This is a genomic window from Nostoc sp., assembly GCF_035638895.1.
Classification (GTDB): Bacteria; Cyanobacteriota; Cyanobacteriia; order Cyanobacteriales; family Nostocaceae; genus Nostoc.
The window spans coordinates 1-46303 of record NZ_DASQZC010000134.1 but is presented as its reverse complement, the minus strand read 5'-3'; the positions used below and the strand labels follow the sequence as shown (position 1 = coordinate 46303).

Genomic DNA, 46303 nt, shown 5'->3' with positions numbered 1-46303 from the left:
ACAAAGGGCGTATTATCGGTAATTTGTCCATCGGTTTCACTGATAGCGTACCAAGCCGGAATTTGGTGTCCCCACCATAATTGGCGAGAAATACACCAATCAGTGAGTTTTACTAGCCAATCACGATAAACCTTTGTCCAGCGTTGGGGGACAAACTCTGGAGAAGTTTGCTGGTCGAGGAATTCGAGAGTGTTGTCAGCTAGAGGGCGAATTTTGACGAACCACTGAGTCGAGAGGAGGGGTTCAATAGGTACTTTACCGCGATCGCTGTAGGGAACGGTATGCTTATAATCTTCTATCTTCACCAAAAAGCCATCTGCTTCTAGGCGAGAAACCACATTTTTTCTAGCAACAAAGCGGTCTTGTCCTTGAAACTCCCCAGCATTAGCGTTGAGAGTGCCGTCTTTGTTCATTATGTTGATAAACGGCAGATTGTGACGCTTACCCATGTCAAAATCGTTCGGGTCATGGGCGGGAGTTATCTTCACGCAACCCGTGCCGAAAGTCGGGTCAACATATTCATCGCCAATAATGGGAATTTCTCGTTGTAGAATTGGCAGAGTTAGAGTTTTACCAATGAGATGTTTGTAGCGATCGTCATTGGGATTAACCGCTACAGCCGTATCACCCAGCATCGTTTCTGGTCGAGTTGTCGCCACCTCTACAAAACCGGAACCATCGGTGAGAGGATAGCGGAAGTGCCAGAGATTTCCATTAACCTCTTGATTCTCTACTTCCACATCAGACACAGCCGACTGAGAAGCGGGACACCAGTTAACTAAATATTCACCACGATAAATTAAGCCTTCCTCGTAAAGGCGAGTAAACGCCTCCACAACAGCCTTAGATAAACCCTCATCCAGGGTAAACCTTTCCCGTGACCAGTCCACTGAGACACCCAAGCGTCGTAGCTGATTCAGAATCGTCCCCTCAGACTCCGCCTTCCATTGCCAAGCGCGTTCTAGGAATTTTTCGCGCCCCAACTCGTAGCGAGTCTTACCCTCTTTTTTGAGTTGCTTTTCCAGCATACTATGCACAGCAATGCTGGCGTGGTCAGTTCCGGGTAGCCATAGGGTATTACGTCCCTGCATCCGGTGGTAGCGCACGAGGGTATCAATCAACGCACTTTCAAAAGCGTGACCCATGTGCAAACTGCCAGTGACATTCGGCGGTGGAATGACAATGCAGTAGGGTTCGCCGCCTTTGTTGGGGTCAGCTTTGTAAACTTGGTTGTCTTCCCAGAATTGTTGCCACTTGGCTTCAGTGGAAAAGGGGTCGTAGAGACTGGGGAGATTGGGAATAGTTGCGGTCATGCTGGGCAAACTAACTATGGAAGGACTCTAATAAATTTTGCCACAGGGTTGGAGAGGGTTTGTTTAGCAATTCTCTAAATCGTAGATATATTCCTTAAAAAATCTATCTGGAAATGCGAAATCTATTTTTGACCCTTGTAGTTATCTTGCATAAATTCCGTAGCTGACATCTGTATATTCATCCAGAAAGACTCATGAAATTGAAACCAGGTTTATTTCAACTCATAGTGTTCGTTATGACTGTATCGCTACTTGCTTCTTGTGCGACAACCCCAGAAGCAAGACAGTCAGATTGCATCTCCACAAAGTTGCCGAACGCTAAACAACAACCGAATAACTGTTCACCCTCATCTAATGGTAGTGGCACAAGTGGTTACTCTGGTGGGAGTAGCATTAGAAGATCCGGTTCTGGTGATTCATCGGAGGCCGGGACTTCCAGAGGTTCTGGCAAGGGCCGTAGTGGTTTTGGTAGTTTCGGTCGCGGTGGTCATGCAGGTGGATAAGAGAGTTATGAATATTTTCAACAGTCCTCAACGAAAGCGTCTATTTCAGTCGATGAAAATGGGTTGGTACAACTTTGCTCCTATTGAAGAAGGAACAGGTATACCTCTGACTGACCAAGAAACACCTTACGCTCTTTATTATTGCCATCAAGTTTTACCGCAGACGATACAAGAAATCCAGCAAGCGTCGGAATTAATCGGTAGTGTTTTAACCCAAGTGTGGGAAATTATCCGCACTCTTGATGAGGATACACTACTTTACTATGGATTTCCCGAAGCTACTATCAAGTTAGTTAAATATGACTTCCTCGCACCATTTTGTATGCGTCTTGACTGGTGCTGGAATCAAGAAACGGGGATAAAAAAGGTAGTAGAAACTAATCCCCAAACTCCTAGTTTTTGGTTTGAGTGTACGGATGGCAATAATAAAGTCGCTAGACATTTTGGATTGCAAGAACCAGATTTAGATGCTCAAAAGATATTAAAAATAACACTCAATCAGCATATAAATAGAGCCGCATTAAATTTGGGTAAACCAATTACAGACTGTCACGTAGCATTTACAGCTTTGAATAATGCCGAAGATTTAGGTACTATGCGATGGCTAAGAAATTACTTGGAGTCCAAAAGTATCATTTTACCCTTAGAATATCTTGGCATCAAAGATGGTGAGTATTTATTTGACCAGAGAACAAAAAAACCAATAGATATACTTTTTATGTGGTATCCAGTGGAATGGCTAATCCATGATACTGATGAAAAAGGTGAAAGATTATGGCCGGCTCTAGAGCAACTAATTTTTGAGAACAAAATTGTGATTGTGAACTTTGGTTCTGCCTTTGCACTGCAACCAAAGAGTATATTTGCCCTGATTACAGATTTGGGATATGACTTTTTTTCTGGCAAAGATGCTGGGACAGTATGGGAATATTTTCCTAAAACATCACTGAGTGCAACAGCAATAGGTAATTCATACTTTGCCAAACCTATTTTAGGAAGAGAAGGTGAAGGAGGATTTGCAGTTAATTCAGGAAATATCTCTGTGCGTAGTAGTAATAATGACCCTTGGTATACACAACAGAATTATGTCTATCAAGAGTTATTAGAGTTTCCTAAATTAAAAATTGATGGCAAGTCAATGACTCAAGTTTGGGGAGCTTGGCTATATAACAATGGTAATGATAAATTTATCTCTGGAGGTGTAGGAATCCGCCTTTCTGAAGGGGAAATTACAGATAACTTATCCTATTGGTGTCCGATTGGATGTTAATTTTAATAACACCGATAATTAGAGGCAAACATGAAACCTCAAACTACTACCCCTTTGCCCTGGACATACATACCCACCCTCTACTTTGCCTCTGGTATACCTTACATCATCATCAATACAGTTTCCGTAATCATTTAATGTATATTTGCCAAGGCGAATATAAAACTTCTCATTTTGCCATATTTACTGGCATTATGGTTTCAGGAATAATGTTACCCGGATTAGTAAGTGGTTATCTGCAAAAAGCACTTGGCTATCCATTGTTTTTTGTCTTGGTTTATTTGCTGACGATTCCTGGAATGATTGCTCTATTTTTTATTACTTGAAAAGAAGAACTGAAGCATCAAAATAATTAAGATTATTGCAATCAATGAGTTATGTTTTAGGAATAGATGGCGGCGGTAGCAAGACTGTTTGTGCCTTAATGGATGATTTGCATCAAGTGCTAGGTCGTGCTGAAGCAGGCCCATCTAATTATCAAAGTATAGGTATCGAAGTTACTTTTCAATCTATTCAATCTGCAATTCACAATGCGGTTGAGGCAGCAATAATTGCAAATTATGTGAATATTGACGCGATATGTCTGGGTTTAGCAGGTGTAGACCGTGCAGCAGATATCGAAGTAGTGAAAGGTTTAGTTAAAGAGTTACAGAATAACAAATTGCCTATTAATTGGGCGTTACAGCCAGCGAATATTGTAATTTGTAACGATGCTTTAATTGCTTTAGTTGGTGGAATTGGTCAGCCTGTAGGAATTGTGGTTGCAGCAGGTACTGGTTCAATAGTTTTCGGACGAAATCATGAAGGACATACTAAGCGAGTCGGCGGCTGGGGGTATATTTTAGGAGATGAAGGTAGCGCTTATAAAATTGCGATCGCAGGCATGAATGCAGCATTAAAATCTTATGATGGACGAGAGATTTCAACGAGTTTGCTAGAGGGTTTCAAACAGCATCTTGATTTGGAAACTATAGAAGACTTAATAGAAGTAGTATATCGCCGAGAATGGGGAGTTAAACAGATAGCTGCTTTAGCACCAGTTGTAGATTTAGCAGCAGCTTCAGGTGATATAGTAGCGAATATCATAATTGATGATGCTGTAAAAGAGTTAGTGAAAGCTATATCTACAGTAATTGATGCAATTTTTACTACTGACTCAGTTTTGGAAGTAGTCACAACGGGAAGTGTCTGGCGTGGTAGATGCAAGATTCATGAAAGATTTGCAGCGTCTCTTGTTAAGAAGTTCCCTAATATAAACGTGATTTTTCCGAGGTATGAACCTGCTTACGGTGCTGGGTTATTAGCGTTGCAGACAACTCAAATTTGACGCGAAGAAAGCAATAATATAAGTTTTCAGTCTGCAAATATGCGCCCCAAGAAAGTTACTATTTCAGACCAAGCTGCGGTGGTAGCACTAGAATCATAACGATAACCGTCGTCGCGCATGAATGTATGTTCTGCTTCATACAAGAAAACTTGGCGAGGTATGTTAGCATTCTCCATTGCTTTTATTATGGTTTTGCGATCGCTATCTGGTATATGAGGGTCAAGAGTACCGAACACCATTAGCATCTCGCCTTGAATTTCACTTACCCTCTGAATTGTATCGGCTACCTCTTTACCCAGTTTACCACTGGGAATACCAGTAGGGTAACAGCAGACACAAGCCCGAATTTCGCTGTGAAATGCTGCGCGGAAAGCTAAATGTCCACCAATACAAAAGCCGAGAGTCCCCATTTGATTTGGAGAAACCGCACTCTCTGTTTTCAGAAATTCAATCACAGCAAGGCAATCGGCATCATAATCAGCTACCGAGGTTCGACGCGCATCGTCATTTCCCCGCATCCGTCCCAGATCGTCTGGCTCAATTACTAAACCAACTGGCTCTATTCGGTGAAAAATTTCTGGGGCTGCTACTACATAGCCGTATCCTGCTAAGTAGTTAGCTAGACGAATCATTGCATCGCCTAACTGATAAATATCACTGTAGAAGACAATACCAGGGTATTTTCCTGCCGCTTTGGGAGCCGCAACATAAACACGCATTAAGCTGCCATCTACTCTTAATTCAACATTGCGCTTAGTGATTTGCACTTTTTTGTCTCCGTGTTCCGCTTGCTGTCATTAAAGCAGCCTAATGCCGTCAGGCATTCATCCGCATCTACAAAATACCCGAAGTTTTTCCAGCATCCGGTGACTTTCAGCCCACAATCGCACGATGTTGCTTTTGGCTATCCATAACGCTTAAAAAATTTATGCACACAGTTGTGAGCTAAATGGCAGCGAATTTATATATTCTTCCATAAAATCCCAATCAGGTTCACTGTTAAGTGTAATAGGAAGCAAAATTTGAGACTGTTTCATACGTTCTAAATGCCATTTTCTACCATAGTTATACCGATACTTTTCATTTTTAATAATAGTAATCAGAAACATGGCAATAGCAGGCGTTAAATTAAATTTAGGGTATAAGACATTCACATCATCTGAAGCCCAAAATGGCTTGGGTTGATAGAAAGCTTCTGCTACAGAGCCGTTATAGTTCACACTAATGGTATTTCCTTCGTGTATAGGAGATTGCCCAACATAGCCTGATATACCATTATTCTTATCAATTGCACCAATAAAAGGAGTTTCACCTTCTGTCATATTTGATTTAGTCAGACGTTTCCCTTTTTTTAATTCAAAAATACTCGAAAAAGCAAAATAATGCCATTTTCTTTGTGAATCAAATAATTTCGGTATAAAATTATTTTCTTGAGGTTTTTCTGCATCTTCAAAATAATCAATATTTGCTGAATTAACCCACTTAGGAATTTCTTCAAATGCAGGAATTAAAATATATGGCAATGTTCTATTGGCTTGCCTACCATAATTATATTTATAGCGGTTCTCAGTAATGCACAAACAGTAATAAAGCAATTGAGGTTTGGTTAGATTACGTAATGGACGTAAACAAGCAACATGAAATGCTGTATAGTATGGTCTTTCTTGAATAAATGTAGAAAGAACTCCACCACTCAAAGCACAGGTTAATTCACCAGCAGGATTAGGATCTAAATTTGGGATGCGCTCTACATACGCTGCAACTCCATTGTCTCCCATTTTTCTTGATATAAATGGGATACCTTTAGCTTTAGATGTAATAGTGAGGCGATTTAGCTCTAAAGAGTGACCATAGCGCACATCAAAAAGTTCGCTAACTTTAATCATTTGCAACATATTTGTCATTTTTCAGACTGGATTTCCTACAATGAGCAGCCCTACCTCTGACTGGTTTATAGCTAAGGTTTTTTGATATTGGAGTTTAGTTTTTGAACTTGACTTAACTTATTAGTTTAATTGGCTACATGATAACTAGACAAAGTTTAGCTAAATAACAGTGGATGTACTTAAAAATTAACTTTGTATGAAAATAAGGTAGTTTATTAGTTAGCTTAAGCTAACTAATAAACTACGTATAAATACATATTTGTTTAATTGTGGATTGGCTATTTGCTAGCCTATTAAATGCCGAATACTTTTAGGCTATTGCAAGTAACTTAAAAATAAGTATCGAAAAGACAGCGATGAGTTTCAATATTTTTCAGCAACTCATAAAAAGGATGGATATTCTTATGGATTCTAAGACGGCGAATAAATTCGCCTGCGCCTTACCCGCATGTCTGAAGCCAGAGGCTTCCACGGCGCGAGGTGTTTGGTGATGACTCGCATTATGCTACGTCGCTTAGTCACTAAAGATTTACTTTATTAATAGTCTCTAATTGAGATAATCACTAGATTTACGCTGTGCTGTATTAGTTAAAACCCATACCAGTAATTAATAAAGGGGACAGATGACATTCGCTTGCTGCGAAGCACCCATCCCCGAATAGCTGCCCAGATCATGAACCTGGAATCTATAGTCCGGTATCTAATCATCCCAGTATCGGCCGAGATATGTAGATTGTCACTGGGATAGATACTGATTTACGAAATACCTACGAAAAGATTGTTACACAATTACTCTTGTCCACCCTTAATTCCACCTCTCATAGCCAATAGCGCCGTTCCGTAAGCTGCTTCTGTGTACACTGACGCGACTACAGGAACCTGCAAATGACGCGTCCTAATCGCAGTCCAAGTTTGATTCGCCGCACCACCGCCAGCAGTATAAACACGGCTCAATTTATCAGCTCCCATTTGCTGTAATAATTCATACCCTCGCGCTTCTATGCGGGCAATGCTTTCTAACAACCCATGCAAAAATTCCACTGGGTTATCTGGGCGTGGTGACAAACGTGGCGGTAGATTCGGATCATTAATCGGAAAGCGATCGCCTACCTTCAATAACGGATAATAATCTAACTCGCTGGCAATTGAAGCATCAATCTCCCGGCTAAGGCTTTCTAACTCAGCGTTTGTGAAAAATTCCTTTAGTACTGCACCCCCAGTATTAGAAGCACCACCAGTCAGCCACAAATCACCCAACCGATGGCTGTAAATCCCATATCTGGCATCTTCTACACGGGTACGACTTAACAACTTTAGTACCAACGTTGAACCAAGGGAAGTCACGGCTTCACCAGGTAATTTTGCCCCACTAGCGAGAAAAGCAGCAATACTATCAGTTGTACCTGCACACACCAGACAATCACGGCGGAAACCGAACTTATCGGCAATTTCAGGACGCAATTCGGCAATCGGAGTCCCAGGAGGTAAAACTTTAGGTAGCTGAATCGGGATTTGCAACAATTCTAGCCATTCTGGGTATTTCAACTCTTCCACGTCATAACCCAGCTTTAAAGCATTATGGTAATCGCTAATACCCAACTGTCCATGTAGGAGAAACGCCAGCCAATCTGCTTGATGCAGGAAATATCTAGCTTCACTAAAAGAGGGTTGTTGTCTCATCCACAAAAGTTTCGTCAGGCTAGAGGTGGCACTCAACACGGTATGATTGGGGGGTGCGATACTCCTCAAATGCTCTAGCACCAATGATCCCCGTGCATCGTTGTACAGCAATGGTGCGTCTGTTGGATTGCCAGCACCATCGACCAGCAAGACGGTGGAGGAAGTACCATTAATTGCGATCGCTCTAATTTCTCGCCGCAATCGGTCAGGTATTTGTTGCACCAGTACAAACAAAGCCTCTTGCCAAATTTTGGGCGTAACGGCGCCTGGTGAGTCCTGGAAGGGATATCGCACCTCAACCTGGATGCTAGCTTCCTCATCAACCACCATACCGCGTGCGCCAGAGGTGCCAAAGTCGATACCCAAATACAAATCCATAGTTTTATGAATTTTTTTGATAAAGAATCACTAAGGACTACTGTTTAATAACTGCTTTTGTTGCATCTTGTAACAAGATATTCCCCAATCTTGGCAAAACAAGGAAAAGTAGTAAACGAACTGATCAAAATCTATTCAGGTTAGGAGGTTTTCAGCCATGCCTATTTTAGATACTCTGTACATCGCTCAGATATCTTCCATCTCAGATACTCAAGTCTACATCGCTCTAGTTGTGGCCTTGATCCCCGGAGTTCTAGCTTGGCGATTAGCCACAGAACTTTACAAATAACGCTTCGATGTGACACAGTTAAAAAGCTAATAATCCTGGCAGTACGGGGTGCAATTTCCAGAGCTTATGGTGTAGAGCCATAAGTGTCTAGACTTGCACTTACGTAAGCCAGGTTATTTTTTAACTGGTACAACACTTGTAGCTATTTCAAAAAAATGAAGTAATATGACAGCTAAATCAGCAGTAATTAGCGCCAGAGAGCTTTTACAGTGCTTCCCTTCACTCAGCGAGGTTATTTTTTAGCATCATGAACGCGACTCAACCCTCCAGACCACCGTTACAACCTATACAAAAACGCCGGGTCATTCCTCGACCAAAGCGGCATCTTCGCCAACGTTCTTACCAGGTGATGGCTCTGGAAAGCACAGCCAAAATAGCAGTTAATCTTGTAATTACAGCCGTCGCAGCATCTGCCTTATCACAACTTTTGCCTTATCAGTGGTCACAGCAAGAAAAGTTGCGTGAAATTAGTACTGAAGTCAAGCTGATGGAAGCACATGTCAATGGTTTGCAGGTAAAATTTAGCCGAAACTTTGATCCTCAGCAAACCAAAAGTATTATGCAAGAACAAGGATACAGATTTGATCCTAATCAGCGTCGGGTCGTGTTGATGAATCCGGATCGCCGAGAAGATGAACAAACAAAGTCATCACCCTGACACAAATAGCGAATTTGGGATTATTTAAGTTTCTTGTGATTCAGGCTACGTATAAGCCGGGTGTTAATTTATATTATTGCTAATAAATAATGGTTAATAGCTAATTTTTGAATAACTATGTAGCTATCATCTATTAGTCATGAGCGATACAGCGTCACTAAAATCTCATTCAAAGTTTAATAATTTATTTTGAATTTTCAATCCCCTAGAAGAACTAATCTACCAATTAAGACGCTGATTGAGACAGCAGCTCGTTTAGCCAATTTTCGAGTTGTAAACGCAAGCGATAACCAGTAATATCCTTACTGTTATTGAGAAAAGGCAGTTGAGTGAGGGCGCGACGATAATCAGCGATCGCACAATTCCAGTCACCCCAAAGATGGTAAGTCCTGCCGCGTTCAGCCCAGATATGACCTTCTAGTTGACCGAAAAGCTGTGCTACCTCAAAATTCTCAATTGCCTCCTCATATTGCCCCAAATCACGCCAGGTAATCCCTCGGTTAATCCACGCCCGGACATGGCGAGGATTGAAATCAATCGCTTGATCGTAGTCGGCAAGTGCTGCTGCTAATTCTCCACAAGCTGCGTAGTAATTTGCCCGATTATTATAAGCACTAGCCAAATAGGGATTAAGTTTGAGAGCGGTATTATAGTCGGAAAGTGCTTTTTGCCTTTTACCACTTTGGAAATAAATTAGCCCCCGGTTGTTGTAATCAATGGCATTGTGGGGATGGCGGGAAATGAGTTGGCTTAAAAGTGCGATCGCCTCAGTATAATCTCCTTGTTGAGCCGAACTCAAAGCACAAGAGCGTAAATAGCGATCGCCTAAAATAGATTTGCCACCGTCATTTTTCCTCTGTGCGTGAGTTTTATATGTAATATTTGAAACAATTTTACATTTACTAAGTTGCTGGTCACCATCAGCTAAAAATGAGTGAATATTCATATTTACCTATACTAAATCTGTGTTTTGTGGAATCAAATTCTAGTTTTCGTCTGCTAGTGGTTTTACTACTATTTCCATTCTTAAAGTATTTAGGGTTACAGTAAAGCAACTTAAGAGAGAACTTAACCTAGCCGCACAAGAGAAATCTACGCCTTAGATAAACAATTGATCCTCAAACCTAATCATGAATACTTCATCCCTAGGGTGAATTCCAGAAATAACAGATGTCAATCTCAAAGGCGAGTCAAGTAGTAAGAGCTACAAATTGGTAGAATGCCAACAAGCCGTTCTTTTAGAGTGAAAAAGATGGCAGAGGGGCAGGGAGTACGGAGCAAAGGAGGCAGGGGGAGCAGGGGAGGATGAGGGAGATGAGGGAGAAATCAATTCAAAATTCATGCATTAAAGAACTTCTGCCTCCTGCCTTCTCCCAAGGGGAGACGCTAAAAGCGATCTGCCTCCTGCCTCCTCTTTCCTAATGCCCCATTCCCTAAATTCAATTTTTAAATTTTGAGAAATTTTCCGATGACAACCGCAATTTCCTATCCTAATGCCCCTGATTTAGCAACCGATGATTACATTGTTATCGGCTTGGCAACCTGCTTCGTCAAAGAAGATGGAGAGGTTTATCAAATCGAAGTTATAGAACCGATTCCCTCTGCGGCTTTGGAAGCGCTCTTAAAGGGCATTCCTACCTCCTATAAGCTGGCTCATGCAACAACTTTGGGATCTGTCCTGGATGGCGATTCACAAGTGTTGCCAGATGGCTTCCCAGAGTCGGCTCAGTTTGGCGAAGAATTTGTACCACGGGCATTTGCAGCAGCTCGTACCTACAAGCGTCGTGAATCTGCAAAATCTCTGATTCCTTTAGGTACAAACTACAGCGAATTTAAGTATTCCATTGAGCGCAAGCGAGTATTGAACGCCGCTAGAGTTGTCACCAAAGAAGACAACGTTAAACAACATTCTCACACTCACAAAGTTCTTTAAGTAATTATGCTCAAACTTTACGGCGGCGCTCGTAGTCGAGCCTCAATTGTTCACTGGTATTTAGAGGAACTAGGACTTCCCTATGAATTTGTCAAGCTTGATATGCAGGCTGGTGAACACCTTAAAGCTGAATATTTGGCAATTAATCCAGTTGGTAAAGTTCCAGCAATTGTTGATGGGGATTTTAAACTTTGGGAATCTGGGGCAATTTTGCTCTATCTTGCCGATAAGTACGCTAAAACTCCACTTTCACCAGGAGAACGTGCTGTATTTTACCAATGGGTTTTGTTTGCCAATGCTACCCTTGGGCCAGGGATTTTTGTAGAAGCAAGTCGGGAGCGGGAAATGCCGCGCTTGTTGACTCCGTTAAATGAAATTTTCAGTAAGCAACCTTTTTTGCTTGGCAGTGAGTTCACTGTTGCTGATGTGGCAGTGGGATCTATTCTGAGTTACATTCCCATCATGCTCAAACTAGACCTCAGTTCTTACCCAGAGGTGTTGAATTATATCAAGCAGTTATCTGAGCGTCCAGCATTTCAAAAAAGTATTGGCAAAGGAGCTTAAAATAATTCGTAATGACGCTCCTGCGGACGCTCGTTCCTCTCTACGAGACGCTGCGCGAGCTTGCTTCCCGAAGGGTACGCTAACGCTGCGCTAACGTAATTCGTAATTCGTAATTCGTAATTGAATTTTTAACTACGAATTACGAATCTGTTAACGATAATTTGTAAATTGTAAAGCAGCTGGGTAGTCTTCTTGTTTCAGACGCTGCATGACTACTTGTAAGTCATCTTTAGATTTGGCAGAAACTCGTACAGCATCGCCTTGAATTGAAGCTTGTACCTTTTTGAATTCGTCCCGAATCAATTTGGAAATTTGTTTTGCGATTTCCTGACTAATGCCTTTTTTGAGTTTGATTTCTTGACGCACGCGATTACCACTGGCTGATTCAACTTTGCCAAAATCAAAGATTTTCTGGGAGAGGTTACGCTTGGCGGCTTTTTCGCGCAGAATGGTGTGTACAGAATCTAAGGTAAACTCGCTGTCAGTACTAACGTTAATGCTTTCTTCGACTAACTCAATAGTAGTTTCAGTGTCTTTGAGGTCGTAACGACCTTTGATGTCTCGGATAACTTGATCGACTGCGTTAACCAACTCTTGTCGGTCAAAGTCGCTCACAATGTCAAAAGAAAAAGTAGAAGCCATAAAACATTTTGGATTTTAGATTTTGGATTTTGGATTGGGTATTGGGAAAATTTTCCCAGTCCCCAGTTCCCACTCCCCAATTAACTAGTAGCTTGGATGATGCTCAAGAAAAACAGGGTGCCAGAGCTAAGGATGCCAATGGCAAACATGAGCGATCGCAAAAGGGGTATATTCAAAATATAAAAAATTGAGTATAGCAAACGGGCTACCACAAAGGCGATCGCAGCCACTTGGGCTGTAAAAGAATTTACACCAGTTACATAAGCCATCAATGCTGCTGCTGCAAACACCATAAACGCTTCAAAGGTGTTCTGATGTGCCCAAGTAGCTCGTTGGGCATAAGGTGGCAATTTATCAAACAGAGCGCGAGGAGTAGAAAACATTTCATACCCAATACGCACACGGGCATAAGCTACTAGCAAAAATGGCACGTAAATTAGAACGACAGCAGCAGCGATCGAGTACAAAAAAATTATCATTACTTATTAGTCGTTGGTTATTAGTCATCAGTCATCAGTCATCAGTCATAAGTCATTAGTCAAATAACAAATGACAAAAGACAAATGACAAATGACTAATCAAAGTAGAAAAGCGTCACCACTTTTCTTTGTTCTTCTGCATCCTGACAAGTTTGTAACAGGGTGCGGCTGTCGTGAAAGGCAAAGCAGATTAGTTGCTGGCAACGGGAGACAATCTCCTTGTTGCACAAGTAACTAGCTTCAGCAAGGGACAGAGTATCATTACTGGGATTTTCGACTAGATGCATTACCTGTTCTAGTTGCTGGCGCGATTCCAAAGGCTGGCGTTCCAGGCTTTGGGGTAGAATCACCGTCAACAAATTTGCATCAGCCCGGGTTGCTCCCTTGATGGCCGCTGAATTTGTACCTGTAGCACCAGAAGTAATGATTCTATTACCCGATAAAACTAGGGCATAAGTCATCATTTCAATAAGATTCTGATGCGTAATCGGTACATGACGAGAACCCAGCAAGGCGATTTTTTTAGAACCCGTTTGCTGGATTGTCGCTAGTTCTTGCGCTAATGTATCTAGGTTAATAAGGTCTGTTGATTGGCTCAAAGATGGAGATAATCAGATTAAACAACCCAGATATTCTACCAAACAGCGTGTAGATACGAGGAAAACTTGAGTTAAACATTGCTACTAATTTTCGATTGTAAGGAAACAGCTCGCCGTCCCTTGGGAGGTGATAGTGAGCCAGCTGTACCCTTACCAGTAATACAGCCTCCTAACTGATAACTGAGCAATGAATTTAAGACAATGCCTCTGCGGGAGTTAAACCTAGTTTGGATAACAAACGGTCAATGTCAAAATGCTCGGACATCAACTTGCGAATATACTCAACCTTTATCGGCTCGTGGACACGGACTTGACCAAAAGTGCGGTCAACAATTTCTACAGTAGTCAGGGTATCTAAGTCAACAGACAAAATGGGGATTTCTAGGTCTTCAGCGCGACTGAGAATGAACGGTGGGGGTGGTAGTTGCCCGGTGAGAATTAAACATTGGGTAGAAGTTTCCAAAGCCGCTTGCTGAATTTCCACGCGATCGCCCCCTGTTACCACTGCCATATTCCGGCGTTTGCGGAAATATTTCACAGCAGAGTTGACATTCATCGCTCCAATTGCTAAACTCTCCACCAACAAATCCATGCGATCGTTGCGACAGAGAACATCAGCCTTTAACTGTTTGACTAGTTCGCCAACACTGACACTGCGGAGCAAATCGCTATTAGGCAGCATTGCTAGCACTGGAATCCCCTGCTGTTCCAAAAACGGGCGCAAGAGAGTGTCAACCGCTTCTAGTTGGGTGACAGGGATATCATTGATTACAACTCCAATCAAGCGATCGCCCACACGCCCTTTAGCAGCCAATAGCGACTCAACCGAAAGCAACGATTTATAGCGGCTTACTAACAGCACGCCAGCATCCAATACTTCAGCAATTTGCAGCAAAGACAAGTCAAACAAATTGCCTTCGGACAAATCACCAGGCCCCTCCAGTAACACCAAATCTCCTTGAGATTTATGCAAATATTGCTGTATTAAGGACTGCTGATAATCGGTTTTGTCTTCCCCTCGCAAGCGTTTTTGCACATTTGGTTCATCCAAAGCCAGCATTGTAGGTGCAACACGGTTTTCCGGCAAATTGAGGCTAAGAGCGATGAATTGGACATCTTCCTCAATTACGGTTCCACTGGACGAATTCAAACACGTACCAAGCGGTTTACCGTAGGTAATATCCAGTCCTTTTTGCTGTAGCTGATGAGACAAACCCAGAACAGTTGCAGATTTACCGCTATAAGTCTCGGTTGATCCAATCAGCAAATATTTAGGGGATTTTGGCACACATGCACTCCTAATTTCAAAAGTCAGAAGAACCCAGCTAGGTGTTTCCTAATTCTAGTTCCTTCTGGCAAAAGCCTCAGCTCTCACAAATTAAGGTTTCCCAGAATTACCTTCTAATTGAACAAACAGGGGAGGCAGAGGAGGCAGAGGAAGCAGGGGAGGCAGGGGAGGCTTTTGAGGAAAGAGGGTTCTTGTCCTATAATACTGAATCTGGGTCAACTAAAAAGCTGCGATCGCAGTAGATGATTTCCCCAATTCTTCTTTTACGGCAATTTAGCCAATAAACCGTAGTATTGTAACTGGTATACCCGCACCCAGGATTTGTATGAAATTACTCGCCCCACTTAAAAAATTGCTGGAAAGGTATCCTGCTGGGGAGAGAGATTTTAATGGGGCTAATTTGACCGATAGCGATTTGACTGGTGTTAATCTCAGTAGATCGACTTGACTAAATCAAATGCGATCGCCTCCAACACACTAGAAACGAAAGCAAGTGAAAACCATTCAGAATTTTCCTCAAAAGCCCAACACCTGCATTGATTTTTCAAGTACTTCTTTGGGGCGAAATGGTTTAGTTAGATATAAATCTGCACCAACCTCTATTCCTTTTTGTTTATCAAATTCCTGTCCCTTTGCTGTCAAGATGACGATGTAGATATCAGTCATTTGTAGTTCGTGTTTAACAATATGACAGACTTGCAGACCATTCATTTTCGGCATCATCACATCAAGAAAAACCAGGTTTGGTTTTTCGGCTTTAATAGTTTCGAGAGCTTCTTCTCCATTTCGAGCCGTTAGAAGTTCAACACCTTCGTCTTCTAATGCTTCTAGGGCTTGTTCCATCAAAATCAGGATATTAGGTTCATCGTCAACAATTAGAATTTTCTGGGTCATAAGATTATGGATTGGGGATTAGGGATTAGGAATTGGGGATTAGGGATTAGAAGAATTTGTTCTCAGTACCCAGTCCCCAATACCAAGTCGCAGCGATTACTGTTCAGACAGCATAATAAAAAATACATTTTCCAACTCCTTCTCAAACCGTAGGGCTTTCACCATGTCGGCTTCTTGAGAGAAAATAGAATCGATGATGATCATGTCAGGTTTGGCTGACCGAGCTTTATTCATGCATTCTTGGGGATCGGAGGCTTCAATCACGCTGTATCCCTGAGTTTGTAGTACATCCGATAGGGTTTTTAAGGTTGAGGCATTTTTATCCACAACCAATACCTTTTTACTAGAAGTACCTTGGGAAAGCAATGAGCCAATTTCGTTGAGGAGTTTCTCTGTGTCAATGGGCTTGGTGAGATAGCGATCAATGCCAATATGGTAGCCTCGTTCTTTGTTTTCAATAATTGACAGAATGATGATCGGAATGTCTGCGGTCTGGGGATCATTTTTGAGGACGGCTGCCACGTCGAAGCCGTTGATTTGGGGCATCATCACGTCCAGGAGAATGAGGTCGGGACGGGCTGTTTTGATTTGATGAATTGCATCCACCCCGTCTTTCGCTTCGCGGACATTATAGCCTTCGGTTTCCAATTGTTGACGAAGCAATTCCCGAATGTTGACATCATCATCCACTACCAGAATTGTTTTGCTGTTTTGATCCAGCACAGGGTTTGTGGTGATGACGTGTTCTTTAAGTTGTTTGACTAGCGCATCCAGATTCAGACTGGTACTGGTTTTGCGATCGCTAGCAGAGGTCGGAATGATGAACGAGAATATGCTTCCCTTACCTGGCTCACTCTCCACCCAGATTCTACCACCGTGATGATCGACGATTTGTTTACAGATGGGCAGTCCTAGCCCTGTGCCTTTGGGTTTGTCGGTGAGGGTGTCGCCAACTTGGCGGAATTTCTCAAACACTTTTGGCTGGTCTTCAGGTGTAATACCAACGCCTGTGTCAATGACGCTGATGCAAACACCTTCGTTCTCTTGTTTAACGCGGCAGATGACAGAACCGGATTCGGTAAACTTAACGGCATTAGAAATCAGGTTGATCAGGACTTGTAGCAGACGATTGCGATCGCCTAGTATCTCAGGCAGTCCAGGTTCTATCTCGCACACTAACTCCAAGCCATTGGTTTCAAATAACCCGGCGGTAGAATTGGTTGCCCAATCGAGTAATTCGCTAGGATCGAGGGGTTGCATCTGCCATTCCACCTTACCTGCTTCCATCTTGGCGATATCTAAGACATCGTTAATCAAAGATGTAAGCCGTTCTGCTTCTGACACAATAATGTTGAGATTGTCACCCACCCGCTTAATCGTTTTCTGAAGTTTACGGTCTTCGGTAGGAAGTATTGGAAAAACATCGGTTTCCAGCTTTTCTTTAATGATCGACGCAAAGCCGAGAACAGAAGTTAGTGGCGTCCGTAACTCGTGGGAAACCGTAGAGATGAAATCGGTTTTCATCTGATCAATCTCTTTCTCAGCTGTCACATCCCGAATCAGGATCACTGAGCCTAGCCACTTCCTCGACTCATCCTTAAACCCTTCTTTAAAGATGGTGGTTGCTAGAGCTTGACCAACCCGGCCTGCTGCTAGATCGACCTCAGCTGTGAAGATTTCTCGTGACTGCTTGTGGGTCTGCTTTACCAAATCAGCAATTTCAACTTGAGAAATTTCTTGATAGTCTTTTCCTTTAAGGTCAATGTCGCCAAGCTGGAACATTTTGAGCAGCGCCGGGTTAAAACGGGTGATCTGGCCGATGGTGTTGGTTACTAGCAGCCCATCTGCTAAATTGTCAATAATCGCAGTCAGGTCAGCGAATGTTGCTTGCAGTTCTGTGTCTGCTTGTTGCCGTCCCAAGCGGGATAGGGCTAATAGCCAGGAACCCAGCCCAATCAACCCAGCCAGAACAACATAAAACAGCACGAGTCGCTTAAAAGAACTTTGCGATCGCGCATTTAAGATCGCAGGGGGAACATGAGTCAAAATTTTCCAACGGTAAGACTTGGCATCCACCTTCTCTTGACTGGAATCAAAGGCGCGGGTCGCCCCCGTACTGGATTGAGCTTTTTGAACTTCCAGTAGAGGATACAGGGTTTTAAAGGTGAATAATCCTTCAGCCGTTTGAAACTGCCCCGACTCCGTTGTGGCTATCTGCTGCCAAACTTTCGGAAAGGCTTTTGCGAAGGTTTGGTTTTTGCGGTCTTCGTACATAAAGCCCCACTCATTCTCTGGCTTTGATCCCTTAAGCCAATAACCATCAGCATTGAGTAGCAGCATTTCGCCTAAAGTTGTCGAGTTTTCTTTTTGCAGATTCTGGATAAATTTCTCACCTAGATAGTTAAGCACAACGATGCCGCGTTTTTGCCCCTGAGAATCAAATACAGGAGTGCCAAAACGGATCATTGGTTTGAGCGGTTGTTCAATTTTGCCCCGCTCAATATTTAGATCCAGTGGCGAAACAAAGACCTCGCCTGATTTGAGGGGTAAGGTATCCTTAAACCAGTAACGCTTTGCTTGGACTTGCAGTTTTTCGTCAGGGACAACGCTGGGCTGACCTTTATTAAAGTTGACTCTGACAATTTCTTTACCAGTTGTGTCAAGAAAGCGAATCTGGTCATAGAGTTGCTTCTGCTGAGACATGGAAAAATACTCTTTAGCGATCTGCCTCAACTCCAGTGTTTCAGTTGTACCCCCAGGTCGGTTGAGCAGGGACTGTAGTTCGTTTTGGGTAGCCAAAAACATCAAGTCTGACTTAATCAAATTGAAATCATTAGCAGCTATTTTGGCTTGAAGGTCAACGTTACGGCTTTCGTTGATCGAAATTGCGCCCCGTTCAGTTTTACTCTCTGCTTGATGAATGATGATCAGCACGCCCCCGACCAGGACGGACAGTGGTAAGAAAGTGATCAGGAATTGCTTGAGAATTCCTTGGTGAGCGATTTTCAGTAATTTAGGGTTTTTTAGCATAAGAGAGTGGTGAGTGGTGAGTGGTGAGTACTGAGTAATCAGTGGTAGCGGAGCGTTTATTTCAAATAGATTAAGAGATGAGTAATTAAAGTATTTCTTTCATAAGACAGTAAATAAAGATGCAAAAGATTTGGATTATCCATATCAAGGTGCATCACTGAACCATCAACTGCTAAGTAGTGATGATCTATCCATCTATCTTTTGAATCTAGTAAAAAACTGAAGTAGGGGCTTTCGTCTGGATGAGATTTTGTTAATTCTTCGTAACTTTGATAAAAAGGAGGTATCCCAATTCCCATCGGCATATATAAGCCTTTAGGATATTCTTCCACAGGCAATTTAGGAAGATTTTTTATGTCGATACCACTGATGAATAATTTATTTTTTTCTCCAGTCTTTGTATCTCCTAATACTAATTCTATCTCTTGCATTTTTTGCTGAGTACCGATAGGTTTAATGGTTCTCAAAATAGCTTTTTCAAATTTGCCTATTCTCCAGTATTCATTTTTCCAAGGTTTATTGGCATCGTAAAATCCTGGTGCTCTAAAACTTGCAAATTCAATTTTACTTTGGTTACTATAAAAATCTCTCCAGCTAGTTAAATTAGTTGCTAGTGTAGTCCTAACTTTTCTACTTTGTTCCCCTGCCGAAATAATTTTTTCATCAATTGGAAACTTGGTAACGATTTCTTTTTCATCGATCACTTTCCTGAGCAAATTAGTATTTATTACTGTACCACTCGGATCTTGCCAGTGTTCTAATCTCCACCAATAGTCCCAATAAGAAATTTTATTGATATTTTCAAATACATTTTTATAATGTCCTAATGGTAAGGTAAACCAATTTTGATAATAAAGGGATTTATTACCATTTTCTTCCGTAAAAAGCAAAACTTCCCAAAATCCAGCATTTAAGCAATTGTTAGCCAAAGCAATCTCTACAAGATTTTGCTTTTCAAAACCATCGCCTCCGATAATTTCTATATTTTCAGAATTTGCCGGAAAGCTAACTTGTTGTCGGTTCCACTCTCGATCTGTAAAGGCAATTATTTCTAAACCTTTATCTTTTTTCACCCATTCTGGTGCTTTAGGCACTAATAGCTTTAAATCAACATTTTTTATAATTATCTTTGCTGTTTTTTTATTTGTCGGTTCGAGTATAAAATCGAAGTGAGTTTCATCTTTCTTGATAATTGTTAATTTCCGTTGGGAATATCTTTGAAAATTTTTGCTTAATAGGGCAGGATTTGCTGGATACTCGGCATTAGATAATTCTTGGATTTTAACCGTCATCTGATTATCAAAATCATATCTGGATTTAAACCAGAAAGTACCAATTCCAAGCAAACCAAGCAATAAGATGAGAGTACTGAAGAAAGCCTTCTTCTTGGTAACTCTTAAATTAAGTTTGTTTACAAAAATACTTTTATGTTTTTGTCCTGGCGAATTATTATTCATTTGTTTCATTGTTCTAAACATCAATAATAAAGAAATTGGATAGACCAGATCAGTTGCTCCCCATCTTTCTGAATCATCAGTCGAGAGATCCTGACCAGAACCAGATGCCCCTCTTTGGGGATTAACTCTTTTTCATAGGGATCGTAGCGACCAGTTTGTTCTAGGTTCTCTAGCGTAGTAAACATGGTTGAGGTTTCTTTTAATGGTGTATTTGGGTAGGGTTATAACAACAAAACCAAGACAACAAAGTGGCGTAAAGCCTTAATGAAATTGGGTGGCGCTGGAACATCTGGTAAATTTGATCGGGTGATGCATCTTCCACATTTGGATTGTGCTGTGAGAGTCGCTGGATCAATTGAGTATGGCGAATGAACAAATCCGTCGGTTTGAGCATTGGAGTTGTTGATGGAATGAAGCCATCGGTATCGGGAGTATGGGATAATTCTATTGGGGAAATTAGCGAAGCAGAGGTGTCATTCTGTTCTTCAGTAGCCTCCACCACTGCACAATTTAACGGAATCTGAATCCAGAATTCTGTGCCTTCACCTGGTTGAGAATGACATTTGAGCATTCCCCCATGTTTGTCTACAACAATTTGGTAGCTGATTGCCATACCTAACCCGGTTCCCTTACCAATATCTTTCGTGGTGAAGAAGGGATCGTAAATGCGGCGAATTACCTCCTCCTTCATACCTGGGCCGTTGTCAGCGATACGAATCACAACCCACTTTTGGTCAAAGACTTTGGTACGAATAGTGATTTGGGGATTGGGGGTTGGAGATTGGGGGCTACTCCTGAATCTGGAGTTTTCCATATCTTCTTCTAAAGCATCAATGGCATTTGCCAGGATGTTCATAAATACCTGATTCAACTGTCCGGGGTAGCATTCAATTAGAGGAAGTTTTGCATAGTCTTTAACGATTTCTATTGCCGGACGACGAACATCTGCTTTCAGGCGATGATGAAGAATCATTAAGGTTCCATCGATGCCATCGTGGATGTTCACGGCTTTCATGTCGGCTTCGTCATGGCGGGAGAAATTTTTCAGGGATTGGACAATTTCTACAATGCGACTTGTGCCCAGTTTCATCGAAGCTAACAGTTTGGGGAGATCCTGCATGATAAATTCTAGGTCTATGTTGTCTAACTCTGATTCCAGTTCTGGAGGAGCAACAGGTAGGAATTTCTGATACTTTTCCAACAGGTGCAACAAGTCCTGGGCGTATTCGGCAACATACTTTAAATTGCCGTAAATAAAGTTAACCGGGTTGTTGATTTCGTGGGCAACTCCGGCAATAAGTTGTCCTAAACTGGACATTTTTTCACTTTGGATTAACTGAGTTTGGGCTAATTGCAACTCATGGAGAGCTTGCTGAAGCTTCTGTGTTTGGGCTTTTGCCTGGAGGGCTGCTTGAGTGCTTTGCTCGTAAAGCAAAGCTTTGTCAATGGCGATCGCTGTTTGAGAGGCAAAGATACTCACAAGTTTCAGGTGTTCAGCCATGTATGAGTCAGTTTTGGAGGTTCCAATAGCGATCGCTCCCAGTACCCGCTCCTTGGCTCGCAACGGTACACAAATCATTGCACTAATGTTTTTTTGCCCCTCTAAGCGAGGATCGGCTTGCACATTATTAATTAGTTCTGCGCGGTTAGATTGCACAATGTTGCCAATAATTCCCTTACCCGGTTGCGGCTGACTGTGGTCAAAAAACATTCCAAATTCGGCAATGATTTCAAATGCAGTTGCATCTGGACTCAAAAGCAGAATTATCCCCGCAGATGATTCAATTAATTGTCTCAATTCCTGAAGCACAAGTTGGGCAATCTGTCGCGTATCTAAACTTGTTGTCAGTTGAGTCGAGATATCGTCAAACAAATCAATTTCCTGGTATCGCTCTAACAATTCTTTGGCGAGTACTTTCTTCTCAGCTTCCTGCTTTGCCAGAAAGGAGAGCAAAGCCGCAAGTAGAGTTGCCTGTTCTCCCCCAACTACCCAACCGATGATTTCTCCTGACACCTCGATTGGATATCGGTTTTCTACAGTTTGCTCCCCAATGCTAATCAGTTTCGTGCCGTCTACCAGTTCAACATCAATCGCAATGTTAAACTGGTAAATTAAGTTATGAAGTAGAGATGGCAACTCTTTTTTGTTGAGCATCTTTCTGAGGTTAACTGCCGACATGAAACACCTCATAAGTAGCAAGTTGTAAATTGGCTGTATTCAAGCCAACCAGGTTATTAATTTTATCTGCTACCTCTGGGGCTAAGTTTCCACAGACAGGCATGTTCTTAGTTTTTACCAGTTGCTCCCGCGCGGTCTTTTCTATAGAAAAGCAGCCGAAACTATATTGCAACCCTCTGCCTTCTGCCTCCTGCCTCCTGCTTACTTCACCGTAGCTATCCATACCCCTTTGGATAAGGAAGCTACGCCCAGCATCTCCAGAAAAGAGAGAAATTGTCATAAAAATCTAGGGATATAATAATTTACTAATTAAGATTAGTTTTCCCAGAAAGATGGGCGATATAACAACAAAGTTGAGCATCAGCAAATATATTTAGATTCCGTAGCAGAGGCGTCCTTACGTCTATGTAAATCACTTACTTTTTGATCAGTTATAAAAAACTATGAATAAAACTTTTCCAATTCTATAAAGGCATAGATTAAAAGCTATGGCAAATTGATATCTCTTGTTGCGACTACTTGTAAATTGGAAATCAGCTTTTCTGAGGCTGGAATAATCTTCTGTCTGGCAAAAAATAAATAGCCTACAAAAAAAGGCTGCGATCGCAGCCTTTTTTGCTAATTTTAAAAAGTATTTAGATAAGCGCTAGCTTCAGTTAGATTCGAGAGTAGCGAAAACGAAGTCTAAGTAACCGAAGCCAGCGTAACCACATTTGTGCAGGTTGCTCAAAGAACGTGAAAATATCACCGAAACTCAAATTAGTTTTGTGATGGTGCAACCAGTGTCTCTCAGGAGTAGTAATAAACAGAATTTGGCATAAAATATTGACAAGCTTTGAAGTTTTCCAACCTAGTACACTTATGTGTCTCCACCATACATGAAACTGACCAAGCAGTAATCCTGAGATAACGCCGATGGGAGAGAAAGGCCACAAGACTATTGCTATAAGTACATAAGGCAAAGCTCCCAAGATCCCATCTAAAAGAACTTGGGGATTAAAAGTCAAAATAGCGTAGTGGCGAAAGTCCTTCTTCCAGGAGTGGTGCGTTTTTAAATGTAGGCTACCAAAAACGTGCTCGGGTACGTGGTAAAAGAATGTAGATAAAAAATCGCCAAAAAACAGTAATAACCAAGCAACAGCGATAGCCTCAAGCATTTGTACTCCTCAAATAAGTTAAGAAAACTCCACAGAAAATATGCAAATTTTATGCTATGGACGTAGACACCTGATTTTCTATGATGCTTGCATCATCTATGCATTTCACGGGTCTACACTCCAGTTAATTTGACTCAGAGTATATGTAATTGGGTTTGCAGTTTCACGAATCTACAATCCTTAATGTAGTAAACAGCAGCTTGTAAGAACCTCCAATTTGGCTTTTAACTCTGGATTAATGGTAGCAATACATCTAAATTCCGATAGAAATACTGTATTTTACCATAGTTACTACATAATCTTCTTACTAAGACATACAGCGTAAGCAAAGGTTAAGTTAAAATTAGTACAAATTTAGGTTAAGACGTTCTTCAGTATTATTAATACTAAACTGATTGCAATTAAGCTTTAATTAAAAATTTAATCAGAACAATAGAAATAGGCATTCTGCCAAAATAGCCTAGGTTATCAAAGTGAGGAAAGCTGATTGACAATTAAATTAAGAGGCGGCAAAATTTGGAGCATCTAGAATTAACTACATGCCATAATAGTAGACTATCAATCAGCAAATATCCTTATTCTGTCGTAACTTCCGTCAGAGAATAATTTATAACCCTTGTTTTTTAGTATATTCGCAACAAACAATAGAATTTAAATAGCAAACATCCAGTCGTGAGGGTCTAATCGGCAGGCATTGCTTAATCATGGATGATTTCGCTCAAATTGGAACGACTTTTCAATCCTTTCAACCGCCTATTCATCCTGCATTAATGCAACACCGGTCTAATCGGAGCTTTTCAGGCTTGGCATGAAAAGTCAGGTCAAGGCAATGCTTGAATAAGTTCCCGAATTACATCTATTGCTGGTCTGCCTGTCTGTTCACAATACTTTTCAAGGTTCTGGGCTTCATCTGATGTCAAGTTTAAGGTAATTCGCTTAAGCGCCCTTTTTCTACTGGAGGTTGCAAAACAGGGAAATTTAAGTGCAGCAATTTTATTCATTGATTGATAGGCTAGATATATACAAACTTTCTTTATCAAGCTTGCCAATTTAGAAACGTCTTTACCAGTGAAGATCAGGATTTTGAGATTGAACTTAAGCTTTACGCCCCAAGTATATTACTTAAAACTCAAAGTATTAAATCACTAATACCACACGTAATGAATTTACCATTACCAAGTGCAAGAACCTTTCGGCTAAAGAAATGATGTCAGCAATGTCCCACAAACCAGATTGTCTGTTGAGGAAGCGGTCTTGAATTACCGAGACAAGTGGATTGCCAAAAGTGCCTTTATCAGTGAATACTTTGGTAATATACCTGTTTTAAATCCTCTGCAACATAAAATGATTCGTTTGTTATAGCTATCACCTCATATCTATAGCAACCTAGTAGATAATTCCTTTTAATCAAAGGTGATTACACCAACAGTGAGTTAATACATGACTTTACAGAATTCGAGACGCAAGCGTGGCGTTGCACTTACTAAGAAGGGGTTACAAAAAATTAAGGAAGCAAGGCATCAGTCAGAAGCAAAGGAAAATTTTGGAAACAGGTATACTCTTGAAGAAATGAGTGCGCGTTCTGGATTATATTCCGCTACCATCTCGAAAGTATTGAATCGGGAAGGAGGAGTTGACAAACAGACTATTGAGAGGCTTTTTTCAGCTTTTAAGTTAAAAATAGATAAAAGTGACTATTCAAGCTCAAATACTCGTCTAGATTGGGGAGAAGCTATCTTTAACTCAGTTTTTTATGGACGTACAGAAGAACTTAATACCCTAGAGCAATGGATTCTTAATGAACACTGTCAATTAGTCGCACTATTGGGAATAGGAGGCATTGGCAAAACGTCCCTATCTGTAAAATTTGCTCAACAGATTCAGGAAAACTTTGAGTATGTAATCTGGCGATCGCTACGAGAAGCCCCACCTGTTAAAATTATTCTAAGTAACCTAATCCAATTTCTATCTGACGAACAAGAAACAGAAGGTAATTTACCAGAAAGCTTTAGTGAGAGGGTATCGCGGCTACTTTATTATTTACAAAATCATCGCTGTTTGGTAATACTTGATAATGCAGAATCAATTCTCCGCAGTGGGAGTCGAGCCGGACTTTACCCTGAAGGATATGAGGAATATGGTGAGCTTTTAAGACGGGTAGGAGAAGCAACTCACCAAAGCTGCTTAGTGCTGACTAGTCGTGAAAAACCTAGAGAAGTGGCATTGCTAGAAGGACAAGCATTACCTGTTCGCTCTCTATCACTGAATGGTTTAAAAGTGGCAGAAGGGCAAGAAATCTTAAAAATCAAGGGGCTATCGGCGGCCGAGGACGAATGGAAAGTGATGATTGAACGCTATGTAGGCAATCCATTAGCGTTGAAGATCGTTGCCACGACCATTCAAGATATTTTTGATGGTAATGTGACTGGATTTCTGCAACAAGACACAGCTGTTTTTGGAGACATTCGCGATATTTTAGAGCAGCAATTTGAGCGTTTGTCGCCTTTAGAAAAGGAAATAATGTATTGGCTAGCGATTAATCGTGAGCCAATGGCGCTTCCAGAATTGCGAGACGATATCATATCACAAGTACCGCAAGCAAAACTAATGGAGGCTGTGGAATCTCTGGGAAGGCGATCGCTAGTTGAGAAAAGTGCAATAACTTTCACCCTACAACCTGTAGTCATAGAGTATGTAACCCAGGTATTTATAGAGCAAGTCTGTGAAGAGATTACAACTGAGAATATTGAACTTTTTAGATGCCATGCTCTGATCAAGGCGAGTGCGAAAGACTATATAAGAGAAGCTCAAATTCGCCTCATCCTCAAACCGGTTCTTGATGAACTGCTTACTATATTGAGAAGTAAAAAAGGCATTGAAAATCTACTAGCTAAAATTTTAGTAAAGTTACGGCAAGAATCGCCGCAAGAACTAGGGTACACAGGTGGAAATATTCTTAATTTGCTTTGTCAACTACAGATAGATTTAAGGGGTCATGATTTTTCTGAACTAACGGTTTGGCAAGCAGACTTGCGGAATGTGAAATTGCACGATGTAAATTTCCAAAACGCTGATCTATCTAAGTCTGTCTTTGCTGAAGCCTTCGGTGGTATTTTGTCCGTAGCCTTTAGTCCCGATGGCAAATTTTTAGCGATGGGCGATACTGGTGGCGAGATTCGCTTATATCAGGTTGCAGATGGCAAGCAAGTCCTTACCTGTCAAGGTCATAAAAATTGGGTTCCATCACTTACTTTTAGTCCTAATGGCAGAACCTTTGCTAGCAGTAGTAGTGACCACACTGTGAAGTTGTGGGATGCTACTACAGGTCAATGCCTTCAAACTTTACAGGGACACGAACACGAAGTATGGACAGTTGCTTTTAGCCCAGATGGTAACACAATAGTAAGTGGCAGTAATGACCGCACAATAAAACTATGGAGTGTTAGCAATGCTGAATGTCTGGGAATTTTCCAAGGACACACAAGTTGGGTAATCTCTGCCGTTTTCCACCCGGATGGTCAAATGCTAGTGAGCGGCAGTGATGACGACACAATTAGATTGTGGGATGTTAGCACTGGTGAGTGTCTTAAAACTTTACAGGGGCATCGTGATGGGATACGATCAATCGCTATCAGTCCTGACGGTCAGACAATAGCGAGTAGCAGTGATGACAAAACAGTGAAGTTGTGGGACGTTAGCACTGGTGAATGTCTCAAAACTCTACAAGGACATCATGCTGCGGTCTGGTCAGTTGCCATTAGTCCTCAAGGTAATCTCATCGCTAGTGGTAGTCTTGATCACACAGTCAAGCTATGGGACGTTAGCACTGGTCAATGTCTTAAAACCCTTCAGGGACATTCCGGTTTAGTTTTTTCTATCGCCTTTGCTCTGCAAGGGGATCTTCTCGCTAGTGGTAGTGACGACCAAATGGTAAAGCTATGGGATGTTAGTACTGGTCAATGTCTCAAAACTTTCAGTGGATATACCAGTCAGGTCTTATCAGTTGCTTACAGTCCGGATGGTAAGATGTTGGCGAGTGGCAGTGACGATCAAACAGTGAGGTTATGGGATGTTAATACAAGTGAAGCCTTACAAACTCTCCAGGGACATCGTGCTGTGGTTAGATCGGTTGCCTTTTGTCCAACTAAGCAAACATTGGCAAGCGGCAGTGATGATCAAACAGTGAGGTTGTGGGATGTCAATACGGGTGAAGCCTTACAAATTCTCCAAGGACATCGTGCTGTAGTCTGGTCAATTGCCTTTAGTCCAGATGGGGAAACACTAGCAAGTGGTAGTGACGACCGAACTATGAGGTTATGGGATGTCAATACAGGTCAAGCTTTACAAACTTTCCAGGGACATCGTGCTGCTGTTCAGTCAGTGGCTTTCAGTCCTCAAGGCAGGACGCTGGCGAGTGGTGCTTGGGATCAGACAGTCAAGTTGTGGGATATCAGTACTGGTGAGTGCAAACGAACACTAGAGGGACATACGAATTGGGTTTGGTCAATCGCTTTTAGTCCGGATGGTGAACTGCTAGCAAGTTCCAGCTATGACGGAACAGTTCGGTTATGGAGTGTTAGCACGGGTGCCTGTCTCCAAACTTTTGAGGTTTGTGCAAATGGTATCGTTAAAGCAGTCGCCTTTAGTTGGGATGGTCAGATGCTAGCTAGTAGCAGTCCCGATTACACAGTGAAGTTATGGGATATTGATACAGGTCAATGTAAAAAAACTTTACATGGACATTCAGCTTGGGTCTGGTCGGTCGCCTTTAGCCCAGATAATCGAACTCTGGCTAGCAGTGGTGCTGATGAGACGATTCGACTTTGGGATATCAACGCGAGTAAGTGCTTAAAAACTTTGAAAGCTAAGAAATTTTATGAGGGAATGAATATCAGGAGGGTTACAGGTTTAACTGCCGCAACCATTGCTACTCTTAAAGGGTTGGGGGCAATTACTTAGGAAATAAAAAACCTCCGCAAGCAGTTGTATAATGCTAGTGAAGATTTCACAACTCTAGAGCAACACTTGTTTTAAACGTCGTGTCAATAGACAAAACCTCATGTGATGAATCAGACAATGATCGCATAAAAATATTTCTTTCCCAGTTATCAGTCAACAGTCAACGTTATTTTAAAGACAAAAGATTACTCTAGTTAATAAGTTTTAATCCCTAACTGCCAGTTGTTACGGTAAGCTATGTCTAGACAGTTTTGGATATTTTTGAGACTTTGACTTAACCGAGACTAGAAAATCAGGGATACCTAATATTAACTCAAGCCCAATCCATTGAATCCTAGAGATAGGTAAAAACTACCAATCGGCCATAGGAATGTCGCTTGGCAATCCTTTTGCAAATTCCTCCAACATGATTCTTTCCAACTCTAACTCCATGTCATTCAGCATCTCTAAGCTAGTTTCGCTAGGGCTATTAGTAGAATCATCAGAATTTAAAGATTGTTGCTTGATAGCAGAATTGTAGAGACTCGAAGATTGCTGTTCGGTAGCTGTAGTTTTTGCTGTTGCTGTTTTCATCATCTTCTTATTGTAATTTTTTGCACACTTGCACACTGTTAAAGTTTTTCAAACAATTTACGTTAGTTTGTTGAGTGAGTACGTCAGCAGTTAATAACCAAGCCTTACTTATAGTGATTATTTGTAAGCTTCAGTGGTTTTAAGATACTCTCAATCTCTTCATCTAATATGTAGGCTTCTTTGGGTGGGCTGAAGCGCAACAGTGCAGCTTGGTAACAAGCTTTTGCTATGCGCTCACGTTCCTCAGAAGTCAACCGTGCAATCATTGCAACCGTCTCCTTTACGTGTTCCACCTCAGTGCTAACAGCACTGTGCGCGCGCAGGCAACGGGTAGCTGTGATACCTGGTGGTAGCAGTGCTTCCACACTCTGGATGTAACCCATCCCTATACATATCCCTAAACGTTCCGCTGTATAAGAATAGCCCACACAATCAATTGGATCTGATCCCTGAACGCTCTGGGTGAAGTAATGCAGCAACGCCTTTGCAGCCGGAGGAACAAGTGCTTGCACAACAGCTTCAGCTCTATATCCCATCGACTCAATATCCCGTAAAGCGAGTAGGTCGTGACCTGACTCTTCTCTGGCTTTCTGTACAGCCCACTGCGCCAAACTCTGACGATTTGCTGAAGCAAAGCGCTCTTGCGCTTCCTCCATCAATCGAGGGGTGGAATGGCACAAATGGTAAAAACCTGCAAGTCGCCATACCCAACGTGTAGGTGTTAGAGCTGGTGGTCTGCGCTCCGACTTAACTGCGTACCAAGCACATACTATTGCATTATTTAAAAGCTTTCGAGTTTCAGCTAAGGTGTCTGCATCAATCATCTTTTGAGTAAAGGAATAACCCATCCCCGGATGTTCAGGTTGATGTAACCAAGTCCGATTAGCAGTCTCCACAACTACTTCGTCAGACGAAATATGTGTTGATTCAGTATCAATTAAAAATTTATCACACATGGTTCATTATGCATTCCTATATCTTCCAGGAGCTTAAATACTACTTTTGCTACAAGATAGAGATGGAGATACGCTGGACTAAGCTATAGGGTGTAAATGCAATCATCATGAATTAGCTAGTATGTACCTTAAAATAAGGCTTTGAGATGTACATTATTGATGATAATGCAAAAATATACAGTTGTATGATTATTTTTCTAATATATAGTATGCTTACGTAGATAAAAGTTCGTCTTCTACGTACAATTTGTATCAAGTTTGCTACTTTGCCTTATTTTACACTCATCTTGCTTCAACGCCACTAATGCCCCAGTTAGGGGCACAAACTGCTTTAGAGTCTATCTTTTCCAAAATAGTCGTGTCTCTTCTTTTACTTGAAATTGAACGCCTAACTCCTCTTGCACGTAGTTGTGGTTTTGACATTCATACTCCAGGTGCAAGATGTGAGGTTTAGTTTTGTTGTGCAAATCTACTTACTTGTATTCACACACTTTAGTCTTTTATTGTCTAGCTACTTAAATGCTTTGATATAGAAGAAATGTTCAGAGGCTTTAAGAGCGGCAAATATGGCGATGCCTGCGGCGGGCTGCGCCAACGCAGATGGGTTTGCTCGTCTTTTGGTTTGTGAAACTGACCACTATTAATCAAGCTCTGGAGTATAAAAAGGTGATTGACTTCAATCAGTACAAAGCTTTAACTTTCGATTGTTACGGAACCCTAATCGATTGGGAAAACGGTATCTTAGGGGTGCTAAAGCCACTTCTGCTGGCACATAAAACTAATTTGGATGACGATCAAATTCTGGAACTTTTTGCTCAATTTGAAGCAGAACTCGAAAAAGGAGATTATACCAAATATCGGGAAGTTTTGAAGAGAGTAGTCCAGAAATTTGGTGAACGATTTAGCTTTGCGCCAACTGCTGACGAACTAAATTCACTTGCTAATTCGATTCAGCATTGGCTGCCTTTCCCTGATACAATTGAGGCACTTAAAACCCTCAAGCAAAAGTTTAAGCTGGTAATTATCTCAAATGTAGATGACGATCTCTTTGCTTTCTCAGCAAAGCACTTGCAGGTGCAATTTGACCAGATAATCACAGCAGAACAGGCAAAAAGCTATAAACCTTCCTTAAACAACTTCAGACTGGCTATTGAAAGAATCGATTTGCCGCTAGAGCAGATATTACACGTTGCTGCTAGTGTATATCACGATATTGTTACAGCCAAATCTCTGGGACTATCAACAGTCTGGGTAAACCGTCGAGCAGTCCAAAAAGGATTTTTTACCACAGGTTCAGCAATAAGTCAACCTAACTTAGAAGTGCCAGATTTAAAGACTCTCGCTGCTTTGAGTTCAACAAAATAATACTCAGGAATAAGTGCTGAGTACCTAGCACTGTTTCAATGAGGAACTGTTGTTACAAAACGAAACAGGGATTGCAACATAGATTGATTCTGTCTTAATCTGGAAAAACTACTAAGCTAGTTTAACGGCACGTTTGCCTTCTTTTGAGGGTGACGCGCAAGGGACGAGTAAAGCTCGTAACAACCCTCTGATTCTGGCTCTTCAGGATCAGCTTGTTCAAGAAAACACTTTGATATGCCTAAAACGATGAAAGCATCTGCTAATTTCGACTTTGAAGACGAGAAATTTAATGCACCGCCTTCTCAAGTCCTTCCCTGGTGTCAGATGATTAATCCTCGATATGGCACAGATGGTATGCAATCCCACGGTTTGGCAATTAAGCTGGATAATGCTAATGCTGTCGGCTTTGTGCCAGATGAGAATTGGCAGCAAGTGGAGCATGAATTTACCTCTGGAGTCGAAACGGTCTTTATTTCCACTACTCCACGCGTGGTTATAGTGCGTCGGGGGCCATTGTCTGTCAAAGACCGGGAAAGTGGTTTAAAACTGGGTACGCTCAAAGAGAATTATGATGCTTTTTTAGCCGACAAACTTAAATTTAAAACCTTTACTCGCTATCTAATTTTTATAGTCGGAGAGAATAAAAAGTTTTTAAATGAATCACCACTACAACTAACTCTTAATGGTGCAGCCGGAGCAAGTTTCAGCAAAACCTACTGCGAATATCAACAAGGCAAAGTAGTTAGTGGATTCGTCGCTGAACTAGAAAAGGCTTATGCTGTTTACCGCAAGCAACCCTTAACACCAAAAGGCCCATTGTTCCACGCTCACGGCATTTTTTGTCCGATAATTGAATGTGAAGAAAGAGGTATTGAACCAAATACAGTTCTGGTAGCTTCAACTGTAGACTACAAACATCCCACGGTAGGGACTTTAACAGAATACTTAATTGCTTCCGATTCTCTTGAGTCTAGAATGATTTGCAAGACTTTTGAAGAATACAAAGATTTTGGGAAGGAACCTGTAAAATCAGAAACGCCTAAATTGGCAATGGCAGGAGTTTCCAACTCTTACGTTTATGCTGATGAAGATGATTTTGCTTATCCGCCGTATTAGGTGGGAGTGGGGACTAAAAATTTTAGATTTTAGATTTGGGATTTTAGATTGAAATTTAATCCAAAATTGAAAATCTAAAATCCAAAATTTAATTACCCTATTCCTTGAGCAGCAAATAATATAGTGAGCCATTACCGCCTGTAATACCAGCGCGATCGCCTGCTAGTTTACCAGACCCCATGAAATAATCTACCCGGCCTGGGCCTTTTATGGCGCTTCCTGTATCCTGATCAAGCACAAAGCGGCTGACAGTACGCCTCTCTAGTTTGCCACCAGCAGCAGGATAGGGAAATGAGTTGTAAATCAGCGCTAGCGCTCCCGGTGGCATGAGAGACTTATCTGTAGCAATGGAACGTTCTGCTGTTACTGGCACATGAATACTACCAGTAGCTGGTCTACCGCTTGTTTCTTGGAAGAAAATAAATCGTTCCCAGCGTGGCAGATAATTACTCAACTCCTGAGGCTTTTGTCGAAAGAAAGCAGTCAGACGTGGCATTGTCAATCCTGCTAGTGGAAGTTTGCCATCTTTCGCTAGTTCTTTGCCGATACTAGTCCAAGGGTAATCAGTTCCACCTGCATAGCCAACTGACGTTGCTTTGCCATTAGTTAACTTAATTTGGGCAGAACCTTGGATATGTACCATGTATGCGTCTAAGCGATCGCGGAACCAAAGCAGTTCTAAACCGCGCAATTTACTCTTATTCCCTTTTAAACCATCCTTCCCTTCCAAATCAATTCGTTTTGGGTGGGGTTTACGCCATTGGCTGAAATCAGGTGGTAGCTGATAAAGAGGATACTTATATATTGCAGTCCTGACACGGCTGGCGGTGTAAACAGGTTCGTAGTAAGCAGTGAACTTAACAGTACCTTTGCCATCGTTACCTACAGACTGGTAAAAGACAAACTCTCGGTTGACAGCAGCTTGTAATTGCGCTGCTGACTTAGAACTGATAACCAGTTGGCGGAAGCGTAGCAAACTTCGGCGGACACGATCAAGGGTAATTTCCCTCATCGGATAGTTTTGATATGCTGCGATCGCCTCTTTTTTTGTTAGGTAAAGCAAACTGTTGTCAATGGAAGCCAACAGGGCGTTGCGATCACCTCCGGTGGGCGAAGCGCCAACGCCTATTTTACCCCTTTGACCCCAAATTTGCTCATCCCAACCCAAGCAAGTCTGCTGGAACCTACAATCGGTTCCGATAGCGATTGGTTTTAGCGGTGGCGTTATCTCAGGAGTAATTGGTACTGGCTGAGGTGGAACAGGAGTTATGGGTACTGGCAACGGCAGGAAGTTAGGAACCTGAGCAACAGCCGACCAGAGAGGGTTTACAATGGCAATTCCCAGACTTAAGGAAAGCAAAGCAAAGGTTTTTCTCATCATTTAGTTGAATCTTTCAACACTAGAACTAAAAACGGGTTCTACCCGGATTGCCACAACTCGGGAAGGTCTTACTACCATATATTCCCCTTGAATATTTTTGATCGGCACGCTAATAAAGTCATTTGAAGCAGATTTTGGCACAAGTTCGCCGCTATACCACTTCTGAAACTCTTGAATAGTAGGAAAACGTACTTCTTCTCGGTGGCCGCTTTCCAGTAGGAGGTATACGGCATATTCATTTGGAGTTCTAGCCATAAGAGTTGAATTATTTAAAAAACATTCAACCCATTGTTAACCACGTAACCCCCGAATGAAAAGGGTAAGCATACGGGAGCAGGGGATTTGGAGGACATCCTTGAGATTTTAAGACCATAAACAATTTGTCAATAAGTAATAGTGCTTAAAATTTTGCCAAAAAGGGGTAAGAAACACAATTTTTAAACTAGCAATGCCTAAGACTTGCTACGCCTACATCTGATTTCAAAAAGCATCATTCATTCTTACCCGAAAACCTCGGTACAAAGTTGAGCCGACAATTTATTGCATAACTACTTTTGATAAAAAGAATTTCATTTTCAACTGTCAACGAATGCCCTAGCATTTACTAGGGAATATTTAAGAAGCAAAGGCAGCTAAATGCCCAATTGTGTAGATAAGCTAAGACGCATTTAATTTTTCAAGCTAAAAACCTCACAGCGAGTTTTTCAGGCTCCGAAAAGTACAATTTAGATGCGCGACAGCTTATTGCGGTTGTTGGGTGTTGTAGTAATGAACTCAAAGAAACATAGTCTTAGGCAAAAGTTCCCCTGGCAGTTCTAGCTTGCTACCTGATGTTGATGTTCTTGATCTAGAAATGCGCTCGGCTGAAATTTGGCGATCTTCTCGTCAAGAATAAAAGATTTGACATATTCAATCATCATCGTTTGCAGAGAGAACATACCTGATTTGGCATCAATCCACGATCGCGCTTCTAGTAGTTCCAAGGTTTCCAGGAGTTCTTGAGATGAAACAGACGATGGCATCTTTGTTCGTAGCTGTGAAAAAGAAATGGGTTGACGATTGAGTACCATGCATTGAATTGTTGCTTTAGCTGTATCCGACAGCTGTTCAAATTCTTGGTCTAAACCGTCGAAAATTTTACCAAAAACTGTAACTTTCTGCTTTAAAAATTCAGTGATGCTGCCATTAAATAACTGTTGAATCGTTGTGGCGACGCGGTTTAGGGCATAGGGATTGCCTGCATAGGATGCGATTAATCGATTCCAACTGTCTGGTTTTCCTCTAAAGATTCCTTTGGTTTTGAAAAGTTCTTGTATGTCTGTAACCTGTAATCCTGGGAGACAGAATACTCGCACAGGTCGTGTCTTTCCTTCAAGCGAGGTAATCTCATGGGATTTAACACGGCTAGTCAAGATTAAGCAACTTTGATGGGTGGCTTCTCCCACTCTTTTAAACAACTCGCAGTATTCCCCGATGGCTGTGTCCTGGAGCCAGATACAGTCTCGACGGGTGATCTCTGGAGCGGCACATTCTTGGAGAACTTTGTCAGCACCGTCTAAAACCAATAAGCAACGGTGATGTTGCAAATAATAAATCAGTCGTGAAATTTTGTGATTGAATGGTTCTGGCTGATCGGTTTCTTTGCCATCAGATAGGACAGCGATTAGGTCTGCTAGGAGATCGTTAACTGGAGGAGTAGGGAGCAGCGATCGCCAAATCACGAACTCAAATTGATCCTGAAGTTGTTGAGCAAGCTTCACAGATAGCCAGGTTTTGCCGATCCCGCCCATGCCCAATAGCGTAATGAGACGGCAGGGTATTGGCTCATTTGTAAGAGACTCAGCTAAAATCCAGTGCTTCAGGGTTGTCAGTTCTTCCGTGCGTCCACAAAAAAGGGATACATCTGGTGCTTCTCCCCAATCAATTTGATTTTGAATTTTTGTGTAGTTTTCCTGCGTGTTGATATCCGGATTAATGAACTGATAGTCATGAGTTTCTAGTTGTAAGTTGAATGCTTGGAAACAGTACTTTAGGGTTTGCCGATCTACCCCTATTTCACAGGCAAATACCTTTGCTACTGTATCTGGGTCTAACCCCATGCGAAAGCCTAAGACTTCACGAGTATAATGTTTATCAAAATTATCATAATGTTCTGATTTAGATTTTGCATCTTGGAGTTTCTGCAATCCTTGGGGCGTTAAAATTACACCACGTCTACGGCTCCTGTGTTGTGATTTCATGGGGAACCTCGCAAGTTATAAATGAATGTATTTTTATGGATAAGCATGACCATCTGTAGTGCATTGGTAAGATGCAGCAGCAAACAGGAGATGACTGGCACAATCTAGCAGTAAATAACTTAAGCTGCGACACCTACAAAGTTATCTATATCTCAATCAAGTCTTGATTGTAAAAGCTGAACTCCTTTAAAACTTTTGTTAAAAAATCATGCTAGGGAACACAGATGCAACGCACTATTTCAGACCAAAAGCAGGCAAAAATTCAAAGAAAAGACTAAATCAAGGAAATTTATCCAGTTAAATTTATGTTACTTGCTTTCTCCTCGCATCGACATTAAGTAATTTTACGCTTAGTTATTAAAACCGCGATCGCGAATTCCTCAATTTTATGGCAGTTGCAAGGCTAAGGCTAGTTGAAACAAGGGTGAAGTACTGTTGTGAAGGCGCTCTAACTTTGGGCAGACGCGGTTAAAAAAGTTCTTATATCTGCAACCGCTATCCAGAGATTCCTGGAAAGCGATCGCTAGTCTTCTGTTCGCTCCAACTACAACTTTATATTTCCTAAAAACTAATATTAAGTTTTGTAATTGTAGATGCTGAAATTAAGGTAGTTTTGCCGAACTTAGGGAAGAAGAAGGAGTAGGAAATTAAGTTTGGCAGTGGCTGAAATGATTCCTGTGTCTAGCTTAGGAAAATCGAGATTAAGAAGTTTTTAAGTTTGTCCTTAAGTTCCTCAAGTTCGGTTGAGTTAAATGGGGTAAAAGGACAGACTCAATCTATAAACGTTTTTTGGATATCAACTAATAATTCAATCAACAGGATAGCAAGTTGTCTTGAAGTTATATCACTCAATTGAGATCGCGTTACGTCTAAGGGTTCTAGTTTTAAGACGGGTGAACTCGAATGAACGCCATAGTTAGATAAACTTGAACTTTTTCGCAGGATGAAAGACTTGTTGTTCAGTGAACTGGAAAGATATCCAACGTTTTGAGGCAGAGGAAATTGCCTGTTATACATAAGCAATAACTGCTGACTGAACACTACTTTACTAAATAACAAATCAAAAACACAAATTATAAGGAGAAAGTCAAATGTCTTATATCTATGGCACTTCTGGAAACGATGTATTGTACGGTGGCTATGAGGCTGACAACCTTTATGGTTATAGTGGCGATGACGCCCTCTATGGTGGAGACGGCAACGACCGCCTTGACGGCTATGGAACCAGTGGCGTAGAATACGACACTCTGGTTGGTGGTTCTGGTTCTGATACTTTCGTTCTTGGCGGTTCTTGGGGTGTTTCATACCAAGGTTTGGGTTACGCTACCATTACTGACTGGAATCCCTATGCTGATTACATTGCAACTATTGGTAACTCTAGTCAATACTCTCTTGGGTATTCAGATTGGAGTGGCAGTTCGTCGCTTCTAGACACAGAAATTTACTATGGCAGTGAGTTGATTGCTATCGTTCAAGACACTACCAATGTCAGTTTATCCAGAGACTTCACCTTTACCTAGTCAGCACTTTGTTCGCCAAGATTGCATTCGCGCTTAAAAGTTTGCCATCGCATCCCCAGACGCAAAGCTGTTAGTAACACAAACTAGTACAACACGGCACTTAAAGCAAGTACGTTGCGGGGGTTCCCCTTGTTGTAGTAACTGATGTTGCCGTGTTGTATTTCATCCCACTCTGAAAGGATGCAAGACTCTAAAATCCCAAAAAGATTTTAGAGTCTTACTGGTAAGCTTTTATGCCTACCGTTTTGTTGTGTAATTTCTCAAACTCAACCAACCAAAAAAAACCTTGTAATTTCAGCAACATAACCTATTTTCTTCCTTGCCAAAGCTAATAGTTGTGCCAAGATGAATTTGGGGACTTAAGACTTGTGGCACAATGTTAGGACAATTATTAGACGGACGTTACCAAGTCCTTCAGGTTTTAGGTAAAGGTGGATTTGGTCAAACCTATATAGCCCAAGACACCCGCCGGCCAGGATTTCCGAAGTGTGTTGTCAAACACCTTAAACCCGTCACTCGTAACCCTGAATTTCTCGAAACTGCCAGACGGCTATTTACGAGTGAGGCAGAAACACTAGAAGAATTGGGTTACCATGACCAGATTCCTCGACTTTTAGCCTATTTTGAACACAACCAAGAATTTTTCTTGGTGCAAGAATTCATTGAAGGGCATACTCTAAAAGCAGAACTGTCTCCCAATCAAGCTTGGACAGAAGAGAAAGTAATTCAACTTCTCCAACAGATGTTGGCTATTCTGGAATTTCTTCACAGCCGCAACGTTATCCATCGAGATATTAAGCCGGACAATATAATCAAGCGGCAACAAGACGGCCAATTAGTCCTGATTGACTTTGGCGCAGTCAAACAAGTCCAAACTCAACTGCTTACACTTCCAGGGCGCACCGAGGCTACTATTGCCATTGGCACCCCAGGATATATGTCTACAGAACAGGGTCAAGGTAAGCCGCGCCCCAACAGCGATATTTATTCCTTAGGCATTATTGCTATTCAATCGCTGACGGGGTTAAATCCGATAAACTTTGAGGAAGACCCAGATACTGGAGAAATTTATTGGCAGCATCAAGCTAACATTAGTTCTGAGTTGGCATCTGTGCTATCTAAGATGGTGCTACACCACTTCAAACAGCGCTATCAGTCTGCGGCTGAAGTTCTACAGGTGCTTAAGTATCTCGATACTAAAATAGAAGCGCAATCACTTCAACTGTCATCTTTTACGCAACCGCCTGAAGCTTCGATTTCTCAACAAAATTCAATTAGGTATCCGCATACTTCTATCCTGTCACCGGAAAATTACAGTCGCTTAGAAACAATTCTTTTGGAATTTGTCGGCCCTGTTGCCTCAAGATTGCTACGACAAGTTGCAGCATCAGCACCTAACTGTGAAGAATTAATTAGTCAATTAAGCGTTCATCTTCGAGGGAATCAACAAATTGATTTTAAGAAGAAAACAATGTTTTTACTAGATAAACGTACTTTCCTACAGCAACTTGGTGTTCAATCTGAAATTAAGCAAAATAATTTACCAAACCAAGAACGTCAAGTAATCAACGATAGCTTTGTGCATCAGTGTGAGCGAGAATTGGCTGATTTAATTGGGCCAATAGCTATGTTCTTAGTCCAAAAAGCTGTTAGGTCTTCTGGGCAAAGCTCCCGTGCAGAATTTGTGAATGTTTTAGCATCACAAATTCCCGAACCTCAAAAAGCTTTGCAATTTCAGCAACGTCTACTTTCTTAATTTTTTAACCATTGCGTTTTTATCTCTGTAAATTACGTTAGCGCAGCGTAAAGCCTTCGGTATGGCTTCGCTTAAAGCCACGTAGGAGCGTCATTACGAATTGTTAGCTCTGGTTATTCAGCATTTCCATAGCTATTTTTAAGCTAGCTTTCATGCGATTAAATGCTTCTGCTAATCCGCCGATTTCATCTTTAGAGCTTTCTTCAAAATCAGCATTAATATCACCAATACTAACTTTCTGAGCTATTTTCTCTATTCTTCTGATGCGCTTAATCACATATTTTTTGATTAAAAAGTTAATTAATAAAACTACGATCGCAAAAATCGCAATTAAAAGTCCCATTATCAATATCCAAGTCCGTTTGGCATTGGTAAAAATCTCTTCAGAAGGAACAGAGACTATTTGGGCAGAAACAATATCATTTAGCTGCCAGCCAAAACCATTTTCGGAGCCATAAGTAGCCAACTGACTCTTAGGAGCTTTATTTGGTGTAGAATGACACCGCAGACATTGCTGCTGTGTAATCTTAAGTGGTTGTGCAATATAAAATACTTCACTTTCTGACAAGGTGCGAAAGCCGGTAATTTCTAGAGTATTGGGTTCGTTGCGAAAACGCTCTACAAGTTGAGTTTCAAAGTTATCGGCTTTATCTGCTAAATTAGTTGGATTAAGTGTTGCATCTTTATGAAAAAAGTTGCTATATTGCGGGTTTTTACGAAAATTTTCAAAAACCTCTTTAGCGGAAAAAGTCGGTATTACTTCAGGGGTGAAGGTTGAGTTTAATTCTACTCTCGGTTCCAATAGGGGAACTATATGATTTTGTGTATAGTTTCTAACTGCGTTTACCATTTGGATGAGAATCTCTGCTTGGGAAACCACTTCATTTTGCGCCCTTCCCTGAAGTACACTGGATAAAGCAACGCCACTACCCAAAATACTGACTATGAAAACTAATATTAAAAGTAAGTTAAATTTAGCACCTATTTTTAAGTTCTTTAATGTAATGTTCTTTAACATAACCTAACCAACTAAGGCGATATCTGAGTTTGTCTAATATTTATTTATATCTGTTAGAAATTATCTCAACAATATTTAAATAAATATTAACTTTTTGTCTTTAGACAGTGATCAAACTTATCTAAATGAGTCTTAAAAACCAATTTATTCCCTTAAGTTAAGCATAATTAGTGATGTTTTTGCGATTTCCCCGTCGTTTATTTCTGTTTAATCTGCTAGGTTTGACATTTGCCGCTTGTCAATCACCACGACAGTTTGAGGGCACATTAACTATTGGTGTTATCAACTATGGTGGAGGCGAACAAATAATTAACCAATATGCCAAATTTAATAATTATTTGGGCGAGAAGACAAATGCATTAATTCAGCTAGAGCCTGCTTTTAATGAAAACAAAGCGGTTGAGCGCCTTGAGGCTCGTGCTTGGTCATTGGTATTTGCTCCACCAGGAATAGCTGCGATCGCGATCGCACGTCACCAATATGTTCCTCTGTTTCCTTTAATAGGTATTAGTAATTTGCGTTCAATCTTTGTTGTTCGCAAAGACAATCCAATATCCGAATTAAAACAGCTACAAGGTCAAACAATCGCTTTAGGTCAGTTAGGTTCAGCTACAGGATACTATCTCCCACTTTACAATCTTTTTGGTACAACAATAGCACAGATTCTATTTGCACCTACGCCTAAAGCCGCGTTGGAATTTGTCGCTGAGGGAAGAGCGATCGCTTGTGCTGTCTCAGAGTCTGAATTGAGTCTCTACGGTTCACAGTTGGGGTCAACCCAATTCCGCATCCTATTTAAAGACCCTCATTATGTACCCTTGGGTGTAGTCTTGATTGGGCCTAATGTCGAACGTAACCGTCAAGAGTTCATCCGTAAAGTAATGAGCGATACGCCTTCAGGTTTAGCTCAAGAAGTAGGGTATGTACCCAATGGACAAGTACCAGATTACAAATACATGATTTCTGTGGTTGATCGGGTCAGTTCTATTACTTCCAAGCTGCAAAATAAACCTGTTCGCTTATTTTGATTTAGATCGCGGATTGCTCAATAAAACAATTTGAATCGTGCTAGTTGGTTTTGAAGCGTTCCTGTTAGGATTTCATTTAGTTCTGTGGTGTCTTGGAATTGCAAAATTTGCTGTGTCGGTAAGTCGAAGGGAAATTGCCCTTCAAAGTCTGGACGTTGCATGTGCGCTAGTAAAATCTGTTCAGACCGCTTACTTTGGATAGCATAGCCAATTTCAATACAGACATTAGGGCTAGGAATTACTTGGGGAGTTTCTTTACCATCAATACTAGCAATGGGTGTTGTGTCAGCGATAAATAATAAACTCTTACGGATTTTTCGCATGATCGTGCGGTTAATCCGTACAGTCGCATCACTGGGACGAGAAGATTCTACTAATGTTAGGGGAAGGCGCGATCGCTTGTTTAAACTATCCAAACTTTTTCGCAGTTCTTCTCTTAGAACATTTGTGGCTGCGGCATACTCTGTTTGATACGATAAAAAAATCGTTGGTTCTAACTGAGCCAACAGCGCCTGTTTGGTAAAATAAATTTCATGACTAATTAAGTCAATGTTGGCGACGCAATAGCCACCACTACCTTCAATATAAAATTCAATATTTTCCCCTTCCAGATAGCGTCCAAACCAAGTTGATTTCCTAACTTCGTCGCTTTCTTCTAAAAAGTCTGCTCGCAATGCCGATCTCAGCAAGCTTTTTTTGCTTAAGCGAATGTCTGGCGGACGTTTTTCCAGTTCTGGAATCGGCTCGTAATCCTGTAGATACCACGCTCTGAGCGCAATAATTGACATAAGGCGCTATTTAAACTATTTTTCACTCTTTAACTTCGGATAATCTTACACCAAGAGGAGTCTCTATCTCAGACTTCTCTTTAAATACAACAACACCCAAACCTCTACTCGCTGAACTATTTCCTCTCATTATTTATCATAACCAGGGATGTACCAACTTTCATCGCTTGTGGAAACAAGTTATAAAAACCAGTTACAGCGCCCCCTGATATTCCATATTTGAGGAAATAGCAGTTTTCGCGTTGGGTGTTGCTGTGTTTTGACGAGACAGATTTAAGTTAAACAGCGTCCTTTACCTCTTATTACATTCCAAATGCAGCTGTTATTATCTGCCAGGGAAGCTTTATTAGCTTCTACTATTAGATTATCACTTCTGGATAAGAGGTTTTTTTTTGCAACTAAACTTTACTTTAGTCATTTGTCTCAGTTGGGGTTTAAATCTTCGTCTGAAATGTCTTTAATTTTGAATTATTAACGATTCCTCTACCTTTAGCGATCTATTGTGGCTGGAGGCTTTACGGGAATTTCAATCCAGAACTCTGTACCTTTGCCAGGTTCTGAAATGCACTCCATTATTCCACCATGTTTTTCGACAATAATTTGATAGCTGATTGCCAATCCTAGTCCTGTACCCTTACCCACAGGTTTGGTAGTGTAAAACGGGTCAAAAATCCGCTTTTTCACCTCTTCAGTCATCCCAGATCCATTGTCGCTAATACGAATTAATAGACGAGAGTTGTCTGCTGAGATTCTAGTGGAAATGTGAATAGTGGGCATTGGATATTGGGCATTCTCTTTGTCCCTCTTACTCCCATTCTCCATTTCTAGGGCATCTATAGCATTACTGATAATATTCATGAATACCTGATTCATTTGACCGGCATAGCATTCCACCCGTGGTATGTTGCCATAATCTTTGATGACTTCAATATTTGGGAAATCACTATTACCTTTGAGCCGATGTTGCAAAATCAACAAGGTGTTGTCAATGCCTTCATGTAGGTCAACGCGCTTGTTTTCAGCCTCATCCAAGCGAGAAAAACTGCGTAACGACAGCACTATTGAACGGATGCGATCGCTTCCTACTTGCATTGAGGTAATCATTTTCGGGAGGTCTTCTACCAAAAATTCAAAATCGATCGCTTTGAGCGCTGCCTTGATTTCACTATGAGGGTGGGGATAGTGTAACTGGTAGAGGCGTAAAACTTCTAGCAGTTGTTCAGTGTAATCACTGGCGTGGCAGAGATTACCGTAGATAAAGTTAACAGGGTTGTTGATTTCGTGGGCAACACCTGCAACCAACTGTCCTAAACCGGACATTTTTTCGGTGTGAATCAATCTTGTCTGTGTTTCTTGGAGTTCATGTAGGGTATGCTCTAACTGGGCAGCTTGATTTCTGGCTTCAGCTTCGGCATTACAGGTTTGTTCGTAGAGTTGTGCTTGTTGAATAGCGATCGCAGCCTGATCTCCTAGCTGTTGCAATAAATCAATTTCTGCATCCTCCCAATTTCTAGGAGTCTCACACTCATGGGCTATTAGTAACCCCCATACTTCCATACCTATATTAATCGGAACTATTAAGGTTGCTTGCACTTGCAGACTCTGCAAAAACTCTCGATGACAATCATTTAAATAAGCTGTCGAAACGTTGTTAATTACCCGTACTCTGCCCTGACCATATAAATGGGTATACTCATCAGGAAAGCAATCAGGTGGTGCATTCATTCCCAAAACTGACTGCCAATTACCATTAATCTCTTCGACAATTACCGATTTATTCTTCAGTTCAAAAATCACCATCCGGTCTGAGTTTAGCAAAGCACGGACTTCCCGAACGATGGATTGCAGAGTTGTTTGCAAGTCTAATGTGCGGCGAATATGCTCTGTGACTTGCTTGAGTACCTTGGTAAATAGTAATGATTTTTCGAGTTCATAAGTTTGCTCTTGCACTCGCAGTTCTAGATTGGCATTCAGGGTTTGTACTTGTTTAAACATCTGTTGCTGCTGAATTGCCATTGAGAAATGATAGTACAGGGCTTGCGCTAATGAGATGTCTTCTGGTTTCCACTCAGATGATTGCCCCTTTTTTTGCTCTCGCCAAAGCTCAAAGGAAAGCTGGGGTAACAGTAGCCGCCGATTTTGTTCACATCGTCCCGCCCACAAGATTTCCGTTTCAAATTCAGAGCGAAAAATGCTTAATACACCGATAAATTTTTCCCGGTCATGTAGGGGAATCACTATAAGTCCGCGAATTTGAGTTGAACGGAATGCTAAAGCCAAAACTCGCAAATGTGGTTCTTTATAGAGGTCAGATGTTGCCCAAATATGACCTTCTTTACACTCAGCCATCCAGTTTTGCCATAAGGGATGCTGTTCGATAATATTGTTATCTTCGTAGGGGAGTGTCGGTTGATCGCCCCAGGTGTATAGTTCCTGACTCTGTTCAATGTAAAGCCTGCCACCTGTTCCATTGAAGGCAGTAATAACTTCTTCTAGCGCCCCCTGCAATTGGACTGTCGGCAGTTTATGTAATAGCGTGGTTACTCGGTTAATAGTGGCTTCTCGTTCTTGCTTGGTGCGGGCTGCGGTGAGGAGATTACTTTGAGAGATCGCGATCGCTACTTGGTCAGCTACTTTTTGCAATACTTTTAGTTCCCGCTTGGAAATTTTTCGCGGTTCACTGTGATGAGATACCAACAATCCCCACAATTTAGGCTTTGCCGATTGTTCTTGTGGATCGCAATCTAAAATTGGTACTATCAACGAAGACTGCACACCCATTGCCTTTAAGTATTGAATATGGCACGGGTCTACCTGCCGATAGTGGATATTAGTTCGTAGAAGTTTACCAGTTTCTTTTGACTGTAGAGGCGATAGCCCGATCTTCCCGTTTGCCACATCCACAATCGAACGTTGCCCCACTAACAAAAACATTTCTCTAGCTTCTTGTGGAATATCATTAGCAGGGAAGCGCTGCCCCAATAAGGATGGCAGACGCTGCTTATGGATAGATTCAGCAATAACTTCACCGCTACCATCGCTATCAAAACGATACACCTTTACTCGATCTGCACCCAAAAATAAACGTACCTGGCTAACGGTAGTCGTTAATATCTCTTGGAGGTCGAGCGATCGCCTGATCTGGTTTATCATCTGGTGCAGTAAACTTTTTTGATCTAAGCTTTGCTGCAACCCTTTTGGTTTATCGGTAAATGTCATTGCTTATATACACCATAACTGAAGTATAGTTTTTTTTATAATTGTCGCTGTTTAGAGTTTTCAACTTAACAATGCCTTGATTTTCATCCCATTTGCAAAAATTCCTGCGACAAATGCATTTGCTCTGGGCGTGCATCTGTGGCAAATATCTTTGAAAATTGAGCAGAGGATATTTGAAAAGTATTAGATATTTTGCTTAATCCCTCTAACCCTTCTAAAGTTAATTTAGGGAGACATCAAATTACTTGATGTCTCATTAACTACTTTCAAAACCTCTGTTTCAAGTTTGAAATTAAGAAATTTTAATCATTGGCATCAGTTAATTTTATACTCTTAGCTATTAAAATATTTCAGTAATATTACTTAAATTTGTTGACTCAAGAACTGGGTTAAATTAAAAATATTTTTTATTGTTTTTGCCCATTAATTCCATTAATTAAAATTTTTCAAATAAATAACTAAATTATTGGCAACTGTTTCAAATATTTTTGGCTGGGGAATTTTACTATTCCCCGTCGAATTACTGATCTTATGTTGAATGTAACTATTTTGATTAAATTATTCGTAAGTTACCGTTAAAGATAGCAAATTACGGATTTCTTCACGCACACTCATGAGAGTTTTACCGAGATGGTTTTGACCTGCTCTATTAGCACCACAGCCCCAAAAAGAATCGGTTGGGGAGTTTTCAATCAAAATCTCATCGCCTGTGTTCAAGAGAACTTCTCTAATATCAATATGAGTGATAAACTTTTTGAGGACAGCTTCTCGCATAATTTCAGTTTTGACCAAATCCCAGTCTCGACGGAGTTGGCGAGAGCTACATCTTCCCAACGCGGCAGCTTCTTCTGGGGTAGC

Annotated in this window: 41 protein-coding genes and 1 pseudogene; 16 read left to right on the top strand and 26 right to left on the bottom strand. The window is 41.3% G+C overall.

Translation table 11 applies throughout. The features are described from left to right. A partial coding sequence (locus VE944_RS06720; protein ID WP_324974120.1) for a valine--tRNA ligase occupies nucleotides 1-1313 on the bottom strand: 1313 nt, incomplete at its 3' end. Nucleotides 1314-1507: 194 nt separating this feature from the next. Between VE944_RS06720 and VE944_RS06715 the strand changes: the two genes are divergently transcribed. The 4 genes and pseudogenes from VE944_RS06715 to VE944_RS06700 all read left to right on the top strand — a co-directional run bounded on the left by VE944_RS06715 (nucleotide 1508) and on the right by VE944_RS06700 (nucleotide 4413). Continuing rightward, nucleotides 1508-1816, top strand: coding sequence for a hypothetical protein (locus tag VE944_RS06715; RefSeq protein ID WP_324974117.1), 309 nt, complete (start codon nucleotides 1508-1510; stop codon nucleotides 1814-1816). Between the two features lie 7 nt (nucleotides 1817-1823). Then, a complete protein-coding gene (locus VE944_RS06710; protein ID WP_324974114.1) occupies nucleotides 1824-3086 on the top strand; it encodes a glutathionylspermidine synthase family protein in 1263 nt (420 codons plus the stop codon). Between the two features lie 119 nt (nucleotides 3087-3205). After that, a pseudogene (locus VE944_RS06705) lies at nucleotides 3206-3412 on the top strand (MFS transporter); the annotation flags it as partial. A 44-nt stretch (nucleotides 3413-3456) separates the two neighbouring features. After that, nucleotides 3457-4413, top strand: coding sequence for an N-acetylglucosamine kinase (locus VE944_RS06700; protein WP_324974111.1), 957 nt, complete (start codon nucleotides 3457-3459; stop codon nucleotides 4411-4413). 26 nt (nucleotides 4414-4439) lie between these two features. On the opposite strand, the gene VE944_RS06695 is transcribed toward VE944_RS06700, so the two are convergent. The 3 genes from VE944_RS06695 to VE944_RS06685 form a co-directional block, all read right to left on the bottom strand. Further along, nucleotides 4440-5180, bottom strand: coding sequence for a dienelactone hydrolase family protein (locus VE944_RS06695; protein WP_324974108.1), 741 nt, complete (start codon nucleotides 5178-5180; stop codon nucleotides 4440-4442). A gap of 159 nt (nucleotides 5181-5339) precedes the next feature. Next, entirely contained in the window at nucleotides 5340-6317 is a 978-nt protein-coding gene (locus VE944_RS06690; protein ID WP_324974105.1) for a restriction endonuclease subunit S, read from the bottom strand. A 771-nt stretch (nucleotides 6318-7088) separates the two neighbouring features. Continuing rightward, complete coding sequence (locus tag VE944_RS06685; protein ID WP_324974102.1) at nucleotides 7089-8357, bottom strand: FGGY-family carbohydrate kinase; 1269 nt, start codon at nucleotides 8355-8357, stop codon at nucleotides 7089-7091. Between the two features lie 199 nt (nucleotides 8358-8556). Here VE944_RS06685 and psaM point away from each other — a divergent pair, with 199 nt between their 5' ends. Together psaM and VE944_RS06675 are read left to right on the top strand one after the other, a co-directional pair. Then, on the top strand, nucleotides 8557-8646 hold the full coding sequence (gene psaM / locus VE944_RS06680) for a photosystem I reaction center subunit XII (RefSeq protein WP_040630342.1): 90 nt from the start codon (nucleotides 8557-8559) through the stop codon (nucleotides 8644-8646). Between the two features lie 247 nt (nucleotides 8647-8893). Further along, nucleotides 8894-9304 carry a slr1601 family putative cell division protein gene (locus VE944_RS06675; RefSeq protein ID WP_324974099.1) on the top strand — a complete coding sequence of 137 codons (411 nt, stop codon included), beginning with the start codon at nucleotides 8894-8896 and terminating at the stop codon, nucleotides 9302-9304. A 226-nt stretch (nucleotides 9305-9530) separates the two neighbouring features. Here the strand turns inward: VE944_RS06675 and VE944_RS06670 are convergent, their stop codons facing one another. Then, nucleotides 9531-10250: a tetratricopeptide repeat protein gene (locus tag VE944_RS06670; protein WP_324974097.1), complete on the bottom strand. Its 720-nt coding sequence runs from the start codon at nucleotides 10248-10250 to the stop codon at nucleotides 9531-9533. A gap of 522 nt (nucleotides 10251-10772) precedes the next feature. On the opposite strand from VE944_RS06670, the gene VE944_RS06665 reads away from it, so the two are divergent. Both VE944_RS06665 and VE944_RS06660 read left to right on the top strand, forming a co-directional pair. Next, nucleotides 10773-11237 carry a hypothetical protein gene (locus VE944_RS06665; RefSeq protein WP_229556725.1) on the top strand — a complete coding sequence of 155 codons (465 nt, stop codon included), beginning with the start codon at nucleotides 10773-10775 and terminating at the stop codon, nucleotides 11235-11237. Nucleotides 11238-11243: 6 nt separating this feature from the next. Then, nucleotides 11244-11801, top strand: a complete 558-nt coding sequence (locus VE944_RS06660; RefSeq protein WP_324974093.1) for a glutathione S-transferase family protein — start codon at nucleotides 11244-11246, stop codon at nucleotides 11799-11801. A gap of 150 nt (nucleotides 11802-11951) precedes the next feature. Here the strand turns inward: VE944_RS06660 and VE944_RS06655 are convergent, their stop codons facing one another. The 4 genes from VE944_RS06655 to VE944_RS06640 all read right to left on the bottom strand — a co-directional run bounded on the left by VE944_RS06655 (nucleotide 11952) and on the right by VE944_RS06640 (nucleotide 14809). Continuing rightward, complete coding sequence (locus VE944_RS06655; RefSeq protein ID WP_229556723.1) at nucleotides 11952-12443, bottom strand: YajQ family cyclic di-GMP-binding protein; 492 nt, start codon at nucleotides 12441-12443, stop codon at nucleotides 11952-11954. Nucleotides 12444-12523: 80 nt separating this feature from the next. Beyond that, nucleotides 12524-12922: an MAPEG family protein gene (locus VE944_RS06650; RefSeq protein ID WP_324974086.1), complete on the bottom strand. Its 399-nt coding sequence runs from the start codon at nucleotides 12920-12922 to the stop codon at nucleotides 12524-12526. A 95-nt stretch (nucleotides 12923-13017) separates the two neighbouring features. Beyond that, a complete protein-coding gene (locus VE944_RS06645) occupies nucleotides 13018-13521 on the bottom strand; it encodes a DNA recombination-mediator protein A (protein ID WP_118167156.1) in 504 nt (167 codons plus the stop codon). A gap of 193 nt (nucleotides 13522-13714) precedes the next feature. After that, nucleotides 13715-14809, bottom strand: coding sequence for a phosphotransacetylase family protein (locus VE944_RS06640; protein ID WP_324974081.1), 1095 nt, complete (start codon nucleotides 14807-14809; stop codon nucleotides 13715-13717). Between the two features lie 41 nt (nucleotides 14810-14850). Between VE944_RS06640 and VE944_RS06635 the strand changes: the two genes are divergently transcribed. After that, nucleotides 14851-15051: a hypothetical protein gene (locus tag VE944_RS06635; protein ID WP_324974079.1), complete on the top strand. Its 201-nt coding sequence runs from the start codon at nucleotides 14851-14853 to the stop codon at nucleotides 15049-15051. Between the two features lie 83 nt (nucleotides 15052-15134). Then, the gene (locus tag VE944_RS06630; RefSeq protein ID WP_324974076.1) at nucleotides 15135-15257 is read left to right on the top strand and encodes a pentapeptide repeat-containing protein; all 123 of its coding nucleotides are present in this window, start codon (nucleotides 15135-15137) and stop codon (nucleotides 15255-15257) included. 68 nt (nucleotides 15258-15325) lie between these two features. Here VE944_RS06630 and VE944_RS06625 read toward each other — a convergent pair whose 3' ends face one another. The 8 genes from VE944_RS06625 to VE944_RS06590 form a co-directional block, all read right to left on the bottom strand. Continuing rightward, nucleotides 15326-15703, bottom strand: coding sequence for a response regulator transcription factor (locus tag VE944_RS06625; RefSeq protein ID WP_324974072.1), 378 nt, complete (start codon nucleotides 15701-15703; stop codon nucleotides 15326-15328). Between the two features lie 96 nt (nucleotides 15704-15799). Beyond that, nucleotides 15800-18733 (bottom strand): response regulator, encoded by a 2934-nt coding sequence (locus tag VE944_RS06620; protein WP_324974070.1) that lies wholly within the window; start codon nucleotides 18731-18733, stop codon nucleotides 15800-15802. Between the two features lie 56 nt (nucleotides 18734-18789). Continuing rightward, on the bottom strand, nucleotides 18790-20199 hold the full coding sequence (locus VE944_RS06615) for a hypothetical protein (RefSeq protein ID WP_324974068.1): 1410 nt from the start codon (nucleotides 20197-20199) through the stop codon (nucleotides 18790-18792). Between the two features lie 11 nt (nucleotides 20200-20210). Then, entirely contained in the window at nucleotides 20211-20375 is a 165-nt protein-coding gene (locus tag VE944_RS06610; RefSeq protein WP_324974064.1) for a hypothetical protein, read from the bottom strand. A 14-nt stretch (nucleotides 20376-20389) separates the two neighbouring features. Then, nucleotides 20390-22369, bottom strand: a complete 1980-nt coding sequence (locus VE944_RS06605) for a GAF domain-containing sensor histidine kinase (RefSeq protein ID WP_324974062.1) — start codon at nucleotides 22367-22369, stop codon at nucleotides 20390-20392. Continuing rightward, nucleotides 22356-22649 (bottom strand): hypothetical protein, encoded by a 294-nt coding sequence (locus VE944_RS06600; RefSeq protein WP_324974059.1) that lies wholly within the window; start codon nucleotides 22647-22649, stop codon nucleotides 22356-22358. The genes VE944_RS06605 and VE944_RS06600 overlap by 14 nt, the downstream gene beginning before the upstream one ends. Nucleotides 22650-23025: 376 nt before the next feature. After that, the gene (locus VE944_RS06595) at nucleotides 23026-23526 is read right to left on the bottom strand and encodes a sterol desaturase family protein (RefSeq protein WP_324974056.1); all 501 of its coding nucleotides are present in this window, start codon (nucleotides 23524-23526) and stop codon (nucleotides 23026-23028) included. Between the two features lie 821 nt (nucleotides 23527-24347). Then, the gene (locus VE944_RS06590; protein WP_324974053.1) at nucleotides 24348-24527 is read right to left on the bottom strand and encodes a ribbon-helix-helix domain-containing protein; all 180 of its coding nucleotides are present in this window, start codon (nucleotides 24525-24527) and stop codon (nucleotides 24348-24350) included. A 439-nt stretch (nucleotides 24528-24966) separates the two neighbouring features. On the opposite strand from VE944_RS06590, the gene VE944_RS06585 reads away from it, so the two are divergent. Then, nucleotides 24967-28485, top strand: a complete 3519-nt coding sequence (locus tag VE944_RS06585; protein ID WP_324974050.1) for a WD40 domain-containing protein — start codon at nucleotides 24967-24969, stop codon at nucleotides 28483-28485. A 351-nt stretch (nucleotides 28486-28836) separates the two neighbouring features. Here VE944_RS06585 and VE944_RS06580 read toward each other — a convergent pair whose 3' ends face one another. Then, complete coding sequence (locus tag VE944_RS06580; RefSeq protein ID WP_324974047.1) at nucleotides 28837-29061, bottom strand: hypothetical protein; 225 nt, start codon at nucleotides 29059-29061, stop codon at nucleotides 28837-28839. Nucleotides 29062-29162: 101 nt separating this feature from the next. Then, a complete protein-coding gene (locus VE944_RS06575; protein ID WP_324974044.1) occupies nucleotides 29163-30014 on the bottom strand; it encodes a hypothetical protein in 852 nt (283 codons plus the stop codon). A 624-nt stretch (nucleotides 30015-30638) separates the two neighbouring features. Here VE944_RS06575 and VE944_RS06570 point away from each other — a divergent pair. Both VE944_RS06570 and VE944_RS06565 read left to right on the top strand, forming a co-directional pair. After that, a complete protein-coding gene (locus VE944_RS06570; RefSeq protein ID WP_324974042.1) occupies nucleotides 30639-31379 on the top strand; it encodes a haloacid dehalogenase type II in 741 nt (246 codons plus the stop codon). Nucleotides 31380-31625: 246 nt separating this feature from the next. Beyond that, on the top strand, nucleotides 31626-32495 hold the full coding sequence (locus VE944_RS06565; RefSeq protein WP_324974126.1) for a DUF5895 domain-containing protein: 870 nt from the start codon (nucleotides 31626-31628) through the stop codon (nucleotides 32493-32495). A gap of 97 nt (nucleotides 32496-32592) precedes the next feature. On the opposite strand, the gene mltA is transcribed toward VE944_RS06565, so the two are convergent. The 3 genes from mltA to VE944_RS06550 all read right to left on the bottom strand — a co-directional run bounded on the left by mltA (nucleotide 32593) and on the right by VE944_RS06550 (nucleotide 36116). Then, entirely contained in the window at nucleotides 32593-33873 is a 1281-nt protein-coding gene (gene mltA, locus VE944_RS06560; RefSeq protein ID WP_324974123.1) for a murein transglycosylase A, read from the bottom strand. 3 nt (nucleotides 33874-33876) lie between these two features. After that, entirely contained in the window at nucleotides 33877-34131 is a 255-nt protein-coding gene (locus tag VE944_RS06555) for a hypothetical protein (RefSeq protein ID WP_109010830.1), read from the bottom strand. Nucleotides 34132-34691: 560 nt separating this feature from the next. Continuing rightward, a complete protein-coding gene (locus VE944_RS06550; protein ID WP_324974037.1) occupies nucleotides 34692-36116 on the bottom strand; it encodes an NB-ARC domain-containing protein in 1425 nt (474 codons plus the stop codon). 1091 nt (nucleotides 36117-37207) lie between these two features. Here VE944_RS06550 and VE944_RS06545 point away from each other — a divergent pair. Both VE944_RS06545 and VE944_RS06540 read left to right on the top strand, forming a co-directional pair. Next, a complete protein-coding gene (locus VE944_RS06545; protein ID WP_324974034.1) occupies nucleotides 37208-37636 on the top strand; it encodes a calcium-binding protein in 429 nt (142 codons plus the stop codon). 376 nt (nucleotides 37637-38012) lie between these two features. Next, complete coding sequence (locus tag VE944_RS06540; protein ID WP_324974032.1) at nucleotides 38013-39392, top strand: serine/threonine-protein kinase; 1380 nt, start codon at nucleotides 38013-38015, stop codon at nucleotides 39390-39392. Between the two features lie 103 nt (nucleotides 39393-39495). On the opposite strand, the gene VE944_RS06535 is transcribed toward VE944_RS06540, so the two are convergent. Then, nucleotides 39496-40410: a c-type heme family protein gene (locus VE944_RS06535; protein WP_324974030.1), complete on the bottom strand. Its 915-nt coding sequence runs from the start codon at nucleotides 40408-40410 to the stop codon at nucleotides 39496-39498. A gap of 173 nt (nucleotides 40411-40583) precedes the next feature. On the opposite strand from VE944_RS06535, the gene VE944_RS06530 reads away from it, so the two are divergent. After that, nucleotides 40584-41438 carry a phosphate/phosphite/phosphonate ABC transporter substrate-binding protein gene (locus tag VE944_RS06530; protein ID WP_324974027.1) on the top strand — a complete coding sequence of 285 codons (855 nt, stop codon included), beginning with the start codon at nucleotides 40584-40586 and terminating at the stop codon, nucleotides 41436-41438. 17 nt (nucleotides 41439-41455) lie between these two features. Here VE944_RS06530 and VE944_RS06525 read toward each other — a convergent pair whose 3' ends face one another. From VE944_RS06525 to VE944_RS06515, 3 genes are all read right to left on the bottom strand, one after another. Further along, the gene (locus VE944_RS06525) at nucleotides 41456-42226 is read right to left on the bottom strand and encodes a hypothetical protein (RefSeq protein WP_324974024.1); all 771 of its coding nucleotides are present in this window, start codon (nucleotides 42224-42226) and stop codon (nucleotides 41456-41458) included. A gap of 489 nt (nucleotides 42227-42715) precedes the next feature. Beyond that, nucleotides 42716-45445 (bottom strand): GAF domain-containing sensor histidine kinase, encoded by a 2730-nt coding sequence (locus tag VE944_RS06520; RefSeq protein ID WP_324974021.1) that lies wholly within the window; start codon nucleotides 45443-45445, stop codon nucleotides 42716-42718. 558 nt (nucleotides 45446-46003) lie between these two features. Beyond that, nucleotides 46004-46303: NADAR family protein (locus VE944_RS06515; protein WP_324974018.1), on the bottom strand; the 300-nt coding region annotated here is incomplete at its 5' end.

What these genes read in the sequence shown, in the direction of transcription:
- VE944_RS06700 (WP_324974111.1), top strand. Translation starts at nt 3,457, where the DNA reads ATGAGTTATGTTTTAGGAATAGATGGCGGCGGTAGCAAGACTGTTTGT.
- VE944_RS06670 (WP_324974097.1), bottom strand. Translation starts at nt 10,250, where the DNA reads ATGAATATTCACTCATTTTTAGCTGATGGTGACCAGCAACTTAGTAAA.
- VE944_RS06605 (WP_324974062.1), bottom strand. Translation starts at nt 22,369, where the DNA reads ATGTCGGCAGTTAACCTCAGAAAGATGCTCAACAAAAAAGAGTTGCCA.
- VE944_RS06590 (WP_324974053.1), bottom strand. Translation starts at nt 24,527, where the DNA reads ATGAATAAAATTGCTGCACTTAAATTTCCCTGTTTTGCAACCTCCAGT.
- VE944_RS06580 (WP_324974047.1), bottom strand. Translation starts at nt 29,061, where the DNA reads ATGATGAAAACAGCAACAGCAAAAACTACAGCTACCGAACAGCAATCT.
- VE944_RS06630 (WP_324974076.1), top strand. Translation starts at nt 15,135, where the DNA reads ATGAAATTACTCGCCCCACTTAAAAAATTGCTGGAAAGGTATCCTGCT.
- VE944_RS06595 (WP_324974056.1), bottom strand. Translation starts at nt 23,526, where the DNA reads ATGCTTGAGGCTATCGCTGTTGCTTGGTTATTACTGTTTTTTGGCGAT.
- VE944_RS06715 (WP_324974117.1), top strand. Translation starts at nt 1,508, where the DNA reads ATGAAATTGAAACCAGGTTTATTTCAACTCATAGTGTTCGTTATGACT.
- VE944_RS06550 (WP_324974037.1), bottom strand. Translation starts at nt 36,116, where the DNA reads ATGAAATCACAACACAGGAGCCGTAGACGTGGTGTAATTTTAACGCCC.
- VE944_RS06655 (WP_229556723.1), bottom strand. Translation starts at nt 12,443, where the DNA reads ATGGCTTCTACTTTTTCTTTTGACATTGTGAGCGACTTTGACCGACAA.
- VE944_RS06690 (WP_324974105.1), bottom strand. Translation starts at nt 6,317, where the DNA reads ATGACAAATATGTTGCAAATGATTAAAGTTAGCGAACTTTTTGATGTG.
- VE944_RS06525 (WP_324974024.1), bottom strand. Translation starts at nt 42,226, where the DNA reads ATGTCAATTATTGCGCTCAGAGCGTGGTATCTACAGGATTACGAGCCG.
- VE944_RS06520 (WP_324974021.1), bottom strand. Translation starts at nt 45,445, where the DNA reads ATGACATTTACCGATAAACCAAAAGGGTTGCAGCAAAGCTTAGATCAA.
- VE944_RS06615 (WP_324974068.1), bottom strand. Translation starts at nt 20,199, where the DNA reads ATGAAACAAATGAATAATAATTCGCCAGGACAAAAACATAAAAGTATT.
- VE944_RS06585 (WP_324974050.1), top strand. Translation starts at nt 24,967, where the DNA reads ATGACTTTACAGAATTCGAGACGCAAGCGTGGCGTTGCACTTACTAAG.
- VE944_RS06535 (WP_324974030.1), bottom strand. Translation starts at nt 40,410, where the DNA reads ATGTTAAAGAACATTACATTAAAGAACTTAAAAATAGGTGCTAAATTT.
- VE944_RS06675 (WP_324974099.1), top strand. Translation starts at nt 8,894, where the DNA reads ATGAACGCGACTCAACCCTCCAGACCACCGTTACAACCTATACAAAAA.
- VE944_RS06565 (WP_324974126.1), top strand. Translation starts at nt 31,626, where the DNA reads ATGAAAGCATCTGCTAATTTCGACTTTGAAGACGAGAAATTTAATGCA.
- VE944_RS06620 (WP_324974070.1), bottom strand. Translation starts at nt 18,733, where the DNA reads ATGCTAAAAAACCCTAAATTACTGAAAATCGCTCACCAAGGAATTCTC.
- VE944_RS06555 (WP_109010830.1), bottom strand. Translation starts at nt 34,131, where the DNA reads ATGGCTAGAACTCCAAATGAATATGCCGTATACCTCCTACTGGAAAGC.
- VE944_RS06650 (WP_324974086.1), bottom strand. Translation starts at nt 12,922, where the DNA reads ATGATAATTTTTTTGTACTCGATCGCTGCTGCTGTCGTTCTAATTTAC.
- VE944_RS06530 (WP_324974027.1), top strand. Translation starts at nt 40,584, where the DNA reads ATGTTTTTGCGATTTCCCCGTCGTTTATTTCTGTTTAATCTGCTAGGT.
- VE944_RS06685 (WP_324974102.1), bottom strand. Translation starts at nt 8,357, where the DNA reads ATGGATTTGTATTTGGGTATCGACTTTGGCACCTCTGGCGCACGCGGT.
- VE944_RS06660 (WP_324974093.1), top strand. Translation starts at nt 11,244, where the DNA reads ATGCTCAAACTTTACGGCGGCGCTCGTAGTCGAGCCTCAATTGTTCAC.
- VE944_RS06710 (WP_324974114.1), top strand. Translation starts at nt 1,824, where the DNA reads ATGAATATTTTCAACAGTCCTCAACGAAAGCGTCTATTTCAGTCGATG.
- VE944_RS06545 (WP_324974034.1), top strand. Translation starts at nt 37,208, where the DNA reads ATGTCTTATATCTATGGCACTTCTGGAAACGATGTATTGTACGGTGGC.
- VE944_RS06625 (WP_324974072.1), bottom strand. Translation starts at nt 15,703, where the DNA reads ATGACCCAGAAAATTCTAATTGTTGACGATGAACCTAATATCCTGATT.
- VE944_RS06600 (WP_324974059.1), bottom strand. Translation starts at nt 22,649, where the DNA reads ATGACAATTTCTCTCTTTTCTGGAGATGCTGGGCGTAGCTTCCTTATC.
- mltA (WP_324974123.1), bottom strand. Translation starts at nt 33,873, where the DNA reads ATGAGAAAAACCTTTGCTTTGCTTTCCTTAAGTCTGGGAATTGCCATT.
- VE944_RS06610 (WP_324974064.1), bottom strand. Translation starts at nt 20,375, where the DNA reads ATGTTTACTACGCTAGAGAACCTAGAACAAACTGGTCGCTACGATCCC.
- VE944_RS06540 (WP_324974032.1), top strand. Translation starts at nt 38,013, where the DNA reads ATGTTAGGACAATTATTAGACGGACGTTACCAAGTCCTTCAGGTTTTA.
- VE944_RS06575 (WP_324974044.1), bottom strand. Translation starts at nt 30,014, where the DNA reads ATGTGTGATAAATTTTTAATTGATACTGAATCAACACATATTTCGTCT.
- VE944_RS06665 (WP_229556725.1), top strand. Translation starts at nt 10,773, where the DNA reads ATGACAACCGCAATTTCCTATCCTAATGCCCCTGATTTAGCAACCGAT.